Origin of the sequence: Bacillus sp. NMCC46 (genome assembly GCF_002998465.1) — a bacterium.
In the GTDB taxonomy this organism is placed as follows: Bacteria; Bacillota; Bacilli; order Bacillales; family Bacillaceae; genus Bacillus.
This window is the reverse complement of record NZ_PVQZ01000007.1, coordinates 1-57,671: the sequence shown is the minus strand read 5'-3', so window position 1 is coordinate 57,671 and position 57,671 is coordinate 1. Positions and strand designations below refer to the sequence as shown.

The window sequence follows — 57,671 nt, the reverse complement described above, 5'->3', positions numbered from 1 at the left end:
CAAATACATGATGAAAAGATCAGAAGGGGTCATTGTGACCGTCAGCTCTAACGCAGGTGCCATCCCTAGAATGAATATGGCTGCCTATGCCGCATCAAAAGCCGCAGCTACTTCCTTTACAAAAACGCTTGGATTAGAGCTAGCAGCCTATGGAATCAGATGCAATGTCGTCTCTCCTGGCTCTACCGCAACACCTATGCAATGGGCTTTATGGTCTGATGATCAAGGAGCAGATCAGGTGATTAAAGGTTCATTAGAGACGTATAAAACCGGTATTCCTTTACAAAAAATCGCTGATCCTCAAAACATCGCTGATGCAGTAATCTTCTTTGCATCTGAGCAATCCAGTCATATTACGATGCAGAATCTCACGATTGATGGTGGCGCAACACTCGGAATCTAGCATTTCATCAAAAAGGAGGCCTTTTCATGAAACATTCATTATTGTCGTCAGAAGAAAAAGTACAGTTGATTCAAGACTATCAGCCAGGCGCTTTTTTCCTTGCTTCCCCTAAACGTACGATACTGGCAGAAGGGATTTTCCAGCATATTGAAACCAATCAGCTAAATGAACTATCCACAAGGGTAGCTCACGTATTTGACGCTGCCAAACAAGCTGGTATTCGAACACCGATTGTTGCTGGTGCTGTTCCGTTTGATCCGGCGCAACCCGTTCGTTTAAGTGTTCCAATCCATGTACAGTTTAGTGATCCACTCGAATTTCATCAAGGAGATGAGGAGTCGGAAGTGGCAGCTCCATCCTATGAGGTGACGCCTGTTCCCTCTCCAGATGTCTACATGAATGGTGTGAACGAAGGGTTAGCTAAAATTGAGAAAGGAGAGCTTAGCAAAATCGTACTCTCTAGATCTCTCTATCTCAAATCAAATCGAGAAATTAATACGAAAGCAATACTTGAACGACTTGCTCGTCATAATACGACTGGCTATACGTTTGCTGCAAATGTAGCTGACCCGGAATCTTCCCAAAAGCGCACACTGCTTGGGGCAAGCCCTGAGCTGCTTCTTTCAAAAACTGGTTCATCTGTTATTTCCAATCCACTTGCTGGTTCTCGGCCACGCAGTTCAGATCCAGTAGAAGACCAGCGTCGTCACGATGAACTCCTTACTTCAGCGAAGGATTTACACGAGCATGCAGTGGTTGTCGATGCTGTCACTAAAGCGCTTGCTCCTTACTGTCATACACTAGATGTGCCTGCATCACCATCCGTCATACAAACAGAAACGATGTGGCATTTATCTACTGTCGTTAAAGGTGAATTAGCAGATGCAGGTGTATCCTCAATTGATTTAGCGCTTAGCCTTCATCCAACACCCGCAGTATGCGGAACACCTACAGCAGATGCTCGTGAAGCAATCCAAGCGATTGAACCCTTCGATCGAGGATTTTTCACAGGAATGATCGGTTGGTCAGATGCAAATGGTGATGGTGATTGGATTGTCACCATTCGTTGTGCAGAAGCTGAGGGGCACTCCCTTCGCCTCTTTGCTGGTGCAGGAGTGGTCAAAGGATCAAAGGCAGAAGAAGAGCTAGCCGAAACATCTGCAAAATTCAACACGATGCTTCATGCGATGGGCATCCATCAGTTATAAAAATACATAGGAGATGACAAAACATGTTTGTTCAACCACCTACATGGCCAGAAGAATTTGCAAAACGCTACCGTGAAAACGGCTGTTGGCGTGGGGAAACCTTTAGCGGCATGCTTCGTGAACGCGCCGCATCGTTAGGGAATAAAACAGCAATTACATACGCTGATACGCACATGAGCTACCAAGAACTTGATGAGCGCGTCAGCAGTCTTGCCGCCGGTTTTCATCAGCTTGGAATTCAAAAGGGAAGTCGAGTTGTCGTTCAGCTTCCTAACATTCCTGCTTTTTTTGAAGTCATTTTCGCTTTATTTCGAATCGGTGCTTTACCCGTCTTCTCGCTACCATCTCATAGAAGCAGCGAAATCACTTATTTTATTGAGTTTGCCGAAGCAGACGCATATGTCATACCAGATATCGATGGTAGCTTTGATTATCGATCACTCGCACGTCAAGTGAAAGAAAAGCTTCCCTCATTACCTCATGTCATTGTTGCAGGGGAAGCTGAGGAATTCCTTGACTTGGATGATCTGCGCAAGGACCCATCACTTGATCCTCAAATTCATGTAGAGGCAAGCGATATTGCGTTTCTTCAGTTATCTGGAGGCAGCACAGGCCTTTCAAAGCTCATTCCTCGCACACATGATGACTATATTTATAGTCTTTGGAAAAGCAATGAGGTGTGCGAGCTTACACAAGATAGTGTGTATCTAGCTACACTTCCAGTTGCACACAACTATCCATTAAGCTCGCCTGGAGTCCTTGGGACGTTATACGCAGGTGGAAGAGTCGTTCTTGCACCTGGATCAAGCCCTGATGTAGTCTTTCCACTCATTGAAAAAGAACGAGCGACCATTACCGCTGTGGTTCCACCTATCGCATTGATTTGGCTAGAGGCCGCTCCTCATCGATCAGATGACTTATCGAGTCTTGAGGTCTTACAAGTCGGTGGTGCTAAATTAAGTGCTGAAGCAGCAAAACGAGTGATGCCTGCCCTTGGGTGTAAATTACAGCAAGTTTTTGGCATGGCAGAAGGTCTGGTCAACTATACCAGACTAAATGATCCTGAACATGTCATTATTCATACACAAGGACGCCCGATGTCTGAATATGATGAGGTACTAGTGGTAGATGATGAGGACAAGCCCGTCCCGAATGAAGTGGCTGGACATCTTTTAACAAGAGGACCTTATACGATTCGTGGCTACTATAAAGCTGATGAACAAAACAAAAAAGCATTTACACCCGATGGCTTTTACAGAACAGGTGACATCGTGCGATTAACCAAAGAAGGAAATGTTGTTGTAGAAGGCAGAGACAAGGATCAAATCAATCGTGGTGGCGAAAAGGTTGCCGCTGAAGAAGTCGAAAACCATTTACTTGCGCATGCTGACATTCATGATGCCGCCATGGTGTCCATGCCAGATCCGTTTCTTGGCGAACGCTCATGTGCCTTTGTTATTGCGAAAGGAAACAACAAGCCAGCACCACACGCATTAAAGTCATTTCTAAGAGAACGCGGGCTCGCTGCCTATAAAATTCCCGACCGCATTGAATGGATCGATGCGTTCCCACAAACAGGTGTAGGCAAAGTCAGTAAAAAAGCATTAAGAGAATTAGCTGCAATCCATACTGCCAACGTATAAAAAAAGAGGAGTGAAAACCATGGCAATCCCTACTATTCCTGGGTATCCAATGCCGAGCACACAAGATTTACCCGAAAATAAAGTGAACTGGATACCGGATCCGAAACGTGCTGTTCTGCTGATACATGACATGCAGCAATATTTTTTAAATGCATTTCAACAAGATACATCACCAATCACAGAGTTAGTTCAACATATTGAACAATTACGTAATACATGCAATGAACTTGGAATTCCAGTCGTCTATACAGCTCAACCTGGTGACCAAGACCCGAAGGATCGTGCCTTATTAACAGATTTTTGGGGACCTGGACTTGGTGATGATGAAGCATTGACAAAAATCATTGATCAGCTTGCTCCATCTGAAGCAGATACAATGCTGACAAAATGGCGTTATAGCGCTTTCAAAAAATCCAATTTTTTAGATATTCTTCAAGAAGGCGGGCGTGATCAACTGATCATTACTGGCGTATATGCACATATTGGCTGTATGCTGACAGCCGCAGAAGCATTCATGCTCGATATTGAAACCTTTTTTGTCGCCGATGCCGTTGCTGACTTTTCACTTAAGCATCACAAAATGGCAATGACCTATGCAGCTGAACGCTGTGCGGTCACCACAACGACAAACCAAATCATTAGTCGTTTAACAGGACAGGAAGCAGACGATGACCTATCTTTTGAGGCCATCCTTCACCAAGTAGCTGAGTATCTCGAAATCGAGCCGAATGAAATACCGCTTGACGAGAATCTCGTCTACCTTGGGCTTGATTCTATTAGAATGATGAGCCTAGCGGAAAAGTGGAGACAGCAAGGAATGACAGTCAATTTCGTTGAGCTTGCAGCAAATCCAACGCTCACTCATTGGCGAACTCTTCTTTTCCCAGAAAAACAGCCATCTATCCCAAATATCGATTACATGTAAAGGAGGTATAGACTCTTGTCGATCCAGTCAGTCGATTCATTCCCACTAACCGGTGCCCAATCAGGCATATGGTATGCGCAGCAGCTTGATCCATCTAATCCCATTTTCAATACAGCTGAGTATATAGATATTAAAGGTTATATTGACCCCATACACTTTGAAGCAGCCATTAGAAAGACTGTCTTAGAAGCAGATTCCTTGTATATGCGCTTCGTTGAGGATACTGACGGTCCAAAGCAATGGTTTACATCTAAGAAGGAGATTCCATTTCAATATATCAATTTACAATATGAAAAACAGCCGCTTGATGCGGCTAAAGCATGGATGAATGCAGATCTTTCAACACCAGTCTCTTTAGAGAAAGATGTATTATTCCGTGAAGTACTTTTTCAACTTGCTGACGACCGATTTATCTGGTATCAGCGCATTCATCACATTGCCATTGATGGATTCGCCTTTTCGCTCATTGCACGCCGTGTTGCTGAGGTCTATTCAGCCCTATCGAAAGGGACACCTGTGCCTCCTCAAACATTTGGAGCCTTACATGACGTAGTCCAAGAGGAGATCACCTATCAACAGTCCAATCGGTATGAAGATGATCGAGCGTTTTGGAAAAATCGCTTTGCTGATCAACCTGAAATTGTGAGCCTTGCTGAGCTTGCCCCAAGAACTTCAGATGATTTTATCCGAAAAACCGCTAGCTATGATGCCGAAAAGGTAAGCAAAATGAAAAAAATTGCTCAAACTTTCGGTTGTACCTGGCATGAAATGATTCTTGCCGCATCCGCTCTATATATGCATCGTATGACTGGTGCACACGATATTGTTTTAGGATTGCCTGTTATGATGCGCCTTGGATCTTGCGCCTTGCAAACACCCGGAATGGTCATGAACCTAGTACCGCTTCGTTTAACATGCAAACCAGAAATGACGCTCTCAGCACTTGTTCGCCAAGTATCTGATGAACTGAAAGCCATTCGGCCTCATCAAAGATATCGTCACGAAGACATGCGGAGAGACTTTAAACTCATCGGAAGAAATCAACGATTATTCGGCCCACAGATCAATATCATGCCATTTGATTATGATCTCATGTTCGATCAGAGCATTGGTCAAGCACATAATCTTTCAGCAGGACCCGTAGATGATTTATCGATCAACATATACGACCGCGCGGACGGGAACGGATTTCAAATCGACTTTGATGCAAACCCTGCCGTTTACAAAGAGCAAGCAGTTGACGCTCATCAGCATCGTTTTCTTCAATTGCTCGAGGAAATAACTGGACTAGAACAAGATCAGACAATCAGTCAATTCAACCTTCTTTTGTCTAAAGAAAAAGAGAACATCCTCAAGCACTGGAATGATACAAAACGAGAATTACCAAAAGAATCTTTACGGGAACTATTTGAAAAACAAGTCAGCAAAACACCACAAGCAAAAGCAATACAGTTTGAAGGAACCACTTTGACCTACGAAGAGTTAAATCAACGGGTAAATCAATTAGCTCATTATTTGAAAAGGCATGGCATTGGACCAGAACAATTTGTCGCAATTGCTCTGCCTCGATCCATCGATATGGTCGTAAGTCTGTTGGCCGTCGTCAAAACAGGAGCCGCATATCTGCCATTAGACCCTGATTACCCTAGCGATCGTGTCGCCTATATGCTAAATGATGCCAAACCAGCGTGCTTGCTCACAGTCAAAGAGACAGCAGACCGTTTGGACCATCCACACATCGTTCAACTGGATGATTCAACTGTTTATCAGGAGATCGTAGGCAGCCCGCATCTCAATCCGACCTGGAACGAAGGCTCTCCACATCACCCGGCTTACATCCTCTACACGTCAGGATCGACAGGCAAACCAAAGGGTGTTGTTGTAACGAAACGAAATGTGATCAACTTTATATTGTCCATGCAAGATTCATTTTTATTAGATCAAGGAGACCAGCTTTTAGCGGTAACGACCATTGCCTTTGATATTTCCGGGCTAGAAATGTTCCTCCCACTCTTACATGGGGCTGCTCTTTTATTGGCAAAAAAAGAAATCATACAAGAGCCAGCAAAGCTTTCAGACATGATTCGTTCTCATCATGTCACAATCATGCAGGCAACACCAACGTTGTGGCATGTATTGGCAGATGAATACCCTGACGTGATAACAGGTATGCGTGTTCTTGTTGGAGGAGAAGCACTCCCTGCTTCCCTTTTGCACACATTGCAATCTCTTCAATGCGACATTACCAATTTGTACGGACCTACAGAAACGACGATCTGGTCTACGATGGAAAATGTCACAGCACATCAAGAGAATAGCGGGCCGCCAATTGGCAAACCCATTTGGAATACGAGTATTTACATTTTAGATGAAGGGCTAAACCCTGTCCCAGCAGGATCAATCGGTGAACTTTATATTGCAGGTGAAGGAGTTTCCAGAGGATATCTTGGACGATATGATTTAACGGCTGAACGTTTTGTGGCTGATCCATTCGGTACAAAAGGCACGAGAATGTATCGTACTGGTGATTTAGCCAGATGGCGTGAGGATGGTTCAATTGATTATATCAGCCGTGCCGATCATCAAATTAAAATCCGCGGCTTCCGTATTGAACTAGGTGAAATCGAAACCGTGATTATGCAACACCCATCCATAAAGCATACATCTGTTATCGTTCGTGAGGATCAACCTGGACAACAGCTGCTTTGTGCGTATGTTGTGCTGACAGATGGCACTTCTCTGCACCCTTCAGAGCTCAGGCAGTTTGTGGCTGCATCACTTCCTGATTACATGGTGCCTTCTGCTGTTGTCGTTTTGCCAGAACTTCCACTTACACCAAACGGCAAAATCGATCGCAAAGCATTACCAGCACCAAATATGTCTTTAGTTAGTTCTGAGCGTACACCTAGAACACCCCAAGAAGACATGTTATGTAGTTTATTTGCAGAAACCCTTGGCCTATCTCAAATTGGCATAGATGATAGTTTCTTTGACTTAGGCGGACATTCCTTACTCGCCGCTCGTCTGCTTAGACGTATACGCGATACACTTGGTGCAGACCTAAGCATGAGTACCATTTTTGAATCACCTCGAGTTGCTGAGCTTGCGCAGCACATTGACAAAGCGAAGGACATTCGGCCGCCGCTTCAGGTAGAAAACAAGCCAGATGAGATTCCGTTATCCTTTGCCCAAAAACGGCTCTGGTTCCTTCATTGCCTTGAAGGGCCAAGTCCAACTTACAATATCCCACTTGTCATTCAGCTGACAGGTACACTAGATCAAAAAGCTCTAATTGGTGCATTGGCAGATATCACTGAAAAACATGAAACCCTTAGAACCATTTTTCCAAATAAGAACGGCATGCCAAGACAGGTCATTTTACATCCAAAAAGTGTTCAGCCTGAACTCCATGTCACAGCTTCAAGCGATCAACAAATTGAGAATCAGTTAAACGAAGCCATTAGCTATAGCTTTAAGATTGAAGAAGAACCCGCACTGCGAGCAGATTTATTCATGCTTGATGCAAATCGATCCGTACTGCTTCTATTGCTGCATCACATCGCTGGTGACGGCTGGTCACTTGCACCATTGACACGAGACTTAGCTGCTGCTTACGAAGCACGTATACAAGGGAAATCACTCTCCTTGCCAGCCGAACCTGTTCAATATGCTGACTATGCTATTTGGCAGCAGAAGCTGTTGGGCAGTGAAGAAGAGACGGATAGTCTATTTGCCAAGCAACTAAGCTATTGGACAGGTGCCTTACATGACCTGCCAGAAGAACTGGAGCTTCCCTATGACTTCCCGCGTCCACAGAAAGGAAGCTTCAACGGTGCTACGATAGACTTTACGATTGAGCCCGCTTTACACCAGCTGCTCCTTGAGCTTGCAAAGCAGCATCAAGTGAGTTTGTTCATGGTGCTTCAAGCATCACTTGCAGCATTACTGACACGCCTTGGGGCGGGGACAGATATCCCAATTGGCAGTCCAATTGCTGGACGGAATGACGATGCACTTGACGACATTGTGGGATTGTTTGTGAACACACTAGTATTACGTACAAATACAGCTGGTAATCCAACCTTTAGTGAGCTATTGAAGCGAGTTCGAGACGTTGACTTAGCAGCCTATGAGCATCAGGATCTGCCATTTGAACGGCTAGTCGAAATCCTAAATCCAACCCGATCCAGATCACGCAATCCATTGTTCCAGGTCATGCTTGCCTTCCAAAATACACCGAAGGCGGAAATGAAGCTGACACAACTTGACTCAGATCTCTACGTGAAACCAGTAGGGTCAGCTAAATTTGATCTGACCATCGAATTGACAGAACAAAGAACTGAAACTGGATCAGCAGCAGGATTAACAGGTTTGTTTGAATTCAGTACAGATGTATTTAAACAAAGCACCATTCGAGCAATCGCTGACAGAATGAAGCGCTTTTTAACAGAAGTAGCTGAGCGCCCACACCTGCCGATTGGTCAAGTGAACATTTTGTCGGATAAAGAACGACAAACATTTCTCCCTGACAAAAAGACATTCGCTCAGTTAGACCAAGCACCTAGTCTCCCAGCCTTATTTGAAAAAACGGCGCAGCAATACCCTGTTCGAGTGGCTGTAACGGATGGCAATCAACAGCTTACCTATGAAGAGTTAAACAACAAAGCCAATCGTCTTGCTCATTTATTAATAGAAAGAGGCGTTGGACCAGAACAGTTCGTTGCACTTGCCCTGCCTAGATCAATCGATATGCTCGTAAGCTTATTAGCCGTTCATAAAGCAGGCGCAGCCTATGTTCCGCTTGATCCTGACTATCCAGCAGACAGGCTGGCATACATGATACAAGATGCCAAACCCGTTTGCAGCATCACAACAAAAGCAGATGCAGTGCATCTCCCTGCTGATTGTGATTTGATTTTGTTAGACGAAAAAGAAACGAGCGATCAATTGCTGACTACGCCAAATCACAATCCGGCTGATATAGACAGAATTGAGCCACTATCTTCTCTGCATCCGGCCTATATTATTTATACATCCGGTTCTACAGGGAAACCAAAAGGAGTGGTCATCCCACACCAAAATGTCATCCGTCTTCTGACATCTACTGCACATTGGTTCCATTTTGATGAAGAAGATGTTTGGACAATGTTTCATTCGTATGCCTTTGATTTTTCAGTATGGGAAATATGGGGACCACTTTTATATGGAGGTCGACTTGTCATTGTACCTCATACCATCTCTCGCTCTCCAGACGAGATGCTGCAGCTTCTAGTCGAGGAAGGTGTGACTGTGCTTAATCAAACACCTTCTGCCTTCTATCAGCTCATGCAGATAGACAAGGAACAACAAACACTTGGTCAAGCATTATCACTCCGCTATGTCATCTTTGGCGGTGAAGCATTAGAGCTTAGCAGATTAGAAGATTGGTACAGCCGTCACTCAGACTGTAAGCCAAAGCTAATTAACATGTACGGCATTACAGAAACCACCGTACACGTTACGTACAATATACTTAATCGAGACATGATCGCAAAGAAATCCAGTAGCTTAATAGGCGAACCGATTCCTGATCTACACGTTTACGTACTAGATGAATACCTACAACCTGTTCCCCCTGGGACGACAGGTGAAATGTATGTAGCTGGAGCTGGCTTGGCAAGAGGTTATCTAAGCAGGCCTGACCTGACCTCAGATCGATTCCCTGCCGACCCTTATGGAGCACCTGGCACAAGGATGTATCGTACAGGTGACCTCGCACGCTGGACAGAAGAAGGGGCACTTGATTACATTGGCAGAGCTGATCATCAAATTAAAATACGCGGGTTTAGGATTGAACTTGGAGAAATCGAAGCCGTTCTGGCACGCCACGATGCAGTTGCACAAGTTGCCGTCATTATGCGAGAGGATCAGCCTGGTGACAAACGCTTAGTCGCATATATCGTAACAACTGAAGAAGACTGTTTCGATACAGAGACCCTTCGTCATTTTGCCGCAGCCAGTCTTCCTGATTACATGGTGCCTGCGGCATATGTACAGATTGATACCATGCCACTTACAGCAAACGGGAAGCTTGATCAAAAATCACTGCCGGCACCTCAATTGCATATAAAGCAAACGGATGGCCGCGGCCCAAGAAATCCGAAGGAGGAAATCCTATGTCATCTCTTTGAAGAGGTGCTTGATTTGCCAAAAATCAGCATTGACGATCGCTTTTTTGACATTGGCGGGCATTCCTTACTTGCGGTTCGTTTAATCAGCCGCATTCGTGATGCACTTGGTGTCAAACTAAGCATCGGAACGTTGTTTGAAGCACCAAATGTTGCAAGTTTGGCAGAGAAACTAGAAACAGGAAGCGATGAAAACGCACTAGAAATCTTGCTGCCACTACGAACAAATGGAGAAAGATATCCTCTCTTCTGTGTTCACCCAGCAGGTGGTCTTAGCTGGTGCTATGCAGGTCTCTTGAATACATTAGAGAAAGACATCCCTATTTATGGATTACAGGCACGAGGAATCGCAAGAAAAGATGACTACCCGCGCACACTAGATGATATGGCTGCGGATTATATCAAGCACATCCAAACGATTCAGCCAAAAGGCCCTTATCATCTTCTTGGCTGGTCACTAGGCGGAAACGTTGTACAGGCAATGGCTACACAGCTCCAGCAGCAAGGTGAAGAAATCTCACTCGTTGCGATGCTGGATGCCTATCCGAACCATTTCTTACCGATTAAAGAAGCACCTGATGAAGAAGAAGCACTAATCGCTCTTCTTGCGCTCGGCGGTTATGATCCAGATACCTTAACAGATGAACCGCTCACAATGAAAAGTGCCGTCGACATCTTGAAAAAAGATGGCAGTGCACTAGCAAGCTTAAGTGAAGATGCCATTAGAAATCTAAAAGAAACCTATGTCAATTCAGTTCGATTGCTCGGAGAATATCAGCCAAAAACTTATCATGGAGACATATTATTCTTTAGATCTACCATTATCCCAGATTGGTTTACACCAATTGATCCCGAAGCATGGGCACCTTATATCAACGGAAAAATTGACCAGCACGACATTCATTGCCGGCACAAAGACATGTGCCAGCCTAAACCCCTAGCAGAAATTGGTGTCATCTTAGACAACACACTGCATCGGGTCAAACAAAAGCACTAAGAATAAAGGAGAGATGACAAATGACAAATCCCTTTGATCGTGAAGACGGTGTCTTTCTTGTGCTTGTCAATGAACAAGGACAGCATTCACTTTGGCCATCATTTGCACCAGTGCCAGATGGATGGGAAAAGGTCTTTGGTGAAGACACTAGAAATGCCTGCATCGATTATATCCAGACACACTGGCAGGACTTACGGCCTTTAAGCTTAACAAAAGAACCTGCCCTAGCACATGGAAAAACGGAATAAATCATCGCACCCTGATCTCACTCAGGGTGCTTTTTTGACAGAATAAACATCACCATCTTTCCAGCCCTTTCTGCTACAATTTAATTGAGAATGTTTATCAATCATTAAGAGATCAGGTGGTTTTATGGGAAATAACAATCAATTACGTACAATGGCAAATGCCGAACAATTCATCTATCGATTAACATATACTGAAAAAATAAATAATGCAGAGCTTCCGCATACGGAGCAACAGCTATCAGATACATTCTGCCTCCTCTTCAGCATAAGCGGCAGCGGTTTACTCACATTGAACGAACAAAAATGGCGATTGAAAAATCTGACACTCTATACGATCATGCCTGGGGAAACATTTATGTTGAAAACAGAGCCTTATCAAAAACACGAGCTCTATCTGCTTCGCTTTCAGCTCTACACACTGCAAGATCAAAACATAGGAGAAGTATCAACTGAACATGCCCGTTCTTTACTGAATGTATGGCAATTTATCGATATTAGCTCGATTGAACAAATTCATTCTTTACTGCCTGAAATGACAGAGGAATGGAAAAGACCTGAATCCATTAGCTTTTTTAGAAGCCAAACTCTTTTTCAACAGCTCATTATGCAGCTTTTCACACTGCATAAAGAAGATATTTGTGACACGGCACATGCCCTTTTCAAAACAAAACAATATATTGATCAACATTCCGAAGAACCCCTCAGCCTTACAAGTCTATCTCATATGGCTCGCATCAGCGCCAATCATTACAGTGAGCTATTTAAAAAGCATTTTGATGTGAGTGTCACTGATTATATCACCAAGAAAAGGATGGCTAGAGCCAAACAGTTAATGGCAAAAAGCAATGCAAAGCTCAAAGACATTGCACTGGAAATCGGCTATCAAGATCCCTATTACTTTAGCCGCATCTTTAAGAAAAAAACTGGCATGACCCCTTCTGCTTATATGAAAAGCCGTCAGCGGAAAATTGCAGCCTATGGTCATTCCATACTCGGTCAGCTCACACCAATTCATATCATCCCATATGCTGCCCCTCTTCATCCTAAATGGACAGCACATGATTTTGAGCATCATGCAGAAGAAATTCCGATTCACCTGAGTGCACATCGTATCAACGAGCACGCTGAAGCCAATTTACAGCAATTAAAGGAAACAAAACCTGAGCTGATCATTGCCAATGATCATGTGACAGAGGAAGAAAAACAAGTGTTGAAAACCATCTGTCCTGTTCACTTTGTTCCATTCACACAATTGAATTGGCGCGCTCAATTCAGACAAACAGCTATGTTCCTGAACGAAGCGAAGGAAGCAGAAGAATGGTTGCTTCATTACGAGGAAATCGTCATTCAAGCGAAAAAGGCATGCCTTGTTGATCATTCACCAAAAACCGTCCTGCCTCTTCGTATCTTTCAAGATCAGCTCTACTTGTCTGTAAATCGCACCATGTCAGAAGTGATTTTTCATGACATTGGTCTTCTGCCAGCTTTTCAGAATGATGGTCAGCTAATAGAAAAAAAAATCAGCATTCGCTCCATACAACAGCTAGACCCAGACGCCATCTTCCTCTTCTTGCATAAGGAGCCAAAAACCATTGCATTTTATCAAAAGTTAAAGCAACAGGAGGCTTGGCAAAATCTCAAGGCTGTGAGTCAACAAGCAGTCTATCCACTCGCTTCTGACCCTTGGCGTGAATACACAGCAGCCAGTCATCAACGAGTCATTCAGGACCTTTTATCTTTTTTTCCGTAAAAAGTCCATCATTTGATAGAGAATTGTCTATGGCTAAAAGGACGAAAGCCTAATACAATCTTTAATTGAGAACAATTATCAGTTAAAGGAGAAAACAAATGAAAAAATGGTTAGCATTGCTTACCCTTTGTATCATGACGATGACCACAGCAGCCTGTGGTGCTACAGAAAATAAACCTGCTTCAAACACAGCCAAAAGCAAGTCAGCTGAAGCAACAGAAACAAAAATCAATTACTTAGATCAAACGTACAAGCTCAAAACACCAGTGAAACGAATCGTCATTGCTGGAAGCCTAGAATCAATGGAAGATGCAAAATTACTTGGTATCCAACCTATTGGTGCTTCTACCGTAGGCGGCACATTCCCTGAATTATTTAAAGACATCACAGCGAAAACAGAAGGCATCGGTGAAAAAACAGAACCAAACCTAGAGAAAATCTTAAAACTAAAACCAGACGTGATACTCGGATCAACAAAGTTCCCGCCTGCAACAATTAAAAAACTGGATAAAGTCCAAACGACGATCCCAGTATCCCATGTCTCTTCTGACTGGGAAAGCAATCTTTTATTGCTCGGTACACTGACTGGAAAGAGTGAAGAAGCCAAAAACATCATTTCTGATTATCAGAAAGATCTCAAACAAGCGAAAGAAACCCTGAAAGACAAAAGCAACAACAAAACAGCTGTCATTTTGCGCATTAGACAGGGCGACCTGTACGTGTATCCAGAAGACGTATACTTCAACTCAACCTTATATGGGGACTTAGGATTTTCAGCACCAAGTGATATCAAAAAAGCCAAAGCACAAGCGATGATTTCGATGGAGCGCCTGGGCGAACTAAATCCTGACTATATTTTTGTTCAGTTCTCTAAAGCGGAAAACTCATCGAATCCAAACGCATTGAAGGACTTAGAGCAAAATAAAATTTGGACAAGCCTAAAAGCTGTGAAAAATGGGCACATCAATGCAAATGTCGTTGATCCTATGCTTCAAGGAGGAACAGCACTAAGCAAAACAACCTTCCTTGATAAAGCTGTCAAATGGTTAGAGAAAAACAACTAAAAAAAGAAGCGCCAATTTGCGCGATCAGATTGCTGACAAAGGGCTAAAATGATCTTTATTTTTAGCTCTTTGTCTTCTTTTCAGCGTAGTTGAAAACCTTGAGGAGAGAATACACATGAACGGAACGTTTCTATATGACGAGTTTAATGGGCGTCAGCTTGATATTTACCTTCCACAGGACACCTCTATTGATGTTCCAGCTGTCTTTGTACAAGATGGCTCTTCTTTGTTTAGAACACACCTGCTAGAGATCGAAAGAATGATCGAAGCCAATACCATCTCGCCAATCATCATTGTCGGCATACACCCCTTCAATCGACTTGATGAATATACACCATGGAAGGCGTCATCACTGCGTTCTGAGTTTCCTGACTTTAATGGCGAGGCACAGACGTATATGTCATTTTTAGCAAATGACTTGCTCCCATATATCAAAAGAGAATATCCAGTCAAGCAGACCTGTCATCAACATAGTCACGTAGGTGCTTCATTAGGTGGACTATTTGCTATTTATACCCTATTGATGCACCCTGCCCTTTTTAAAAACATCGCATCTATCTCTGGGTCATTTTGGTATCAAGATTTTCTACCGTTTGCTAAACAACAAAGCATTCAGTGTGTGGAGCACCTTGTCTATTTATCTGTAGGCAGTGAAGAAGGTAAAGGCAAAACATCTGCTCAACAGCACATGCCTTTATTCCACAAACAACTACATGACCTTTTATTACAGAAAGGGATGCAGGATTGGCAGCTGCAATATCACATCGAACAAGGGGAGGGCCATCATCTGAAACAATTTCAAAAAAATTTCTTATCGGCCATAAAGTGGTTTTATAAAAGAGAACTCTAATTTTTTATCAGCATGGCACAAAGCCGATATGTTATATTGGAACGTATAGATTGAAAGAGGAGGGATTTGCTCATGAGACCTTTACAAATCTCAGCCGATACAGCACAAAAACTTGCGGCATCACTCAATGTACCCATTGAACAAATCATGCATATGCCGCAGCATATCTTAATCGCTAAACTAGCAGAACTTGAACAGAAGAAAGATCGTTCTTCTTAAAGAAATAAAGGAGTTTACATTCATGGAACAACATCTAGAACAATCAACATTACATCCTCGCAGTAAAGGACAAACCATCCTGCTGATTGCTGGGATTTTACTCATTGCATTTAATCTACGGCCTGCCATTACGTCCGTGGGGCCTCTCATCGGCGCCATTCGTTCCGATTTACAGCTTTCAAATGGACTTGCGGGTTTTCTCACAACATTACCACTGCTCTCATTCGCATTGCTTTCTCCAATTGCACCTAAAATCGGAAAACGTCTTGGCAATGAACGAACCCTTTGGCTTGGGCTTGCTGTCCTTTTATTTGGGATTGTGATTCGCTCGTTTGGCACGATCACCTTCTTAATGATTGGAACCGCGCTTGTCGGTGTCGGGATTGCAATATGTAATGTGCTCTTACCGGGGCTCGTGAAGCATAAATTTCCTGCACATGCTGGATTGATGACGAGCGTGTATACGACCTCGATGTCCGTCTTTGCGGCACTTGCATCAGGTATCAGTGTTCCACTCAGTCATACGATGCCTGGCGGCTGGAATACATCATTCCTCGTATGGGCTGGCCTTGCTCTTCTCGCGATGATGGTCTGGGCGCCACAGCTTCTTCATCAGAACACAGCGGCCGTCAAAAGCATTTCGCTCACAGAGCAGCCGATATGGCGTTCACATGTCGCATGGCAGGTGACCTTTTTTATGGGGTTGCAGTCATTCCTTTTCTATAGCAGCATCGCCTGGTTTCCTGATATTTTAACATCACATGGAATGAACCTGTCGACAGCCGGCTGGATGCTGTCCATTATGCAGTTTGCTGGGCTGCCATCCACCTTTTTAACGCCTGTTTTTGCAGAAAAATTAAAAACACAAAGACCGCTTGTCTTCGGACTTGTCCTTGTGTATTTACTTGGCATGATCGGACTTCTTCTCGGAGGATCGACGCCTATTCTCGTGATCTCTGTTTTATTGATCGGTATTGGACAAGGTGCCAGCATCAGTCTGGCGCTCACATTTATCGGATTACGGACGACCAATATGGAGCAAGCCGCTGCCCTTTCCGGAATGGCGCAGTCTCTCGGTTATTTATTAGCCGCCGTTGGTCCGTTCATGATCGGTATCCTTTTTGATCTCACACATACATGGACGCCATCCATTATCATCTTTATCATCATCCTATTTTTCATGTTTTTATCCGGTATGCGAGCCGGACGAAGCGTCTATATTTCAGATCCATCATAAAAAAAGAACCCGTCTCACGAGGAGACGGGTTCTTTTCTGCTTTATGCTTGTTCTGTCACATGAACCTTTAACGTTGCTTGTACCTCTGGATGAAGCTTCACCGGTACATTTGTGTAACCTAATGCACGGATGGCGTCATTCAGCTCGATTTTGCGCTTATCGAGTTTGATTTGATGATCTTTTTGCAATTTATCAGCGATTTGTTTGCTTGTAATCGATCCAAACAGACGACCGCCTTCACCTGATTTTGCAGTGAGCTCCACTGTTAACGCCTCAAGTGTCTCTTTTAGTTGCTTCGCTTGTTCAAGCTCTTGGATGGCATTCTTTTTCTCTTTGTTTTTCTGCCCTTCCAATGCGCTTAGGTTCGTTGGATTTGCTTCAACCGCTAACCCTTGTTTGATGAGAAAGTTGTGAGCGTATCCGTCAGCTACATTCTTGACTTCGCCTTTTTTCCCTTTGCCTTTTACGTCTTTTAGAAAGATGACTTTCATCTTTGAACCCCTCCTTCGAAATATTCATCAATGGCAGCTTTTAACTGCTCTACCGCTTCTTCAATGGTTATACCATACATTTGGGTGGCAGCGTTAGTCAAATGACCGCCGCCATCTAACGCTTCCATGATAATTTGGACGTTGATATCTCCTAATGATCTCGCACTAATGCACACCGTGTTGTCATCTCGTCTAGCGACAGCAAATGACGCTTCTACCTCACTCATTGACAACAGAGAATCAGCCGTCTGGGCAATCGTAATTTGATCATAATACTCCGAGCTGTCTGACGGCAATGAAGCAATCGCCACCTGATTTTGATATAAATCTGTATGCTGAATGAGTTTTGCCCGTTTGATGTAATGATCAACTGTCTCTTTTAGGAATTTTTGCACAAGGACAGGATCTGCCCCCTTCGCACGAAGATAGGATGCTGCATCAAACGTTCTTGATCCCGTTCTCAGCGAGAAACTCTTCGTATCCACGATGATCCCTGCGAGAAGCGCAGTAGCTTCAATCATGTTAATACGCAATTTCTTCGGCTGATACTCTAAAAGCTCTGTCACAAGCTCTGCTGTGGATGAAGCATACGGCTCCATATAGACAAGTAATGGATCACGGATAAACTCTTCGCCGCGTCTATGATGGTCAATGACCACGACATTTTCAATCTTATTGAGCAGTCGTTCTTCCATGACGAGAGACGGTTTATGTGTATCCACGACCACAAGCAATGTATCATCCTCTGCAAGCTCCATGGCTTCTTCTGGGGTGATAAAACGTGACCAAAGATCTTCATAATTCTTAATCTCACTAATCAAGCGTTGAACACTGTCACCAATTTGGTTGGCATCAATGACAATATAGCCTTCTTTCCCATTGGCCTGGGCGACCTTTAAAATTCCAATCGATGCACCGATCGAGTCCATGTCTGGGAACTTATGCCCCATGATCATGACATTTCCGCTTTCAGATACAATTTCTTTTAAAGCATGAGAAATGACTCGTGCGCGTACACGTGTCCGTTTCTCCATTGGATTCGTTTTCCCGCCGTAGAATTTCACTTTTCCATTTGGCTGCTTAATGGCTACCTGATCCCCGCCTCGTCCGAGGGCAAGATCAAGACTCGACTGCGCAAGTGCCCCAAGCTCTTTTAAAGAAGGAACGGACGCTCCAATCCCGATACTCAGAGTAAGTGTCGCACTATGCGCCCCTGTTTTCTCACGGACCTCGTCTAAAATGGAGAACTTCGACGCTTCAAGCTCTGCTAAGATGCTCTCATTTAGAACCGCCATAAATCGTTCAGACGAAATTCGCTTCAGGAAAATGCCATATTCTTGTGCCCAATTGTTTAACAGCGACGTCACTTCACTATTAATGGTGCTGCGCACCTGATCATCAAGACCCTGCGTGACATCATCGTAATTGTCTAAAAAGATATAAGATAACACCGTTCGTTCATTTTCGTACTGTCTTTCAATCTGCACCTGTTCCGTGACATCAAAGAAATATAAAAGGCGCTCTGACCGTTTAATAATGACTTTGAATTTCCGGTCATTCAGCGTCACATTTTCTGTCTCGACCTCTTGTTTAATAAGAGGCACAACGGACTCGAATGTATCATACAAGGATCTGCCGACAAGCGTGCTTTCATGAAAGCACGAAGCGAGAAATGGATTTGTCCATTCGATATAATACTGGTCATTAAACAGCATAATACCAATTGGCATTTCCATTAATGCTTCTTCTCCAACCTTTTTGACTCGATAGGATAATGTTGAAATATATGAATCAATCTCTTTTTGCACTTGCGTATCTGCCCACTTTAAGAAGTAGAGCACACCTGCAAGAACGAAAAGACCAACCGCTCCTATGATCCAATTATAATAAAGGTTGAGGAGGACTGTGACCACCGCAAGGACAATCAAAGCGATGATCGGATACTTGATGACAGGTTTTCTATAGAAGCTTGGCACTGATATCAACTCCTCAACATTCAGAGTGAATTATTTGTTTTTTACTTTCTCTCTTAAATCAAAGCCTATGTCAGCAATCCCTATAATACGTACAATCACACCGACTGGCGGATAGAGAACCCCTAACACGATAGCGAAAATGGGCACCGCTTTTGAGATGCTTTTTTCGTGGCAATAATAGAAGATAAAAGAAAATCCCTGAATAAGCACCAGTATAAATAAAATTTGAAAAGCACTCGTTTGAACAAGCCATAAAAAGCTGCCTTTTTCCGTCTGAATCAGCATCAAAAGCAGTGTGAGTAAATAATACCATACCATGCTTTTTGGCAGCCGCATATCCTTAAATTTCTTCAAGACCGGCATGTCTTTGACAAACCGTTTGATCAGAGGCTGCACGAACCAGTGATTCACGAACGCCAGCAGTGTGACACCAATTAACAGCGCTACAGGCAAAGCACTCAATGCAGCATCCTGCATCTCTCTGAACTGCTTCAGCTGCTTCGCAATGTTCTGCTCAGAAGCGCCGGATTGCTTTAAGACACTCTCTAACATCGGAATCATTTGTTCAACCGACTCTTTCGCGATACCCATGATATCGACTTGAAAAAGCTGAACACTGACAATAAAGGAGATAAGAAAACTGAATAAATAGATCAGCGCACCTGTAATGATGGCATTCCCAGGCTGCCTTCTGCTGTAGAAAACACCCATGCCTAATCCGGCAGCAATCAGAATTGGCGCACTCATGAGTCCAGCAAGAGACCCAATTAAAAAGCTGATCACTATCCCAATAGCGCCAGCAGCAATTCCTTTTTTCAAGCCGTGCCTGATTGTATAGAGGATAATCGGTATCGGAGCAGCTAGAAAGAAAATAATGGATAATAGCGGCACATACAAATAAAACAGCATCATGACAGAAAAAATACTGATCATGATAGCGCCCTCTACTAACGCTTTTGTTTGTTTCACACCTTCACCTCTATCCAATCCTTTTTCTATATCTTGCTCAATGTGTCCTTCTATGTATACGTACGATGTAAGCTACACCATGTCTTACCCCAACCTTTATTTTACCATAGCGGCAAATCGCAAGTAAAATGCAGGCTATCTTAGGAGCGTTTCACGTGGAACACCAATATAGATTCGTACATGCAACTTTTCAATCAGCATGTTACAATTTTTTAGATTATTCTTAGCTATAAACCCTGAATTCAAGGTCAAAAGCTGTTAGAATAGAAACATCATCAATAAATGTAAGAAGGAGAATTCACATGGGAAAAACACTCGTATTCGGACACAAAAACCCTGACACAGACACGATTTGCTCTGCTATCGCTTACGCTGATCTGAAAAACAAAATCGGCGTTCAGGCAGAAGCGGTCAGACTTGGAGAAATCAATGGAGAAACACAATACGCATTAGATTTCTTTAAACAAGAAGCACCTCGTTTCATTGAAACGGCTGCAAACGAAACAAAGCAAGTCATTCTTGTCGATCATAACGAATTCCAACAAAGTGTAAGCGATATTGATCAAGTACAAGTGACTGAGGTTATTGATCATCACCGTATTGCCAACTTTGAAACAAGTGAACCTCTTTACTATCGCGCTGAGCCTGTTGGCTGTACAGCAACAATCTTAAACAAAATGTACAAAGAGAACCAAGTGAAGATTGAAAAAGAAATCGCTGGTTTGCTTTTATCTGCAATCATTTCTGATTCCTTGCTATTCAAATCCCCAACATGCACACAGCAAGACATTGATGCTGCGCATGAGCTAGCTGAAATTGCAGGGGTAGATCCAGAAGTTTACGGCCTAGACATGCTGAAAGCTGGCGCTGACCTAAGCCAAAAAACGGTTCAAGAATTAATTACAATTGATGCAAAAGAATTTGCACTAGGCAATAGCAAAGTGGAAATTGCGCAAGTTAATACAGTAGATATCGCGGAAGTAACAGCAAGACAGGCTGACATTGAAGCGAAAATCAATGAAGTCATCGCAGCGAAGGGTCTTGATCTATTCGTTCTTGTGATCACAGACATCCTAGAAAATGACTCCCTTGCTCTTGCACTCGGTACCGAAGCTGAAAAAGTAGAAAAAGCATTTAATGTCACACTTGAAAACAACACCGCTTTACTAAAAGGTGTTGTATCAAGAAAGAAACAAGTGGTACCTGCATTAACAGACGCACTTTCTTAATCAACACAACAAGACTGCTGACATGTTCAGCAGTCTTTTTTCTTCTTTTAATGAATGTACATATCGCTGACAAGAATATCCTTTAGCACACTTGTTGGAATCGTGAATTCAACTACACCCATGTAACCAGGTGCCACATCATATTCATTAAAGGAAATCACCAGTTTGCCTTTTGAATTGATATAGAAGCTTTGATCCGGCTTAATTTTCTTAAATGGATCCGCCATATCTTGCTTGCCAATCCAGTAAATCTTATTTGAATCCTCTTTCATCTGTTTCTTCATTTGATCTTTAATATTTTCACTAATGACATCTATATACCGATCATCTTTAAACAAGCTTGGTAATGTAATCAGTACATGATTTTTCTTATCCACCGTATCATATGTCATTTCCTCTGCCGCAGAAGCTTGAGTCGTCACCTTGTATCGACCTAACGAGAGAATTTGGTCATTGTTCGTTCTCACTTCATATCCGCTCTCTACACTTAAATGACCATTTTTATAACCCTTTGTTTCCTTTTCAAAATCTTGATACAGCTTTTTGTTTTCAGCTAAATATTTTTGATTCAGGCTGTCTTGTAATTTTCCGTCCCCAAGCCCTGAAACGTGTGGTGTTTTAAGGTCAATATTCGTTCCTTGATCACTCTTTTTAAATTCTGTGAATGTCACGACTTTCACCAGCTCGCCAATGACAGGCACCTCTGAAATGGCTCTTGCCGCCTGTGGACTGACATTAACAGTCGTGACAAATAGAGCAGCCGCAGCAACAAGTCCGATGGTCCATTGCTGAAAATGAGGTTTTTTGTTTTTTCGTTTCAATGTCCGTTCAACCATAGCATCATATTCCGGTGGAATAGGGATTTCTAAATATTCCTCTTTTAACTGTTCCAAATGCTTATCCATTTATATTTCCTCCTGCGATAATTCTACTTTTAAAAGCCGCAACGCCTTATATAATCTTGTTTTGATGGTGTTTTCGTTTTCTTCGAGAATATGGGCGATGTCCTCTAATTTTAAATCTTCAAAGAATCTCAAAATGATGATAACCCGGTACATCTCAGGCAAATCCTCTAGGGCTCGTCTGACATCTTGATCCTCATAGACATCTGACTCACCCTTTGACAAGAATTCGAGTGTGTCATCATCTGTCACTTGCACCCGCTTCTTTTTTCGTAAAAAGTCTAGGGCAGCGTTCACCACGATTTTATAAAACCAGCTATGCATCTTAGTTGCATCCTCTAATCGGTGAACAGATTTGAGTGCTTTATGAATCGCCTCTTGAACGACATCCATCGCATCCTCTGGGTTTTTGACATAACTATAGGACAATCGATAAAAACTGTGTTTATGCTCCATGACGTAATCAGCAAATTGATCCTCAATCTTTCGTTTCTTCATTTTACAAAGAGCTCCTTTATCTTAAATGCGCATCGGTTATTTCTTACAATGGATAGACGCGCACCTTTTGAAAATAGTTTGCGCTCGGTTATTTTTTTAACATGTCATCCCATTTCCGTTTCTATACAAAAAGAGCGAACCAGACAGGTTCACTCTTTCAAAGCAGATATTGTTTGATGGACAAACTGTTTAAGTGGAGAAAGCGGATGAATGATCGGAACGCCTGTCTCCTCTTCCATCTGCTGTGCCGCATGAACCATCGATAGCTGCATCACGCAAATATCTCCGCTTTTTTTCATACATCTTCTGAGCTGCTTTTTGATTTGCTCCTCATAAGCCTGCATATCACCATTTAGGCAAAGGTGAAAGACATCCTCCATCACCATAACTTCTGCATCAATCTGTTTGCCGTGCTCTTTTGCATATGATTTAAGCCGCTTCATTGTCCCTTCCACTGTATCCGGGTTTGAAAACACAAGTTGAAGAGGCCCTTTTCCCTGACAAATCAGCTCAAATAACGGTTCATCGATCGGAACAATCGGTTGTTTAAAAAGATGCTGCTGATCACCCAAAGCGGCAATGTATTGTGTACACGTGAGCAGAATGAGATCGGCTTCATCTTCTTGCATCAATTTGTTGATGACATAGGCTTGCTGCTTGTGTTGATCAAAAGTGGGATCTTGTGTAGCGCGTTCTATAAATGATGAATCGACCGTGTGATAAAGCGCAATATCGGTATCGCCAAAAACATCTTCTATATATGACTGATTGGACGGATGGGCGTGAAGGCAGTGTAATCGAATCATCAGGTTCGCTCCTCGTGAAAGTTTTCAATCATTATATCAATCCTTGTATGAAATAGGGAGCATGATGACCATATTGTTAGGGAGATATTGAAGGAGGGATTTAATTGAAAGAAGAACAACACCCTAAACCATCTTCAGAGTCAGAAGACACTTTAACAAATCGGCAAGGTCATCCCGTAACAGACAATCAAAATATGAGAACCGTTGGAAATAGAGGACCAACTACGCTTGAAAACTACGATTTCCTAGAGAAAATCAGTCATTTTGATCGTGAACGCATTCCTGAACGTGTCGTCCATGCGCGCGGGGCCGGAGCTCACGGTTATTTTGAAGCCTATGGCACATTCGGTGACGAACCCATTTCCACTTATACAAGGGCAAAATTATTTCAGGAAAAAGGAAAAAAGACACCTGTTTTCGTTCGTTTTTCTTCTGTGATTCACGGCGGTCATTCACCAGAAACATTGCGTGACCCTAGAGGATTTGCGATTAAATTTTATACAGAAGAAGGCAACTGGGATCTCGTGGGGAACAACCTCAAAATTTTCTTTATCCGAGATGCTTTGAAATTCCCTGATTTGGTTCATGCCTTTAAGCCTGATCCTGTCACCAACCGTCAAGACGGCGAGCGTATTTTTGACTTCGTCTCGCAATCACCTGAAGCGACGCATATGGTGACATTTCTCTTCTCACCATGGGGCATCCCCGCAACCTATCGGCACATGCAAGGCTCAGGTGTCCATGCCTACAAATGGGTGAACCATGAAGGAAAAGCAGTGCTGGTCAAATATCACTTTGAACCGAAGCAAGGCATTCGCAACCTGACGCAAGAACAAGCTCAAGCGATTCAAGGAGAAAACTTTAATCATGCCACACAGGATTTGTATGAAGCCATTGAGCAAGGAGATCATCCTGAATGGGAGGTATATGCGCAGATCATGGAAGATGATGCCCATCCTCACCTTGACTTTGACCCGCTTGATCCGACAAAGCTTTGGTACAAGGATGACTATCCATGGAAACCGATTGGACGAATGGTGTTAAACAAAAATCCAGAAAATTATTTCGCAGAAGTCGAACAGGTCGCCTTTGGGACTGGCGTTCTCGTAGACGGTTTGGATTTCTCAGATGATAAGTTGCTTCAAGGGCGCACCTTCTCCTATTCTGACACGCAGCGATATCGTGTGGGGCCAAACTATTTACAGCTGCCGATCAATGCACCGAAAAAGCATGTGGCCACGAATCAAAGAGATGGGCAAATGGAATACCATGTCGATCAAGGCAAAGAGCAAAACCCTCATGTGAATTATGAACCATCGATCCTCGGCGGATTAAAAGAAGCCAAGCAGGATGGAAAAGATCATACGCCTTTTGTAGAGGGTGACGTCAAACGAGAAGCCATTGACCGCCCGAACAACTTTGGCCAAGCCGGAGAAACGTATCGCCGCTTCAATGATTGGGAACGTGAGGAACTGATTAAGAACTTAGTCAACACCCTTGCGACCTGTCAAAAGGACATTCAAGAGCAAATGATCGAAAACTTTACAAAGGCTGACCCTGATTACGGGAAGCGTGTCGCTGACGGCTTAAAAGCCTTCAAACAAGAACAGCCAAGCGGACCTATAGGCTCTACAGGCGCCGCACAAGCCGTGAACGAAGCGATTAACAACAGCACACCTTCAGATCCTTATTAAATAAAAAAGAATGCAGCACCTAGGCTGCATTTTTTTTGTATCCATCGATTAAGCGTTTTGACCTTTTTTGATCCATTCTGCCACATTGACTGTACGTTTTGCCTGATGTTTTGCAGCAGCTTCTGCATCCTCTTGGATCTTTCCATTTTGGTCAACAGTGACACTCACGCCGTAAGGGTTGCCCCCTGCACCGTATAATGAGTCATCTGTGTATCCAGGAGCGGCAATAATCGCTCCCCAGTGGAACATCGTTGTGTAAAGGCTAAGAATGGTCTGTTCCTGCCCGCCATTTGGGTTTTGTGCAGAGGTCATCGCACTCACTGCTTTGTTTGCCAATTTCCCTTGGAACCATAAGCCGCCAGTTGTATCTAAGAATTGCTTCATTTGAGCCGGCAAGTTACCGAAACGTGTCGGCATGCTAAAGATGATGGCATCTGCCCACTCTAAATCACTTAATTGAACCTCTGGAACATCCTTTGTTTCGTCTAAATGTGCTTTCCATGCTGGATTTGATGCTACAACTGCTTCTGGTGCCAATTCAGCAACCTTTAATACTTTCACTTCGGCGCCAGCTTCTTTCGCTCCAGCTTCAGCCCATTTTGCCATCTGATAGTTTGTACCTGTTGAACTATAATAAATAATCGCTAATTTTACGTTTTCCATTTGTTCCATCTCCTTTTGTTTGGTTTGCCCAAAAAGCTTCTGTAAAAATCCCACCTGTATTCCCCACCTTCATTAAAATTGACGACGATACCATAATGCCGCAGCATCGACTTCTTCTCTCGTTAGCTGATGCCCGCGATTTTCCCAATGTAGTGTGACCGAAGCGCCTGCGCCTTTCAGCAATTGCTCGAGCTCTTGTGATTCCTCTGGGCGGCACATTGGGTCATTTTCACCAGCTGCGATAAAGACTTGTTTCCCCACCAATGAAGGCAATGAAACTCCGCGTCTTGGAACCATTGGATGATGCAGGATCGCTCCTTTTAACGCATCTTCGTAATGGAATAAAAGACTTCCAGCAATGTTTGCCCCATTAGAATATCCGATAGCCACCACATTGTGACGATCGAACCCATATTCATCTGCTGCTTCTCCGATAAATGTATATAGTTCCTCTGTACGCTCAATTAAATCCTGCTCATCAAATACACCCTCTGCCAAACGCCTGAAAAAGCGCGGCATACCGTTTTCCAACACATTTCCTCTCACACTAAGAACGGATGCGTCAGCATCTACTAAATCGGCAAGCGGCAATAAATCTTCTTCCGTCCCGCCAGTACCATGCAGTAATAACAAAACAGGTCTTTGTTCATTCTTTCCTTTTCGAAAAAGATGCTTCATCATGAATCTCCTTTCCCTTTAATCTCTCTCACTTCTATTGGCAGCACAATTTGTTCAATCTGACTGCGCTGCGCCTCATATTGCGGTGGCAGTTTCAATGCTTCACCCATTGTTTCCACTGATTCATCGTGTGCAAACCCTGGAGGATCAGTCGCAATTTCAAATAATATGCCGCCAAGCTCTCTAAAATAAATAGCATTGAAGTAATTTCGATCTTGCACAGGTGTCACTTGATACCCGCTTTGCGCAATATGTCTTTGCCAATCTAATTGATCCTGATCATCTGTCGCTCTCCATGCAATATGATGCACAACCCCAACACCCATACGTCCGCGTGCAACAGGTGTCTTGTTCACATCAATCACATTGCCTATCTCACCAAACGAACGGAATCTCACATAGTCCTCTTCTGCTCCAACTCGTTCAAAACCCATTGTTTGTTCTAGCAGCTGCATCGTTTGCTCCGGCTGTGATGTTAACAAAACAGCTCCGCCAAATCCTTTTATCGCGACATCTGGTGTGACCCCGTTAAAAGTCCACTCATTTTGTTTTCCCTCCGCACGTTCTACTAGCTCAATCAACAAGCCGTGTGGATCTTCAAATGAGAGAAAGGCTTCATCAAAACGTTCAACCATTTCATAAGAAATATCAAACTGCTCAAGACGTTCCTTCCAGAAAGAGAAAGCGCCTGGCGGTACGACATATGTCGTCACGCCCACTTGACCTGCGCCAATTTGTCCCTTTTGTGCACCTGGCCATGGGAAAAACGTGATAATCGTCCCCGGAGACCCCCCTTCATTTCCAAAATATAAATGGTACGTACCCGGATCATCAAAATTAACGGTCTTCTTCACGAGACGAAGTCCTAAAACACCTGCATAAAAATCAACGTTCTCCTGAGGATGACCTACAATTGCTGTGATATGGTGAATTCCTTCTGTTTTCTTCACTTCTAATGACCTCCTCATCATGAAGTACAAGCCTCTATTCATTATGTCTTTACTGACGTCTTTATATTATCTCGAATTCGAGATATTAAATCAAAAAAATATATTTATCTCGAATTAAGGATATGATGTTTTTAAATAAATGTCAACGGTTTTTGTTTTCCCTTTTAAAAAAGCAGGTCTGCTTTTTACATAACAGACTTGCTCTTCCTGATTATTGCAGTAATTTTTTCTTTTTTAAATAGGCTTTCGCAACCTGAAATGCATCCTTACCTTTCACATTTACTTCATAATTCATTTCTCTCATCTCATCATCTGTGATTTGACCACCAAGCTTATTGAGAGAGGTCCCGATCTCAGGGAACTCAGTTAATGTCTCCTGTCTTAGCAGCGGTGCTCCTTGATATGGCGGGAAAACATGCTGATCATCATCAAGCACCTTTAATTTGTATTCCCTCAATTCACTGTCTGTCGAATACGCATCGACTAAATTGATATCTCCTTTTTGAATCGCTCGATACCGAAGCTTCGGTTCCATCGTCACCACATCGTCAAAGGAAAATTGATAGGTCTTTTGAATACCTAGATACCCATCCTGTCGATCAGAAAATTCCAACGTGAAGCCAGCCTTTATGCGATTTTTGATCTTGCCTAGATCTGAAATATTGGATACATCATATTGATCAGCCAGCGACTGAGGCACGGCTAAAGCATACGTATTGTTGTAAGCCATCGGCTCAAGAAGGCGGAGCTGAAAGGATGATTCCAAACCACGCCGCGCTTGCTCATACACTTTTTCTTTATCTGTGCTTTTCGCTGTTTGTTTGAGGAACTCAGAAATCGCAGTACCGGTAAACTCAGGATAAATATCAATATCACCAGACCGTAAAGCTTGAAAAACAAAGGACGTCTTGCCAAGACCAGGCTTAAGATTGACTTGAATATCCGTATCCTGTTCAATTAAAAGCTTATACATCGAGATCAGGATTTCAGGCTCTGATCCTAACTTTCCACCGATGGTGATTTCTTTCTTTTCTTGTTGAAACAGTAATGGGCCCGCGACAACTGCTCCTGCAATCACAGCAAAAACCGTCACAGAGATCACAGTCTTTTTAAAAGAGATTTTCTCAAAAGTGCGCAGCACCACATCAAATAAGAGTGCGAGTAAGGCAGCTGGTATAGCCCCAATGACAATGAGCGACATATCATTTCGATCAATTCCCAGCAAAATCAGACTTCCTAACCCCCCAGCTCCGATCAGTGCGGCAAGAGTGGCAGTTCCCACAATGAGAACCATCCCGGTTCTGATACCTGCCATGATTACTGGCATGGCCAAAGGCAGCTCCACCTTTAATAACCGTTTGCGGTGATTCATTCCCATGGCAAGCGCCGCTTCTCTCAGGGAAGGGTCGACCTCCTGAATGCCTGTATATGTATTTCTTAAAATAGGGAGTAAGGCATAGACGACAAGCGCAATAATGGCAGGCACTTGTCCAATCCCAACGAGAGGAATCAACAAGCCAAGCAGCGCGAGCGACGGAATTGTTTGCAAAACCGCCGTCACCCCAATCACCCACTCTGCAAGCTTTGGCACCCTCGTTAAATAGATACCTAATGGAATGGCAATCAAAATCGCTAAAAATAAAGCAATAAAAGAAATTTGAATATGCTCAAGTAAGGCGTGTCCCAATTGTTCTTTTCGGTCCAATAACACACTGATCCAATCATTCATGTGACTCGCCCCTCTCTCTAGGAGAATCAGCTAAAAACTGAATCACCGCTTGACGATTCACTAGTCCAATTCGCTCCCCATCCTTTTCCACAGCCAATTCCTCATGCTTTGCCAATTGGGATAAGACATCGTCCAGCGTGGCATGTGCTGTGATCGCTTCATAGCCTAAAAGAGCCTCAGGAGCCATTGGTCTAGCCATGGCCTCTAGCTCAAACGCTTGATGTCCCACATGGCGAGCAGCCCCTGAGACAAACTCCCGAACAAAAGCATTGACTGGGTGTTGAACCAATTCCTCTGGACGACCAATCTGCACCACTTTCCCTTCCTTCATGATACAAATTCGATCACCAAGCCTCATCGCTTCCTGCATATCATGCGTCACGAAGACAATGGTCTTTTGAATACGGCGCTGCAAATCAAGCAGATCATCCTGCAATTTCTCCCTCGTTAGTGGATCTAACGCACTAAAGGGTTCATCCATCAGGACAATCTCAGGATCAGCTGCAAGTGCACGTGCCACACCGACACGCTGCTGTTGTCCGCCAGACAGCTCTGACGGCTTTCGATGTCGATACATAGCAGGATCAAGCCCAACCATCTGCATCAATTCATCGACACGCTTATTGGTCTCATTCCGGCTCCACTGTTTGAGCTCTGGTACCACGGCGATATTTTCTTCAATGGTCATATGAGGAAAAAGAGCAATTTGCTGCAGAACATACCCAATATCCCAGCGCAGCTCATACATATCATAATCATTTATTTTTTGACCTTTTATGTAAATCTCACCTTCTGTAGAAGAAATGAGACGATTGATCATTTTCAATGTCGTCGTTTTCCCGCTTCCACTAGGTCCAATAAATACAAAAAATTCACCTTTCTGAATCTCTAAATCAACCGATTGAACGGCATAGCGCTCATCAGAAAATTGCATCGATACCTTCTTAAATTCAATCATCTTCCCACGCCCTGACTGCAATTATTTACTAGACTATCAATATGACAGATTGACCCCGTATTTGTATAGAACAAACTGTCACTTTCTCTCTCTTTTACATACTTCCCCTAGGATGCCCGCCAAAAACAGCTCTAGCCAATTCGGATGAGATTCTTAGTGAGACAAATAAAAAAAGCGAAGAGCTCGAGGCTCTCCGCTTTTAAGTCAACGACTTACTCACCAGTAACGTATGGAAGTAATGCCATTTGACGTGATTTTTTAATCGCTAATGTCAATTTACGTTGATACTTAGCGCTAGTTCCTGTTACACGACGAGGTAAAATTTTACCACGCTCAGAAACAAACTTTCTAAGAAGATCAACATCTTTGTAATCGATGTGCGTGATACCGTTAGAAGTAAAGAAACATACCTTACGACGTTTCGCACGACCGCCTCTGCGTCCACCTGCCATTTGTTTTCACACCTTTCCTTTAGTCAATTTTTCAGATCAATTAGAATGGCAAATCATCATCGGAGATGTCAATCGGTTTACCATCATTCGCAAATGGGTCATCATTGAAGCTATTTCCCTGATTACGATTTTGTTGGTTGCTTTGATTGCCATATGGATTTTGATTTGGTTCATTTCCGAATGGATTCTGATCGTTTTGGCTACCGCCATAATACTGGCCTCCGCTATTGCCACCGCCGCTGTATCCACCTGAACCAGCACCGCCGCTCTTAGGCTCAAGAAATTGAACACTTTCAGCTTGAACCTCTGTCACGAAGACACGCTGTCCTTGCTGATTTTCATAGTTTCTTGTCTGCAAACGACCGTCTACACCGGCAAGACTTCCTTTTTTCAAGAAATTAGCCACGTTCTCGGCTTGTCTTCTCCAAGTAACACAGTTAATGAAATCGGCTTCACGCTCTCCAGATTGATTCGTAAACGTACGATTCACAGCTAGAGTAAACGTGGCTACAGCCGCACCATTAGGCGTGTAGCGAAGCTCAGGGTCTTTTGTTAGTCTTCCGACCAATACAACACGGTTTAGCATATTGAAAGACCACCTTTAAATATATATTTCAATGATTTATACTTCTTCTTTAACAACAATGTGGCGAATGATATCGTCACTGATCTTAGCTAAGCGGTCAAATTCTTGAACTGCTGCAGCGTCAGATTGAACGTTTACGATTTGGTAGAAGCCTTCACGGAAATCGTTGATTTCGTATGCAAGACGACGTTTACCCCAATCCTTTGTTCCAGTGATCTCCGCACCGTTAGAAGTTAACACGTTATTGAAACGCTCGATAACTGCTTTTTTAGCCTCATCGTCAACTGTTGGGCGGATGATGTACATAACTTCGTACTTTCTCATCTGATTGCACCTCCTTTTGGTCTAAGCGGCCCTAAACGGGCAAGGAGCAATAAATTATATTACTCACAATTGTATATTATAACAAATCTCTTGGCCTATGACAAGAACCTATACATTAAAACGGAAATGAATGACGTCTCCATCTTTCACTACATATTCTTTACCTTCTAGACGAACTTTTCCTGCCTCTTTTGCAGCAGACATGCTTCCGCCAGCAAGTAAATCCTCATATGCAACCGTTTCAGCACGAATAAATCCACGCTCGAAGTCTGTATGAATGATTCCAGCACATTCCGGTGCCTTCATTCCTTTTTTAAACGTCCAAGCGCGTACTTCCTGCTCACCTGCTGTGAAATAAGTAGCTAAGCCAAGAAGTGAATAAGATGCTTGAATCAGCTGATCTAGACCTGACTCTTTGATGCCAAGCTCTTCAAGGAACATCTGCTTCTCTTCTCCTTCAAGCTCTGCAATTTCAGACTCGATCTTCGCACAAACGACGATGACTTCAGCATTTTCACCAGAAGCAAACTCACGGATTTGCTGCACATATTCGTTACCGTCATGATCCGCTACTTCATCCTCACTCACATTTGCTACATAAAGAACTGGTTTAGATGTGAGTAAATGAAGCTGTTTCACAAGCTTCTGCTGCTCATCTGTAAATTCTACAGATCTTGCCGATTTCCCAGCTTCAAATGCGTCCATTAGCTTCGACAAAATATCAAATTCAGCTACCGCTTCCTTATCCTTTTGTTTTGCAAGCTTACTCACACGAGCCAAACGCTTTTCAACTGTTTCTAAATCAGCCAAAATTAATTCTAAATTAATGGTTTCGATATCTGACACAGGGTCAACCTTACCTGATACGTGTGTGATGTTATCATCTGCAAAAGCTCTCACCACGTGACAGATCGCATCTACTTGACGAATGTGAGAAAGGAATTTATTTCCTAAACCTTCACCTTTAGAAGCCCCTTTGACTATACCGGCAATATCAGTGAATTCAAAAGCAGTCGGAACTGTCTTTTTCGGCTGCACCAATTCTGTTAGTTTTTGCAAACGCTCGTCTGGAACTTCTACAATTCCGACGTTTGGATCAATGGTACAAAACGGATAGTTAGCAGACTCCGCTCCAGCCTGTGTAATTGCATTAAATAGCGTTGACTTCCCGACGTTAGGTAAGCCAACAATACCAGCTGTTAAAGCCATTCTTTCATCTCCTCTATATCAAACGTGCTCGTTATACTGCGTAATATGAACCTAGAGCAATTATAAGTAGGTTTACATGAAAAGACAAGCTAACCGTTATGCATTATCAATAGAAGAAACATTGCCAAAAAGGATTAATCAGTGCTTTAAAACGCGAATTTACACCTGCTTCTTCTATACAAAAGACGAATTTCATCAAAAAAGCATGAGGCCTGCTTAAGCAGTTGGCTCCTCATGCTTGACGAGAATTTTCTTCATTTTTCGTTCAAAGTCTCTTCTTGGGATCATCACGCTGTGCCCGCAGCCTTCACATTTAATGCGAATATCCATGCCCAATCGAATAACTTTCCACCGATTGACACCACATGGATGGGGTTTCTTCATTTCAACGACGTCATGTAACCCAAACGCTTTGTCTGCCATCAGCCTTCACCTCTCTTGCTCACTTCATTGAATCTATTGTACAAAAAAACGGCGATGAAGAGCAATGTACAAAACAAAGAACCTCTTTCAATCATTCATCCTATTCTTTTTTATAGAAAAAACCCTTCTTTTAGATCATTTTATTTGTGACCAATAGTTACTTAAACTCCGCTTTTTTTCAATATTGTCACAAACACTGTAGGTCAAAAGGTTTTTATTGGTAGAACGCTGTGGTTTTTCCATATTTTTTGATTTATGATATCTGCATAAATGTTATGTGAGGGAGCAGGTACGATGGTCAATCGAAAGGATAGATTAACTGATAAAGAATATAAAATCATATCCGATCATGCTGGAAACATAGACAATTACCAGCAGCACCATACGATAGAAATAGGTCAGCAAACGCTCACTGTCCATGATTTTCTCAAGGTCGATCATCAATTATATGGTTTAACGATGCAGCCGGAACAATCAGACGAGTTCATCGTCGCTTTTCACTGTCCGCAGCCAAATCAAATGCCGGTGACCTCGCCACAAGATGTACACACCGCGGCACAGTCATTGCTCAAAACGGATTATGCCTATCCCATTGAAAGGAAGTCCCTTGATGGCAATCAAGATCATGTCTTTTTTAAAGGAAAGGAATACATAGAGCAAGTCTGTCAGCAGCATCCAAATGCAGGTATCTATCTCACTGGACAAGCCCTTGCCGGTGCTGTTTGTGCTTATGTTGCAACAGAACAGCCAGCTGTCAAAAAAGCCGTCACCTTTGATAGCCCAAATATATGGAGCAGTCTGTCGCCTGCGATTCAGCAGAAAGCGCAGCAAGGTCAATACACACGGATATTGACTGAATATATTCAACCTAGTCATTATGTAGGTTTACTCAATCGTCATGATCATGGGGTTGGTCAAGTCAAGTATACTGTACCGCCACGGCAGCAAGACGCCGTCCAAGAACCCGTTACATACAAAAAAAGAGAAATTGACACCTTTTTAAAATCAGCGTTTGCGTCTATGAATATAGAATGGAACGAATCCTTTGATACAAATGCTTTTTTAGCTCTTATTTCTGGGAGTTACAAAGTAAATGGGTATTCATTTCACACAGATGGGTCTGCCCGTATTTTAGATGAACAGCTTGATCATAATACAAGTTTTACAGCCATGCTGTTGCAAGAAATCCATTCTGGACGTGCATATGCACAAAGCGGCCTTGAAATTATCATAAAATCCCATTTACTGAAAAATTCATCCTACGATCTCCAAAGTGTGATTGAACATGAAGTACACACTATATTTGAGAAAATCGATGGGATCGATGAAAGTGTAAAAGACGCCGTCCAGCATGTAAAACAGGAGCTCAAAGGACTCGTCGGCTTTGGTCACTATGATTTACTAAGTCCTAGTGATGTGGAAGCACTAGTAGAGGAAGTGAGGATGGAACAACATCATTCCTCCTTTTATTCACACGAAAAACAGCTGAATGCCTTGTACACCCTGAGAGATTACGAACAAGAACTTTCTACCCTTTCAAGACATATGTACACAATGGGTGATGACTACGCCAAGGCAGATAGACGCCTTGCGATGCAAATGGGTATTCATTAAGAAAGGAGTCATCGCATGATCAATCAAAATAAACCTCCTAGTGACGCCCAGCGTTTCTTGCAAAATGTGAGTGCCCGCCGCTCCATGTCTGTATTTGAAAGTCAATCGGCACCGCAAACACAGACGCAGTCCCCCGAAGAAATGGCCGCAATTCAGGCCATACGCAGAGAAGGACAGCGAAAGGATCTAAAACGGCTGCTCAAAATGCGGCTTCATGACGAATTAGCAAACACTCGCGTGCACTTGGAGTATCAATTGTCTAAAACCGAAGACATGATCAACCAAACGACCATTGTCAAACAACACATCTCCCAGCATTTAAAGGGACAAGCCATTTCAGAATTAGAGGAACGACTTCAGCGTCTCAAGCAAATGCCAGTCTATGATGATATCAAAGACGCCATTGATTCTATTCGGATAAAATAAGCACCGCTCTGACAAAGAGAGGTGCTTATTTTATTTTACCAATATAATTTTTAGAGCGGGAAAATATCTTTTTACTTAAAATCGGATATAGCATTAAACAGACAAGCAAATAAAGATTCAGCAAACTATATATCGGATACAAGAAAGCAATCAAATCGGCAAACCCAAGAGATGTTAAAGGCGCCATCAAAAGAAGCATCACAAGCACAACCAGCCAGCGAGGCAAGGGGACAAAAGAGAGCATCCGGCTGGATAGACCAAATAAACCTGCAGCTGTCGTCGTATAAATAGCTAGACAAAGGACAACCGTCATAAACACAAACAATGATGTCGGTGCTCCTTCTAATACTGTAAACAAAGGAATGCCTTCTGCTGATAGACTCCCAGAAATATCAACCAGTATTTCGTTATACACGTACGAGATGACCCCAAAAATCAGGCCGCTTAATATACTCGCCACTTTGGCCTCTCCAAGCCCCTTCATTTCTTTCCCAACCGAAGACAGCACTGCCACCACAGATAATATATTCAAAGAGGCAAAGACAATGCTGGCAGGCCAATTGTACTGCTGCCCAAAATCAATCCGCCACATATGATCATGGTTCATATAATAAAAAACAAACGCATAGATGAGCCCCGCCACCAAAATTGGTATAATGAAAGCATTCACAGATAAGAGCCCTTTCACATCCCAGAAAAAAATCATAAATGAAAACAGACAAAATGCACCGATGCCAATCCAAAATGGTACATGATACATCTCGAGTGTCACCCCGCCACCGGCAATCATGACTGTCGTTGTCGTGAATAAATAAAGGACAATTAAAACGTCATACACTTTAGCCAGCCATGGACCGACAAGCCGCTCTAGCACTGGCACAAAGTGATCGGCACGTACCTCATAACTGATTTTCAACACCACATAGGTAGACAGCATAAACATCAATGTAAACAGTAGAATGGCTAGTCCGCTATCAATGCCAAAAAACTGCCAAATTTCTTGGCCGGAAGCATACCCCGCTCCTATTAAGCTTCCTAAAATTAAAAGCGTCCACCTTGAACCAGCCTTCCACACAATCATCACCTCATAGGTATAGAATTAAGCTTGTTTCCGTATACTGTTACTAACTACTATGACAAGGAAGTGAGACCTATGAATAGCAAGAACGGTCTTTTTTTTAGAAATAGGGTGAAAGAATACGTGTCCCATACGGATACAAATGCCATTCAACAGCTTAAAAGTATTTTATTCTCGCATCTTCAGAAAGCAGGAAAAAGACCCGTTGCCATCGTTTGTATTGGAACAGACCGCTCAACTGGCGACTCTCTAGGTCCACTTGTTGGTACAAAGCTTTCAGGTCTGGATTTGAAAAAGCTTCATGTATATGGAACGCTCTCTGACCCAGTTCATGCGGTCAATTTAAAAGAAAAGCTCGCTGAAATTGAACAAGCTCATAAACATCCGTTTATTGTAGCGATTGATGCCTGTTTAGGAAGAGTGAAAAGTGTAGGCTCCTTCCAAATTGGAGATGGACCGTTAAAGCCTGGGGCGGGTGTACAAAAGGAGCTGCCAGAGGTAGGAGATATTCATATTAATGGAATCGTCAATGTGAGCGGTTTTATGGAATACTTCGTTCTCCAAAACACACGTCTTCATCTTGTCATGTCTATGGCCAATACACTTTCTGAAAGTCTATCTCACATTGATCAAATGGATTGGACAAGAGAAAAAAATCGGTCCCTTTTCGCTCCTATTCAAAATATCACCGGCAGAATATAAAAAAGACCATCTCGTATCAAGATGGTCACTCTGATGATTCTCTCGTAGAAAGCAATTCGAGGATTCTTTCTAAATCTTCGTTGGAGAGAAATTCAATCTCAATTTTTCCTTTTTTCTTCTGTTTCTTGATCGTCACTGAAGTGCCAAAGTAGTTTTGTAAGAAAGACTCTCTTTCTTTCAAGACTCGATCCTTTGGTGCTTCTTTTTTCTTTGTTTCACGTGGAACATTTTCGTTTAACTGCTGAACAAGTTTCTCAACCTGGCGTACGTTTAACCCCTCATCCACGATTTTCTTTACCAATGGCGCTAGCTTATTTTTGTTTTTCAAGCTAAGCAATGTTCTTCCATGTCCCATCGACAACGTTCCATCTTCAATCAGCTTTTGTACTTCATCCGGTAAAGTCAAAAGACGAAGATGGTTCGCAATATGCGGTCTGCTCTTCCCTAATCGCTTCGCTAATTCCTCTTGCGTCACACTGAGGTGATCTAGCAAGGAAGCATAGGCTTCCGCTTCTTCTAATGGAGATAAATCCTCGCGCTGCAGGTTTTCTAAAAGGGCAATCTCTCTCATCAGCGTTTCTGAAAATTCTCTGACGATCGCAGGAATCGTTGTCAGACCAGCTTGCTGTGCTGCACGGAAACGACGTTCACCTGCTACAATGTCATATCCTTTAATCGATTTACGGACAATGATCGGCTGTAAAACTCCGTGCTGCTGAATTGATTCTTTCAGATCAGCCAATGCATCATCATCAAACGTTTTCCTTGGCTGATACGGGTTCGGACGCAAATCCTTTAATTTGATTTCTTCGACCGTTTCTTCATTTGAGTCTACATTGTTAAATAGTGCATTAATACCCTTTCCAAGACCTTTAGCCATTCGCATCCACTTCCTTTGCTAAGTCTAAATAGACATCTGCACCTCTTGAACGTGGATCATACAAGATAATCGGTTTCCCATGACTAGGCGCTTCACTCAGTCTCACATTTCGCGGAATCACGGTCTGATAGACTTTATCTCTAAAGTATTTCTTCACTTCTTCGATGACCTGAATCCCAAGATTTGTTCGTGCATCAAGCATTGTCAGCAAGACACCTTCAATGGCAAGATCCGTATTTAAATGTTTCTGCACGAGACGAACTGTGTTTAACAATTGGCTCAATCCTTCAAGCGCATAATATTCACACTGTACCGGGATTAAAACGGAATCGGAAGCTGTTAACGCATTAATCGTCAGTAATCCGAGTGATGGCGGGCAGTCAATAATCATATAATCATAATTTTGCTTAACAGATTCAAGTGCTCTCTTCAATCTCACTTCACGTGAAATCGTAGGCACAAGCTCTATTTCAGCCCCTGCAAGCTGTATCGTCGCAGGAATGACATCAAGATTTTCGACCTCTGTCGTCTTAATCACATCAAGGACATCTGCATCATCAACTAAAATATCATACACACACTTCTCTACGTCGGCCTTCTCAATCCCAATACCACTCGTGGCATTGCCCTGCGGATCAATATCAACTAACAACACTCGTTTACCTATGTATGCTAAACACGCACTCAAATTAACAGAAGTTGTCGTCTTCCCGACGCCGCCCTTCTGGTTGGTAATCGCTATGATTTTTCCCACGATGTCACCCACTTTCAACTTAACAAGTTTCTCATTTTATTCATACTTCCTATTCTATCAAAAAAAGTATGAAACGTTTGCTTTTTTTGTTTCTCCATTATATATTCGTCAGCAAATGTCTATTTTCGTACATGAAAGGACGAACCAAAACGCATTAAAAAATATATCAATATATCTTTTTAGTGGAAAAGACAAGCATAAAAAACCCTCACTTTCATCAAAAGTGAGGGGCACATGTCAAAAATGTAATCCACCAATTTTACGGCCTTCGTTCACAATGACTTTAGGAGTCACTGTATGATAGCTTCTCTTTTTTAAGAATCCGTAGGGGGTTTTAATGGTATATGTCGCATGTCCCAAAGCGTCACCAGTTTTGGCATAGGCCTGCCACACAATCTTTGAACAATACGTCGGATCGAGTGATTGAATTGACAGGGTGATGGAGTATCGAGCCTTTGGATGAGTTTTCACATAATCGTGCGCCCATTCCCCTGCCAGGTCTGCTGTTTCCTCTTGATTAATCCGAATTACCTTTGTATTGGCATTATAGCGAAACCAGTTAAGAATGGAATCAAGCTGAGGATGCTGTCGAAACCCTGGAATAGAAGCAAAGCTTTTCTCATTAATGACGATACCTGCATGTCCAACGATACCCTTCAAAGCATCAGTACTTGTCACCAATATATCTCCTTTTTTAGGCATAATATCGGTACCAGGATACGGCTTTCCTAAAAGGTGCTTGATGGTGTGCGGCTTTTCATCCGTTACCAACTCATCCTGCTTGTTTTGTTGTAAGCCATAGTCCTTCAAATCATCGCTAGCTGAAATCAAGTCAATTGTGTCGTCCTGAGACTCATGCTCATGATTTAATTGCTGTAAAGTGACCTCCTTAGAAACAACACCTTGTTTCTTCAGAACGTTCAGTTCTTTTTTGGCCAGCGGGCTTTCTTCTGCAGGAGCCGTTGGCGAATTCACAGCAAATATGGTTGTTTCATTTGTAAAAAGAAAAAAAGAAAATAGTAAATAACAAATAATAACAAATTTCGTCTTTTTCATTTTCATCGAGTCATGTCACCTCCTTTCTTCTATAAAAATCATATTCTACCAATTTATGAATAATAAGTAAATATATTGTGGAACCAATAAAAAAAGCTGACGAGTGGCTCTCATCAGCTTTTTTCTATTTAGGAATCCGAATCGTTAATTGGATATATTCCTCAAACTCTTCTTCCTCGGTATTTATTTTAAGCCCGCTGTCTTCTACCATATGGAGAGACTGTCGAATGGTATTCATCGCAATTCGTGTATCACGACTAAACGCCTTACGTTTTGGCTTCGGTTTGCGATCTGTTTTTTGTTCAAGCATTTTCACTACACGCTCTTCAGTCTGTTTTACATTCAGCTGCTTTTCGATGATTTCCTGCAATAGCGCGATTTGTAATTCTGGAAGCTTTAGGGGTACAAGTGAACGTGCATGCCTTTCAGAGATTTTTTTCTCTAAAATGGCCTGTTGTACCTCTTCAGGCAACTTTAAAAGTCTTAATTTGTTTGCAACAGTTGATTGTCCCTTGCCTAAACGCTGAGCAAGCGCCTCCTGTGTTAAATCATGAAGCTCTAAAAGACGTGCATAAGCATGAGCCTCTTCAATAGCAGACAGCTCTTCCCTTTGCAAATTTTCAATCAATGCCACAGATGCCGTTTCCGTATCAGTAAAGTCTTTTATAATAGCGGGGATTTTCTCCCATTGAAGAGTCTGTACCGCTCTCCAACGTCTTTCGCCGGCGATCAGTTCATATTTACCTTCTTCTTCTGTTGGTCTGACAACAATAGGTTGGATAATGCCATGGGTATGAATCGTCGTGGCCAGCTCATGTATCTTTTCTTCTGAAAAAATGGTGCGTGGCTGAAAACGGTTTGGCATAATTGTGTCGACCGGGAGCTCCTGTATCTCTTCCTTTAATGTATCATGCTCAGCAATCTCTGCCTCTATTTCGGTTTCACGCTCAGGATGTTCTTTGTCACCAAGCCCGAAGAAGCGTGAGAGTGAATGCTTCATGAACCTACACCACCTTTAAAAACTACCTTTTTATAATTCTATTTTCTCATGTTTTTTCCTTCTGTAAAATCTTAAATATTGAAGAAAAACCGACCTTTTACATGATCAACCTTCTATTGGTGATTTATTAGGTGTTCCTGGTTTTCTAGGATATTTTTTTGGTGTTTGCTTTTTCTTTTCAATGACAATGATGTTCCGTTCGCTTTCTTCTAAAGGAAGAACAAAGGAATGCTTTTCAACAACCTCTCCTCCGAGGACAGTAACAGCTTTTTTCCCTGCTTGCATTTCTTCATCAGCGGCAGATGCTTTTAATGCAACAAACAATCCTTCCTTTTTTACAAGGGGCAGACATAGTTCGCTCAAGACGGATAAACGCGCAACCGCTCTAGCAGTGACAAGATCATAGCTTTCACGCTTTTCCTTACGTTGTCCAAACGTCTCCGCACGATCATGATAAAAAGTAGTATCTTGTAAGTTTAACCCTTTTGCTAACTCATTGAGAAACGTAATTCGTTTCTGAAGAGAATCAACAATGGTTACATGTAGATGAGGGAAGCAAATTTTAAGAGGAATGCTTGGGAAACCAGCACCAGCTCCAATATCGCAAATCGTCGTCACTTTGTGAAAATCAATAAAAAATGCTGCTGAAATTGAATCATAAAAATGCTTTAAATACACTTCTTCCTTTTCAGTAATGGACGTTAAATTCATCTTCTCGTTCCATTCTACAAGCATGCGGAAGTAAGTTTCAAATTGTTCAAGCTGCACAGGAGAAAGAGTCATCCCTTTCTCCTCTAGTGCTGCTGTAAATTGTTCAATGTTCATGCCGACATCCTTTCTATTCTGCTATCTTCGCAATACGTCCCTGCTCTAAATATACTAAAAGGATAGAAATATCAGCAGGGTTAACGCCTGAAATACGAGAAGCCTGTGCAACAGAAAGCGGTCGGACTTCTTTCAGCTTTTGTTTCGCTTCAGTTGCAATTCCTTTGATGGCATCATAATCAATACGATCAGGAATCTTTTTGTTCTCCATCTTTTTCAGCTTTTCAACTTGTTGGAGTGACTTTTCAATATAACCTTCGTATTTAATTTGAATCTCTACCTGCTCACACACATCAGAAGGAAGTGGTGTTTCAGCAGGAGCTAACGTCACAACAGATTCATAGTTCATTTCTGGACGCTTCATCAAATCACTTGCACGAATACCGTCCTTCAGCTCACTTCCACCAAGTGAACGAATAAATTCTTGTGTCTCTGCTGTAGGTTTGATGATGACAGAATATAAACGTTTTTTCTCTGCTTCAATGGCTTCTTTTTTCTGCTGGAATGCCTGGAATCTTTCTTGAGAAATTAATCCAATATGATAGCCAAGTTCAGTTAATCTTAAATCCGCATTGTCATGACGAAGAAGCAAACGATACTCTGCACGGGATGTTAAAAGACGGTAAGGTTCATTTGTTCCCTTTGTGACAAGGTCATCAATGAGAACACCGATATATGCATCAGATCGGCTTAAAATGACTTCTTCTTTACCCAATGCTTTTCTTCCTGCATTAATACCTGCCATAATTCCTTGACCTGCTGCTTCCTCATAGCCAGACGTACCATTAATTTGGCCGGCTGTATATAATCCAGAAATTTTCTTCGTCTCAAGTGTAGGCCACAACTGAGTAGGCACAATTGCATCATACTCAATGGCATAACCCGCTCTCATCATTTGTACATTTTCGAGCCCTGGGATGGTGGAAAGCATGCGCTGCTGTACATCCTCTGGAAGACTTGTAGACAATCCTTGAACATACACTTCCTGCGTATTACGACCTTCTGGCTCTAAGAAAATTTGATGTCTCGGTTTGTCATTGAAACGAACCACTTTATCTTCAATGGAAGGGCAGTATCTAGGACCAGTTCCTTTAATCATACCTGAATACATTGGAGAACGGTGAAGATTCTCATCAATAATTTGATGTGTTTCTAAACTCGTATATGTTAACCAGCATGGCAGTTGGTCTGTAATATATTCAACCGTTTCATAGGAGAACGCCCGCGGAACATCATCACCTGGTTGAATTTCTGTTTTACTATAGTCAATCGAGTGACTATTCACTCGAGGAGGTGTTCCTGTTTTAAAGCGAACCAAATCGAATCCTAACTCTGCTAGGTGATCCGATAATTTGATTGATGGCTGCTGGTTATTAGGACCACTTGAATACGATAGATCCCCTAAAATAATGCGGCCTTTTAAGAAAGTCCCAGTCGTTAATACAACAGACTTCGCACGATAGTTTGCTCCTGTTTGGGTAACGACACCTTTACATTCATCATCTTCTACAATTAAATGATCCACCATACCTTGAAGCATTGTCAGGTTCGGTTCATTTTCCATTGTTTTTTTCATTTCATGCTGATATTGGAACTTATCTGCTTGCGCTCTTAACGCACGGACAGCAGGTCCTTTCCCCGTATTCAGCATGCGCATTTGGATATGCGTCTTATCTATATTTCGTGCCATTTCTCCGCCCAGTGCATCAATTTCTCTAACGACAATCCCTTTTGCAGGACCGCCTACGGACGGATTACATGGCATAAAAGCAACCATATCGAGGTTGATAGTCAATACAAGTGTTTTGGCGCCCTGTCTTGCAGAAGCAAGAGCAGCCTCAACCCCAGCATGACCGGCACCCACGACGATTACGTCATAATTGCCAGCTTCATAACCCATTTCTTATGTTCCTCCCTTTACTTTCCTAAACAGAATTGAGAGAATAGCTGATCAATCAAGCTTTCATGAACAGCATCTCCTATAATTTCACCGAGCTGTTCCCAGCAGCGTGTTAAATCTATTTGAACAATGTCGATCGGTACGTCCATTTCAATGCCTTCAAGAGCATCCTCAATTGATTGTTTTGCTGCCTGAAGGAGGGCAATATGCCTTGTATTACTTACATACGTTAAATCTCCACTTTCAATTGATCCAGTGAAGAACAGTGATTGAATCGCCATTTCAAGCTCATCAATGCCCTTTTCTTGTAATAATGATGTGGTGACGACCGGACGATCCTTCGCTAACTGCTTGACCTTTTCTACATCAAGCTTAGGCTCAAGGTCTGTCTTATTCACAATCACGATGATATCCATACCTGAGACAGCCTCAAAAAGCTTCATATCTTCTTCTGATAATTCTTCGCTATAATTGAGCACAAGTAAAATCAGGTCAGCTTCTTTTAAGACCTGTCTAGATCGTTCAACCCCTATACGCTCAACAATGTCCTCAGTCTCACGTATACCCGCAGTATCGACTAGACGAAGAGGTACACCTCTTACATTCACATATTCCTCAATGACATCTCTCGTAGTTCCAGGAATATCTGTGACAATCGCCTTTGTTTCCTGTACAAGGCTATTCAGCAAGGAAGACTTTCCAACATTCGGTCTTCCTATAATCACAGTGGATAAGCCCTCTCGAAGGATTTTCCCTTGCTGAGAAGTCGAAAGCAGCGACTCAATTTCTTTTTTGACCGATGTCGCTTTTTCCACTAAGACGCGATGTGTCATTTCTTCAACATCGTCATACTCAGGGTAGTCAATATTGACTTCAATATGCGCCAGTGTTTCTAGGATCTCGCCGCGCAGTCGCTGAACCAAACCGGAGAGGCGTCCCTCCATTTGAGTGATTGCTACGTTCATCGCACGATCAGTCTTTGCCCGAATCAAGTCCATGACAGCCTCTGCTTGCGAAAGATCTATTCTTCCATTTAAGAAAGCACGTTTTGTGAACTCACCTGGCTCCGCTAATCTTGCTCCTTCTCTTAAAGCAAGCTGCAATACTTTATTGACCGTTACAATTCCGCCATGGCAGTTAATCTCAATAACGTCTTCTCTCGTAAATGTTTTTGGCGCTCGAAGTACTGACACCATGACCTCTTCTATTACTTGATCAGTACTTGAATCCACAATATGACCATAATGAATTGTATGGGAATCCACTGATACAAGTTTTTTCTCCTTAGGCCCTTTATACATCCGATCAGCGATCTGTACCGCATCAGGCCCACTTAAACGAATAATCGCAATTGCTCCTTCACCCATCGGTGTAGAAATGGCTGCAATTGTATCCATCACTCAATCACCTCTTTCTCTACTTAATAGACAGTCTTTTATCTATTAAATGGACGTTGTCCATCTCTATATCAAAAACGCTTAATCCAAAATTTAAAGATACCATAAATGAAAGCGAAGTGAAAGTATCCCATATCTAATTATCCACAGCTTTGCATCCTATCTATTTTAACACTTAACTTATCCACATGTGAATAACGACGTTCTAAACTTATCTTCACATCTTACACCGAAATCCAATAAATTTAAACGCCCTGATCCCTTTACTTACTTGTAAAAATGGCGTTTTCTACTCATATCACACACTAATTTTTTAGAAATAAAGGATGAATCTTCTATAGAAAGACAATTTTTCAATAAAAAAAGACTAAAATCCAGCTTTGCTGAATTCTAGCCTTTCTGTTATTTTTTATACAGCACCACAACATGACGCTTGCTGCCTGTATCTTCCGATGCCGTTGCAAGTTCTTTAGAAAATGCGGCGATCGTATCATGAATTACTTTTCGTTCATTAGAAGGCATTGGTTCTAAATGAACCTTTCTCTTCGTTTTTAAAACTCTGTTTGCTGTCTTGACGGCATATTGTTCAAGTGCTTCTTGTCGCTTCTTCCTATAATCTCCAATATCAATGGTAATATGATGATACTGATCAGAATAGCGATTAAATACTAGCTGTACCAATGTCTCTAAAGAGTACAAAGTTTGTCCTCTTTTTCCAATCATTAATGAAGTTTTATCTCCATCAATGTGGAAAGAAATCTTTTTCGCTTCCTTTTTGGAAACAATCTTCGCTTTAGGATCAATTGATTTAACAATATTATCTAAATACTGTGTAGCTAATTTAAGAGCATTTCTCTTTTCTATCAACTTGACTACAGCTTGTCTTTTGCCAAATAATCCTAAGAAACCTTTATTTCCTTCATCAACTATTGTGATATCTACTTCTTCTTTTAGAAGTTGAATTTGTTTAAGTCCGGAATCTACTGCTTCTTCGATTGTGCGACCGACAGCAGTTATTTCCTTCATTTTTTATTCCCGCCAGCTTTTTCTTTTGTATCCAATTTTACTTGAGGAGTTTTAATCACTAATGTTTGGATGATCATGAAAATGTTACCTACAACCCAGTACAATGAAAGTGCTGCTGGGAAACTAATGGCAAATACAATGATCATAATCGGCATAACCCATAGCATGATAGCCATTTGAGGGTTGTCCGAAGGATTTCCAGCCATCATCAGTTTTTGCTGAATGAAAGTAGCTACCCCCGCAATGATCGGTAATAGGAACAATGGATCTGGACTGCCTAAGTCAAACCATAAAAATGTATGCTTTTTAATTTCTGCTGTTCTCATAATCGCATGATAAAAACCAATTAGGATTGGCATCTGAATTAAAATCGGGAAACATCCAGCTAATGGATTGACGCCATTTTTTTGGAAAAGGGCCATTGTTTCCTGTTGAAGCTGCTGCTGAGTTTTTTGGTCTTTAGAGCTATATTTTTCACGAAGCTTTTTCAATTCAGGCTGCAATGCTTGCATTGCTTTTGTACTTCTTAACTGCTTAATCATTAATGGTAGAATGAGCAAGCGGATTAACAGTGTCACAATAATGATCGCAACCCCGTAGTTTTCACCAGTCAAATTTGCCATGTACGTGATTAATTGAGATAGCGGGTAAACAATATAAGAATTCCAGAATCCCTTACTATCTGATGTGATTGGTTCATTGATTTGTGTACATCCTGCCAATAGAACCAACACGCCAATCAAGCTAAATATTAGTAATAATCGCCTTTTCAACAAGATTCCTCCCATTACTTCAAACTTTATTTAAGTTGGAATTGATTACGAAAGTGACTCACCTAATCAGTATGGTAACATTTTTTCATTACAAAGTGGTGGTTTCATTTTAATTCACTAGATGAAGGAAGCGCTTTTAAAAATTGATTCAACGAAAGTTTCTATTACGAAGACTTTTTCGGTTGTTGTTGATAAACAGCGGATTTTCTAAATAAATGTTGGAGAGACTTCTTTGTTTCTTCAAAGGTCAATTCACTTGCTGGTTTTCTTGCAATGACAATGTAGTCTTTTTCTTGCTTTAACTTATGACCTTCCTCTAAAAACACCTGGCGGATCAGTCGTTTAATTCGATTTCTCATCACTGCATTACCAATCTTCTTACTGACAGACAATCCCAAACGCAGTTCATCTTGATTTGGTTGATCCAGCTGGTAAATAACGAATTGACGATTCGCCATTGATTGACCTTTTCTGAACACTTTTTGAAACTCTTCATTTTTTTTTAGCCTGTTTCGCTTCTTCATGTTTTCTTCCACTCCGATAAAAACTGACAGTTCATTTACGATTTTATGTAAAAAAGACCACTGACATTATTCAGTGGCCTAAGCTGATAATTTTTTTCTACCTTTGCTGCGGCGTCGCTTTAAAACTAGACGTCCGTTTTTAGAACTCATACGGCTGCGGAAGCCATGAACTTTACTACGCTTACGGTTATTTGGTTGAAACGTTCTTTTCATTTATGACACCTCCCTGAGGAATAGCTGTTTAAGACAGTCTAACTCATTATATTTGTGTAACCCATCGATTGTCAATATCAATGATAAAACTCTTATTATCAACCTTATAAGCATAACATAATTTATCAAACGAAGAAACCTTCTTTTTCAGTTTCCAGCATTTTATTCTTTTTTCCTCCTAAAAGGCCTGCAAAACAAGGGTGTGGATATTTTTCCGGCATATTTAGACTATCCACATCCATTATCGACATTTTTTTCACACAAATAACCGATGTGGATAATTATTTTTCAACAGGATGTAAAGTGTGTGGATAAGTTTGTGACACCCATTGCACCATCTTGTTTATTTTGATATTATATTTGTGTTTTAACTCTTAATTACTTATCTGACCTATTTGCGTTATCCACAAATTGTGGATAAGCTGTGGAAAGATATTACACAGGCTGTTGAATTATTTATCCACAGACTGTGTAATTTGTCGAAAAGACGTTTTTCTACTATATTATTTGTTTTCAACAACGTATGTGCACGAATGGTGATGACCATTTGCTCTTTTTCGTGTTCTATAACAGTTTGATATTGGTCATTTTATAAAGAAAAGGAGGGGGGAGAAGCCTTATGGAAAATATTTTGGATCTGTGGAATAAAGCACTTCAAAAAATAGAGACAAAGTTGAGCAAACCCAGTTTTGAGACATGGATGAAATCGACAAAAGCCCATTCTCTTCAAGGCGATACGCTTACAATTACGGCACCTAATGAATTTGCTAGAGACTGGCTGGAATCAAGATATCTCCACTTAATTGCTGATACCATCTACGAACTGACAGGTGAAGAGCTCAGCATTAAATTTATTATTCCTCAAAATCAGGATGAAGTGGAAGCCATGCCAAAGTCTCCAATTAAAAAAATGTCTAAAGAAGAGGCCGTTGATATTCCACAAAATATGCTGAATCCAAAATATACATTTGATACTTTTGTTATTGGTTCAGGCAACCGATTTGCGCATGCCGCTTCACTTGCAGTTGCGGAAGCACCGGCAAAAGCATATAACCCGCTCTTTATTTATGGGGGCGTTGGTTTAGGAAAGACTCACTTGATGCATGCGATTGGTCATTATGTCATCGACCATAATCCATCAGCCAAAGTGGTCTATCTATCATCTGAAAAATTTACAAATGAATTTATCAACTCAATCCGAGACAACAAAGCTGTCGATTTCCGTAATCGCTATCGGAATGTAGATGTGCTTTTGATAGATGATATTCAATTTTTAGCAGGAAAAGAACAAACACAAGAAGAGTTTTTCCATACATTCAACACACTTCACGAAGAAAGTAAGCAAATCGTCATTTCTAGTGACCGGCCGCCGAAAGAAATTCCGACACTTGAAGACAGATTACGCTCTCGATTCGAATGGGGCTTAATCACAGACATTACCCCGCCAGATTTAGAAACACGTATTGCAATTTTGCGAAAAAAGGCAAAAGCAGAAGGCTTAGACATTCCGAATGAAGTCATGCTTTATATTGCCAATCAAATCGACAGCAACATTCGTGAACTGGAGGGTGCTTTGATTCGTGTCGTTGCTTATTCTTCTTTAATTAATAAAGACATCAATGCGGATCTAGCAGCTGAGGCCCTAAAGGACATCATTCCTTCATCGAAGCCAAGAGTCATTACAATTAAAGATATTCAAAGAATTGTAGGGCAGCAATTTAATATACGCTTAGAGGATTTCAAAGCGAAGAAACGTACGAAGTCAGTTGCTTATCCAAGACAAATTGCCATGTATCTCTCTAGAGAAATGACCGATTCCTCTCTGCCTAAAATAGGAGAAGAATTTGGAGGTCGTGATCATACGACTGTCATTCATGCTCATGAGAAGATTTCGAAATTAATGGTTGAGGATGAACAGCTTCAGCAGCATGTGAAAGAAATCAAAGAACAATTAAAATAACCAAGCTGATATAATAAGTACGGGAAAATGTGAATAACTAGAGCATAGTCATACACAGTCTGTCCACATGTGGATAGGCTGTCTTTCCTTTCTTTTTACCGACTTATCCACATATTCACAAGCCCTACTATTACTTCTACGATTTTTATTAATAAAATATATATACATGTCATTAAGAAAATTTAGGAGGACCACTATGAAATTCACGATTCAAAAAGATCGTCTTGTCGAAAGTGTCCAAGATGTATTAAAGGCCGTATCCTCTAGAACAACGATACCTATTTTGACAGGGATTAAAATTGTTGCATCTGATGAGGGGGTTTCTCTAACAGGAAGCGACTCTGATATCTCAATTGAATCCTTTATTCCTCAAAGAGATGGAGATTTAGAAGTAATCACGATTGACCGTCCAGGGAGTATTGTGCTTCAGGCCCGCTTCTTTAGTGAAATTGTGAAGAAACTGCCAATGGCTACTGTCGAAATTGAAGTAGAACAAAATCACCTCACGATCATCCGTTCTGGTTCAGCGGAATTTAACTTAAACGGCTTAGATGCTGAGGAATATCCGCATCTGCCGCAAATTGAAGAGCATCATGCATTTCAAGTCCCGACAGATTTGCTTAAAAACTTAATTCGTCAAACCGTTTTTGCAGTGTCCACCTCAGAAACACGACCTATCTTGACAGGTGTAAACTGGAAGGTAGAGAAAGGTGAATTAATATGCACAGCGACGGATAGCCACCGTCTTGCTTTAAGAAAAGCGAAGTTGGATATTGACGAGGAAAGCTCATACAATGTCGTAATTCCAGGGAAGAGTTTAACAGAGCTAAGTAGAATCCTTGATGACGGACAAGATCTTGTGAGCATCGTGATTACAGAAACGCAAGTTCTCTTTAAAGCACAAAACGTGTTGTTCTTCTCAAGATTGCTGGATGGTAATTATCCAGATACAGCTCGCCTGATCCCGCAAGAAAGTAAAACGGATGTCGTGGTCAACACGAAGGAATTCCTTCAAGCTATTGATCGTGCATCACTTTTGGCAAGAGAAGGACGCAATAATGTCGTAAAGCTGTCAGCTGATCCTGAACAAAGCCTTGAGATTTCTTCTAATTCACCTGAAATCGGTAAAGTAGTCGAAACGGTTCAAGCGGATGACATTAAAGGGGAGGACCTCAAAATCTCCTTCAGTCCAAAATATATGCTGGATGCGTTAAAAGTATTAGAGGGAACAGAAATTCATGTAAGCTTCACTGGTGCCATGAGACCGTTCCTGTTGCGCACGCCAAATGATGATTCAATCTTGCAGTTGATTCTCCCAGTCAGAACATATTAATCCAATCTAAAATAGCTGCTGTGTGAGTGCACAGCAGCTTTTCTTCTCGTTTACCATGCTTTCTTTCATCCTAGTTCGCTTTCCCCCTTTCCTTCTTGTCTTGTTTTTTAGTACAATTAGATATTAGTGATATTGAAAGAGGTCGATATAATGCCTAATCTTATAACCATTGAGAAAGAAATGATTACTTTAGGGCAGTTTTTGAAATTAGCCGAAGTCATCCAATCTGGCGGAATGGCGAAATGGTTTTTAAGTGAACATGAGGTGTTCATTAATCAAGAGCCAGATAATAGACGGGGACGCAAACTATACCCAGGAGATGTTGTCGAGATAGAAGGTTATGGCACATTTCAAGTTGTGAATTAGAAACGGGTGACAATACATGTACATTCAAAGTCTGGCGTTAACTTCATACAGAAACTATGAACACACTGAGCTTCAATTCGACAACAAGGTGAATGTCATGATCGGTGAGAATGCCCAAGGTAAAACGAACTTGATGGAAGCGATCTATGTATTGTCGATGGCAAAGTCGCATCGTACGTCAAATGATAAAGAACTTATCCGATGGGACCAAGACTATGCTAAAATAGAAGGTAGAGTCATCAAAAAAAATGGTCCACTCCCAATGCAGCTCGTGATCTCAAAAAAAGGGAAAAAGGGCAAGGTCAATCACATTGAACAACAGAAGCTCAGTCATTATGTTGGTGCGTTAAACACCATCATGTTTGCACCAGAGGACTTAAGTCTTGTGAAGGGCAGCCCGCAAATCCGCAGAAGATTCCTCGATATGGAGATTGGACAAGTTTCGGCTGTCTACTTGCATGATTTATCGCTCTATCAAAAAATCCTCTCTCAGCGGAATCATTACTTGAAACAATTGCAGACAAGAAAGCAAACGGATCAAGCGATGCTGGAGGTTTTAACAGAGCAGTTGATTGATGCGGCAGTGAAAGTGGTCAAAAGACGACTGACTTTTACGAAACAGCTCGAGAAATGGGCGCAGCCGCTGCATTTTGGCATTTCTAGAGAGCTAGAAACACTCACGCTCCAATACCAGACGGCGATAGAGGTATCAGAAGCGTCAGACTTGTCGAAAATAAAGAATAGCTATGAAGAATCGTTTCAGAAACTAAGAGACAGAGAAATAGACCGAGGAGTGACACTGTGGGGACCTCACAGAGATGACCTTCTTTTCTTTGTGAATGGTCGGGATGTTCAGACATATGGCTCTCAAGGGCAGCAAAGAACAACAGCTCTTTCACTAAAGCTGGCAGAAATCGACCTGATAAATGAAGAAATCGGAGAATATCCCATTCTTCTACTCGATGATGTTTTATCTGAACTTGATGATTACAGACAGTCTCATTTGCTCCATACCATTCAGGGACGTGTACAGACCTTCGTCACCACAACAAGTGTTGAAGGCATCGATCACGCCACCTTGAAAGAAGCGGAAATTTTCAGAGTAGCCAGTGGAAAAGTAATTGACTGATAAATGAGGTGTGAGTCTTGTATATTCATTTAGGTGATGATTGTGTTGTTTCTACACGAGAGATTGTCGCAATTGTTGATTACAAAATGAGGTCGTCTTCTGTTGTAGAAGAGTTTCTCCAAAAACAAGAAGAACAAATCATTTCGTTATCACAAGGAACACCCAAATCCATCGTCGTCACAACTGAATCTGTTTATTACTCTCCTCTTTCCTCAAGCACGCTCAAAAAACGTGCTTCATTTGTGATTGAAATTGAAGTCTAAAAGCTCAATTCATATAAATATATCGTTTAAGAAAAGTGTAGGTGAATGTACGTGGCAATGGAACAGCAACATAATAGTTATGATGAAAATCAGATACAGGTGCTCGAAGGACTAGAAGCTGTTAGAAAACGTCCAGGAATGTACATCGGGTCAACCAGTGCAAAAGGACTTCACCATCTTGTATGGGAAATTGTCGACAACAGTATTGATGAGGCTTTAGCTGGATATTGCACAGATATTACGGTGCAAATTGAAAAGGATAATAGCATTACAGTGAAAGATAATGGCCGCGGGATTCCGGTTGGGATTCATGAGAAAATGGGACGTCCTGCTGTAGAGGTCATTATGACTGTTCTTCACGCTGGCGGTAAATTTGACGGCAGCGGTTATAAAGTATCTGGCGGTCTGCATGGCGTAGGGGCATCTGTTGTTAATGCGTTATCTACGACCTTAGACGTGACCGTATATCGTGACGGGAAAATTCATTATCAACAATTCAAACGCGGTGTTCCAGCTGGAGATTTAGAGATCATTGGTGAAACAGATGTTACAGGGACAACCACTCATTTTGTGCCAGATCCAGAAATTTTTACTGAAACCATTGAATTTGATTACGACACACTTGCCAACCGTGTACGTGAGTTAGCTTTCTTAACAAAAGGTGTAAACATCATTATTGAAGATTTACGTGAAGGTAAAGAACGACGAAATGAATACTGCTATGAAGGCGGTATTAAGAGCTATGTAGAACATTTAAATCGCTCAAAAGAAGTCGTTCATGAAGAACCCGTTTACATCGAAGGTGAAAAAGACGGAATCACGATTGAAGTGGCGTTACAATATAACGATTCCTATACAAGCAACATCTATTCCTTCGCCAACAATATCAACACGTATGAAGGCGGAACGCACGAAGCAGGCTTTAAAACAGGTTTGACGCGTGTTATCAATGATTATGCTCGTAAGAATGGCGTATTCAAAGATGGAGACTCGAATTTGAGCGGTGAAGATGTGCGAGAAGGCTTAACAGCCATTATCTCCATCAAACATCCAGATCCTCAATTCGAAGGACAAACGAAGACAAAGCTTGGGAACTCAGAAGCAAGAACCATTACCGACTCCCTTTTCTCCGAAGCACTTGAGAAATTCCTCTTAGAGAATCCTGATGCTGCAAAGAAAATTGTGGAGAAAGGCGTGATGGCAGCTCGTGCAAGAATGGCTGCCAAAAAGGCACGTGAGCTGACAAGACGTAAAAGTGCACTGGAAGTCTCCAGCTTACCGGGGAAACTGGCGGACTGTTCTTCTAAAGACCCTTCCATCTCTGAACTCTATATCGTAGAGGGAGATTCTGCGGGCGGATCTGCTAAGCAAGGCCGTGATCGTCACTTCCAAGCGATCTTACCGTTAAGAGGGAAGATCCTAAACGTTGAAAAAGCGCGACTAGATAAAATTCTATCGAACAACGAGGTTCGTTCAATGATTACAGCATTAGGAACTGGAATCGGAGAAGACTTCACTTTAGAGAAAGCTCGCTATCACAAAGTTGTGATCATGACGGATGCCGATGTGGATGGAGCGCACATTCGAACGCTGCTTTTAACATTCTTCTATCGCTACATGCGTGAAATTATTGAAAACGGTTATGTGTATATTGCACAGCCGCCTTTATATAAAGTGCAGCAAGGAAAACGTGTTGAGTACGTGTATAACGACAAACAGCTAGATGAGCTGTTAAAAACACTTCCTCAAACACCAAAACCTGGACTTCAGCGTTATAAAGGTCTTGGAGAGATGAATGCCACTCAGCTTTGGGAAACAACAATGGACCCTGATGCGAGAACACTTCTTCAAGTCACACTTGAGGATGCGATCGATGCTGATGAGACATTTGAAATGCTCATGGGAGATAAAGTAGAGCCGAGAAGAAACTTTATCGAAGAAAACGCGCAATACGTGAAAAACCTCGATATTTAGATAGATCCCTACTGAGAACAACCTTATTTCTTGTTTGGAATAAGGTTGTTTTTCAAGAAATAGGGGCGTATAACCAATGTCCTGTTTTTCCGTGTTTTCGTTGATTTTCTAGTAAATAAATGTGTATAAAGACGAGATTATTGATATAATGGAGAATAGTCTTGTGAAGATAAATACATATTTTACTCCCACATAATTTATTTCATGTGATACGTAAAGGGAGGTTCTTATAGTGAGTGAACAACATACACCAAATGTACGCGAAGTGAATATTAGTCAAGAAATGCGTACGTCCTTTTTAGATTATGCAATGAGTGTGATTGTGTCGCGTGCATTACCAGATGTGCGAGACGGATTAAAGCCCGTGCATCGAAGAATTTTGTATGCGATGAATGACCTAGGCATGACAAGTGATAAACCATTTAAGAAATCTGCACGTATCGTTGGGGAAGTTATCGGTAAGTATCACCCTCACGGTGACAGCGCTGTATACGAAGCAATGGTTCGTATGGCGCAAGACTTCAACTATCGTTATATGTTAGTTGATGGTCATGGAAACTTTGGTTCAGTCGATGGAGACGGAGCAGCGGCGATGCGTTATACCGAGGCGCGTCTATCTAAGATTTCTATGGAAATCCTCCGTGATATCACAAAGGATACCATTGATTATCAAGATAACTATGACGGCAGTGAAAGAGAGCCAATGGTGATGCCTGCAAGATTCCCGAACTTATTGGTCAACGGAGCGACAGGAATTGCTGTAGGAATGGCGACCAATATTCCGCCGCACCAATTAGGTGAAGTGATTGATGGGGTATTGGCCATCAGTCAAAACCCGGAAATGACAACACAGGAGCTTATGGATATCATCCCAGGGCCAGATTTCCCAACAGCAGGTCAAATCATTGGTCGAAGTGGTATTCGAAAGGCGTATGAAACAGGGCGCGGCTCTATTACATTAAGAGCAAAATCGAATATTGAGGAAACATCTAGCGGAAAACAGCGCATTGTTATCAATGAGATCCCGTACCAAGTCAACAAAGCCCGTTTGATTGAAAAAATTGCTGATCTTGTGCGTGATAAAAAGATTGATGGCATTACAGATTTGCGTGATGAATCAGATCGTAATGGTATGCGTATTGTCATTGAACTGCGAAGAGACGCAAACGTCCATGTTCTATTAAACAATCTTTATAAACAAACGACACTTCAAACGTCATTTGGTATCAACTTATTAGCACTTGTTGATGGACAGCCGAAAGTCTTGTCCCTCAAACAATGTCTTGAGTATTATCTAGAGCATCAAAAAGTGATCATTCGCAGAAGAACGGCGTATGAGCTGCGTAAAGCAGAAGCAAGAGCACACATTTTAGAAGGCCTCAGAATTGCACTTGATCACTTAGATGAAGTCATTGCTTTAATTAGAGGCTCTCAAACTGCGGAAATTGCGAGAAATGGTTTGATGGAAAACTATAGCTTGTCTGAAAAACAGGCACAGGCCATTCTTGATATGCGACTTCAGCGTTTGACTGGCCTAGAACGAGAAAAGATAGAAGATGAATATAAAGGACTTGTTGATTTGATTGCTGAATTAAAAGCCATTTTAGCAGACAATGAGAAAGTACTTGAAATCATTAGAGAAGAATTAACAGAAATTAAAGAACGCTTTAATGATACGCGCCGGACTGAAATTGTGACAGCGGGTATTGAAACAATTGAAGACGAAGATTTGATTCCTGTTGAGAACATCGTGATTACGCTGACGCATAATGGTTATATCAAGCGTCTCCCTGCATCAACATACCGCAGTCAAAAAAGAGGCGGTAAAGGTGTCCAAGGAATGGGAACCAACGAAGATGATTTCGTTGAACAGTTGATTTCAACATCGACCCACGATACGATTCTTTTCTTCTCTAATAAAGGGAAGGTTTATCGTGCGAAAGGGTATGAGATTCCTGAATTCGGACGGACAGCGAAAGGGATTCCGATCATTAACCTTCTTGAAGTAGAAAAGGGAGAATGGATTAACGCCATTATTCCAGTAAGCGAATTTGATGAAAATTCGTATCTCTTCTTTACAACAAGACACGGTGTATCAAAACGGACGACATTGTCTCAGTTTGCTAACATTCGAAACAACGGTCTTATTGCACTCAGCCTTCGTGACGAAGATGAACTGATGGCTGTTCGTTTAACCAATGGAGAAAAACAAATCATCATTGGAACGAAAAAGGGGATGCTGATCCGTTTTGACGAGACAGATGTTCGTGAAATGGGACGTACGGCAGCTGGAGTGAAAGGTATCACACTTTCCGAAGATGACATTGTCGTGGGTATGGAAATCCTTGAACCAGATGCAAACGTATTGATTGTAACTGAAAAAGGATATGGTAAACTAACCCCTGAAAAAGAATACCGTGTGCAAAGTCGTGGCGGTAAAGGTCTTAAAACGTGCAAAATCACTGACAACAACGGTCCGCTTGTCGCAGTGAAGGCAACTAATGCTGAAGCCGAAGAAGACTTGATGATTATTACAGGAAGCGGTGTAATCATTCGTATGGCCGTTTCTGACATTTCGACAACAGGTCGAGTCACTCAAGGTGTCCGCCTAATCCGCCTCGGTGATGAGGAACATGTCGCTACAGTGGCATTAGTTGAACAATCACAAGAAGACGATGAAGAGATTAGTGAAGAGAACGTAGAAAATATAGAGTCAGATCAAGAGCAATCTGAGTAAAAATGAAGCCGGTTCTTCACCGGCTTTATTTTTTTTTGAAAAACATCATTTTTTTTGAAATTTATAATGCTTTTTTCATAGATATGTGTTAATCTTTCAAAGGAGCAAAAAGAGGCTCTATTTTTTATCTCATTCTCAGTAAAAACTTCTTTAAAAAAACAAAATGTTTTTTAAGAAAAATGTTGACTGTTGATAGAGATACATGATATATTTAAGTGGTCGCTTTAAGAGAGTGGCACACAAGTTCTTTGAAAACTAAACAAGAAAAAACGTACCTGTTAATTCGAGTTTTTATAAAAAATCCTATGAAATATCATAGGTAGTCAGTCAAACTGGCGAAAAACAAAACTTCGGTTTTGTACTTTTTCGGAGAGTTTGATCCTGGCTCAGGACGAACGCTGGCGGCGTGCCTAATACATGCAAGTCGAGCGGACAGAAGGGAGCTTGCTCCCGGATGTTAGCGGCGGACGGGTGAGTAACACGTGGGTAACCT

The 57,671-nt window shown here is 41.9% G+C and carries 51 protein-coding genes and 1 rRNA gene (1 of these 52 running past the window's edge); 24 read left to right on the top strand and 28 right to left on the bottom strand.

Going from position 1 to position 57,671, the window contains the following annotated elements:
- The 11 genes from C6Y01_RS17040 to C6Y01_RS16990 all read left to right on the top strand — a co-directional run.
- Positions 1-403: the 3' portion of a 2,3-dihydro-2,3-dihydroxybenzoate dehydrogenase gene (locus C6Y01_RS17040; protein WP_095286163.1), read on the top strand. The gene continues 383 nt to the left of window position 1, outside the view; only the last 403 of its 786 coding nucleotides appear in the window; the start codon falls outside the window, past its left edge; it ends in the stop codon at positions 401-403.
- A gap of 26 nt (positions 404-429) precedes the next feature.
- The gene (gene dhbC, locus C6Y01_RS17035; protein ID WP_106038542.1) at positions 430-1,611 is read left to right on the top strand and encodes an isochorismate synthase DhbC; all 1,182 of its coding nucleotides are present in this window, start codon (positions 430-432) and stop codon (positions 1,609-1,611) included.
- A gap of 23 nt (positions 1,612-1,634) precedes the next feature.
- Positions 1,635-3,254, top strand: coding sequence for a (2,3-dihydroxybenzoyl)adenylate synthase (locus C6Y01_RS17030; protein ID WP_095286165.1), 1,620 nt, complete (start codon positions 1,635-1,637; stop codon positions 3,252-3,254).
- A gap of 19 nt (positions 3,255-3,273) precedes the next feature.
- Positions 3,274-4,179, top strand: a complete 906-nt coding sequence (locus C6Y01_RS17025; protein ID WP_106038541.1) for an isochorismatase family protein — start codon at positions 3,274-3,276, stop codon at positions 4,177-4,179.
- Positions 4,180-4,194: 15 nt separating this feature from the next.
- The gene (locus tag C6Y01_RS17020; RefSeq protein ID WP_106038540.1) at positions 4,195-11,343 is read left to right on the top strand and encodes an amino acid adenylation domain-containing protein; all 7,149 of its coding nucleotides are present in this window, start codon (positions 4,195-4,197) and stop codon (positions 11,341-11,343) included.
- A gap of 20 nt (positions 11,344-11,363) precedes the next feature.
- Positions 11,364-11,591 (top strand): MbtH family protein, encoded by a 228-nt coding sequence (locus C6Y01_RS17015; protein ID WP_025093680.1) that lies wholly within the window; start codon positions 11,364-11,366, stop codon positions 11,589-11,591.
- Between the two features lie 124 nt (positions 11,592-11,715).
- A complete protein-coding gene (locus C6Y01_RS17010) occupies positions 11,716-13,341 on the top strand; it encodes an AraC family transcriptional regulator (RefSeq protein ID WP_106038539.1) in 1,626 nt (541 codons plus the stop codon).
- A 98-nt stretch (positions 13,342-13,439) separates the two neighbouring features.
- A complete protein-coding gene (locus C6Y01_RS17005; protein WP_095286169.1) occupies positions 13,440-14,405 on the top strand; it encodes an ABC transporter substrate-binding protein in 966 nt (321 codons plus the stop codon).
- A 115-nt stretch (positions 14,406-14,520) separates the two neighbouring features.
- Entirely contained in the window at positions 14,521-15,255 is a 735-nt protein-coding gene (locus C6Y01_RS17000; RefSeq protein WP_034660637.1) for an alpha/beta hydrolase, read from the top strand.
- A 72-nt stretch (positions 15,256-15,327) separates the two neighbouring features.
- A complete protein-coding gene (locus C6Y01_RS16995; protein ID WP_003214589.1) occupies positions 15,328-15,474 on the top strand; it encodes a YycC family protein in 147 nt (48 codons plus the stop codon).
- 22 nt (positions 15,475-15,496) lie between these two features.
- The gene (locus tag C6Y01_RS16990) at positions 15,497-16,711 is read left to right on the top strand and encodes a CynX/NimT family MFS transporter (RefSeq protein ID WP_034660638.1); all 1,215 of its coding nucleotides are present in this window, start codon (positions 15,497-15,499) and stop codon (positions 16,709-16,711) included.
- A gap of 41 nt (positions 16,712-16,752) precedes the next feature.
- Here the strand turns inward: C6Y01_RS16990 and rplI are convergent, their stop codons facing one another.
- From rplI to C6Y01_RS16975, 3 genes are read right to left on the bottom strand one after another with little or no spacing between them, the layout of a single operon-like run.
- Positions 16,753-17,202 carry a 50S ribosomal protein L9 gene (gene rplI, locus C6Y01_RS16985; protein WP_034323903.1) on the bottom strand — a complete coding sequence of 150 codons (450 nt, stop codon included), beginning with the start codon at positions 17,200-17,202 and terminating at the stop codon, positions 16,753-16,755.
- Positions 17,199-19,178: a DHH family phosphoesterase gene (locus C6Y01_RS16980; RefSeq protein ID WP_060597693.1), complete on the bottom strand. Its 1,980-nt coding sequence runs from the start codon at positions 19,176-19,178 to the stop codon at positions 17,199-17,201. Before C6Y01_RS16980 ends, rplI begins: the two co-directional genes overlap by 4 nt.
- 30 nt (positions 19,179-19,208) lie before the next feature.
- On the bottom strand, positions 19,209-20,147 hold the full coding sequence (locus C6Y01_RS16975) for a YybS family protein (protein WP_034660744.1): 939 nt from the start codon (positions 20,145-20,147) through the stop codon (positions 19,209-19,211).
- 302 nt (positions 20,148-20,449) lie between these two features.
- Here C6Y01_RS16975 and C6Y01_RS16970 point away from each other — a divergent pair, with 302 nt between their 5' ends.
- A complete protein-coding gene (locus tag C6Y01_RS16970) occupies positions 20,450-21,376 on the top strand; it encodes a manganese-dependent inorganic pyrophosphatase (protein WP_095286172.1) in 927 nt (308 codons plus the stop codon).
- A gap of 47 nt (positions 21,377-21,423) precedes the next feature.
- On the opposite strand, the gene rsiV is transcribed toward C6Y01_RS16970, so the two are convergent.
- The 3 genes from rsiV to C6Y01_RS16955 all read right to left on the bottom strand — a co-directional run bounded on the left by rsiV (position 21,424) and on the right by C6Y01_RS16955 (position 23,582).
- Positions 21,424-22,281 carry an anti-sigma-V factor RsiV gene (gene rsiV / locus C6Y01_RS16965; RefSeq protein ID WP_106036341.1) on the bottom strand — a complete coding sequence of 286 codons (858 nt, stop codon included), beginning with the start codon at positions 22,279-22,281 and terminating at the stop codon, positions 21,424-21,426.
- A complete protein-coding gene (sigV, locus tag C6Y01_RS16960) occupies positions 22,282-22,776 on the bottom strand; it encodes an RNA polymerase sigma factor SigV (protein WP_034660642.1) in 495 nt (164 codons plus the stop codon).
- Between the two features lie 149 nt (positions 22,777-22,925).
- The gene (locus C6Y01_RS16955) at positions 22,926-23,582 is read right to left on the bottom strand and encodes a hypothetical protein (RefSeq protein WP_106038537.1); all 657 of its coding nucleotides are present in this window, start codon (positions 23,580-23,582) and stop codon (positions 22,926-22,928) included.
- Positions 23,583-23,776: 194 nt separating this feature from the next.
- On the opposite strand from C6Y01_RS16955, the gene katX reads away from it, so the two are divergent.
- Positions 23,777-25,276, top strand: coding sequence for a catalase KatX (gene katX, locus C6Y01_RS16950; RefSeq protein ID WP_254637664.1), 1,500 nt, complete (start codon positions 23,777-23,779; stop codon positions 25,274-25,276).
- 48 nt (positions 25,277-25,324) lie between these two features.
- Here katX and wrbA read toward each other — a convergent pair whose 3' ends face one another.
- The 10 genes from wrbA to C6Y01_RS16900 form a co-directional block, all read right to left on the bottom strand.
- Positions 25,325-25,939, bottom strand: coding sequence for an NAD(P)H:quinone oxidoreductase (wrbA, locus tag C6Y01_RS16945; protein WP_003215063.1), 615 nt, complete (start codon positions 25,937-25,939; stop codon positions 25,325-25,327).
- Positions 25,940-26,011: 72 nt separating this feature from the next.
- On the bottom strand, positions 26,012-26,620 hold the full coding sequence (locus C6Y01_RS16940; RefSeq protein WP_080869564.1) for an alpha/beta hydrolase: 609 nt from the start codon (positions 26,618-26,620) through the stop codon (positions 26,012-26,014).
- Positions 26,617-27,588, bottom strand: coding sequence for a ring-cleaving dioxygenase (locus C6Y01_RS16935; protein WP_045210176.1), 972 nt, complete (start codon positions 27,586-27,588; stop codon positions 26,617-26,619). The genes C6Y01_RS16940 and C6Y01_RS16935 overlap by 4 nt, the downstream gene beginning before the upstream one ends.
- A 190-nt stretch (positions 27,589-27,778) precedes the next feature.
- Positions 27,779-29,296 carry an ABC transporter permease/substrate-binding protein gene (locus tag C6Y01_RS16930; protein WP_034660646.1) on the bottom strand — a complete coding sequence of 506 codons (1,518 nt, stop codon included), beginning with the start codon at positions 29,294-29,296 and terminating at the stop codon, positions 27,779-27,781.
- A complete protein-coding gene (locus tag C6Y01_RS16925) occupies positions 29,289-30,254 on the bottom strand; it encodes an ABC transporter ATP-binding protein (RefSeq protein WP_034660648.1) in 966 nt (321 codons plus the stop codon). Before C6Y01_RS16925 ends, C6Y01_RS16930 begins: the two co-directional genes overlap by 8 nt.
- Positions 30,255-30,466: 212 nt before the next feature.
- Positions 30,467-30,706, bottom strand: coding sequence for a 30S ribosomal protein S18 (gene rpsR / locus C6Y01_RS16920; protein WP_008347556.1), 240 nt, complete (start codon positions 30,704-30,706; stop codon positions 30,467-30,469).
- Between the two features lie 40 nt (positions 30,707-30,746).
- The gene (ssbA, locus tag C6Y01_RS16915; RefSeq protein ID WP_034660649.1) at positions 30,747-31,292 is read right to left on the bottom strand and encodes a single-stranded DNA-binding protein SsbA; all 546 of its coding nucleotides are present in this window, start codon (positions 31,290-31,292) and stop codon (positions 30,747-30,749) included.
- Positions 31,293-31,328: 36 nt separating this feature from the next.
- Positions 31,329-31,616 (bottom strand): 30S ribosomal protein S6, encoded by a 288-nt coding sequence (gene rpsF, locus C6Y01_RS16910; protein WP_003215073.1) that lies wholly within the window; start codon positions 31,614-31,616, stop codon positions 31,329-31,331.
- 108 nt (positions 31,617-31,724) lie between these two features.
- On the bottom strand, positions 31,725-32,825 hold the full coding sequence (gene ychF / locus C6Y01_RS16905) for a redox-regulated ATPase YchF (RefSeq protein ID WP_034660650.1): 1,101 nt from the start codon (positions 32,823-32,825) through the stop codon (positions 31,725-31,727).
- 216 nt (positions 32,826-33,041) lie between these two features.
- Positions 33,042-33,248: a DUF951 domain-containing protein gene (locus C6Y01_RS16900; RefSeq protein WP_012011910.1), complete on the bottom strand. Its 207-nt coding sequence runs from the start codon at positions 33,246-33,248 to the stop codon at positions 33,042-33,044.
- Positions 33,249-33,542: 294 nt separating this feature from the next.
- Here C6Y01_RS16900 and C6Y01_RS16895 point away from each other — a divergent pair, with 294 nt between their 5' ends.
- Both C6Y01_RS16895 and C6Y01_RS16890 read left to right on the top strand, forming a co-directional pair.
- Positions 33,543-34,862 carry a phage hydrolase gene (locus C6Y01_RS16895; protein ID WP_034660651.1) on the top strand — a complete coding sequence of 440 codons (1,320 nt, stop codon included), beginning with the start codon at positions 33,543-33,545 and terminating at the stop codon, positions 34,860-34,862.
- A gap of 15 nt (positions 34,863-34,877) precedes the next feature.
- The gene (locus C6Y01_RS16890; protein WP_095286176.1) at positions 34,878-35,288 is read left to right on the top strand and encodes a hypothetical protein; all 411 of its coding nucleotides are present in this window, start codon (positions 34,878-34,880) and stop codon (positions 35,286-35,288) included.
- Between the two features lie 25 nt (positions 35,289-35,313).
- On the opposite strand, the gene C6Y01_RS16885 is transcribed toward C6Y01_RS16890, so the two are convergent.
- Positions 35,314-36,369, bottom strand: coding sequence for a YkvI family membrane protein (locus C6Y01_RS16885; RefSeq protein WP_095286177.1), 1,056 nt, complete (start codon positions 36,367-36,369; stop codon positions 35,314-35,316).
- Positions 36,370-36,441: 72 nt separating this feature from the next.
- Here C6Y01_RS16885 and yyaC point away from each other — a divergent pair, with 72 nt between their 5' ends.
- Positions 36,442-37,068: a spore protease YyaC gene (yyaC, locus tag C6Y01_RS16880; protein WP_034660655.1), complete on the top strand. Its 627-nt coding sequence runs from the start codon at positions 36,442-36,444 to the stop codon at positions 37,066-37,068.
- A gap of 25 nt (positions 37,069-37,093) precedes the next feature.
- Here the strand turns inward: yyaC and C6Y01_RS16875 are convergent, their stop codons facing one another.
- The 11 genes from C6Y01_RS16875 to rpmH all read right to left on the bottom strand — a co-directional run bounded on the left by C6Y01_RS16875 (position 37,094) and on the right by rpmH (position 47,416).
- Positions 37,094-37,948, bottom strand: coding sequence for a ParB/RepB/Spo0J family partition protein (locus C6Y01_RS16875; RefSeq protein ID WP_034660656.1), 855 nt, complete (start codon positions 37,946-37,948; stop codon positions 37,094-37,096).
- Positions 37,941-38,702 (bottom strand): sporulation initiation inhibitor protein Soj, encoded by a 762-nt coding sequence (soj, locus tag C6Y01_RS16870; protein WP_034620351.1) that lies wholly within the window; start codon positions 38,700-38,702, stop codon positions 37,941-37,943. The genes C6Y01_RS16875 and soj overlap by 8 nt, the downstream gene beginning before the upstream one ends.
- A 237-nt stretch (positions 38,703-38,939) precedes the next feature.
- Positions 38,940-39,764 carry an orthopoxovirus pf05708 family protein gene (locus C6Y01_RS16865; RefSeq protein WP_034660658.1) on the bottom strand — a complete coding sequence of 275 codons (825 nt, stop codon included), beginning with the start codon at positions 39,762-39,764 and terminating at the stop codon, positions 38,940-38,942.
- 118 nt (positions 39,765-39,882) lie between these two features.
- Entirely contained in the window at positions 39,883-40,758 is an 876-nt protein-coding gene (noc, locus tag C6Y01_RS16860) for a nucleoid occlusion protein (protein WP_034660661.1), read from the bottom strand.
- Between the two features lie 105 nt (positions 40,759-40,863).
- Positions 40,864-41,583: a 16S rRNA (guanine(527)-N(7))-methyltransferase RsmG gene (gene rsmG / locus C6Y01_RS16855; protein ID WP_034660662.1), complete on the bottom strand. Its 720-nt coding sequence runs from the start codon at positions 41,581-41,583 to the stop codon at positions 40,864-40,866.
- A 13-nt stretch (positions 41,584-41,596) separates the two neighbouring features.
- Entirely contained in the window at positions 41,597-43,483 is a 1,887-nt protein-coding gene (gene mnmG, locus C6Y01_RS16850) for a tRNA uridine-5-carboxymethylaminomethyl(34) synthesis enzyme MnmG (protein ID WP_095286178.1), read from the bottom strand.
- A gap of 17 nt (positions 43,484-43,500) precedes the next feature.
- A complete protein-coding gene (gene mnmE, locus C6Y01_RS16845) occupies positions 43,501-44,880 on the bottom strand; it encodes a tRNA uridine-5-carboxymethylaminomethyl(34) synthesis GTPase MnmE (RefSeq protein WP_060597707.1) in 1,380 nt (459 codons plus the stop codon).
- Between the two features lie 402 nt (positions 44,881-45,282).
- The gene (jag, locus tag C6Y01_RS16840) at positions 45,283-45,906 is read right to left on the bottom strand and encodes an RNA-binding cell elongation regulator Jag/EloR (protein WP_095286179.1); all 624 of its coding nucleotides are present in this window, start codon (positions 45,904-45,906) and stop codon (positions 45,283-45,285) included.
- Positions 45,903-46,685, bottom strand: coding sequence for a YidC family membrane integrase SpoIIIJ (spoIIIJ, locus tag C6Y01_RS16835; protein WP_095286180.1), 783 nt, complete (start codon positions 46,683-46,685; stop codon positions 45,903-45,905). The genes jag and spoIIIJ overlap by 4 nt, the downstream gene beginning before the upstream one ends.
- A 158-nt stretch (positions 46,686-46,843) precedes the next feature.
- Entirely contained in the window at positions 46,844-47,203 is a 360-nt protein-coding gene (gene rnpA / locus C6Y01_RS16830; protein WP_034660668.1) for a ribonuclease P protein component, read from the bottom strand.
- Positions 47,204-47,281: 78 nt separating this feature from the next.
- Positions 47,282-47,416 carry a 50S ribosomal protein L34 gene (rpmH, locus tag C6Y01_RS16825; protein ID WP_008360908.1) on the bottom strand — a complete coding sequence of 45 codons (135 nt, stop codon included), beginning with the start codon at positions 47,414-47,416 and terminating at the stop codon, positions 47,282-47,284.
- A gap of 619 nt (positions 47,417-48,035) precedes the next feature.
- Here rpmH and dnaA point away from each other — a divergent pair.
- From dnaA to C6Y01_RS16785, 8 genes are all read left to right on the top strand, one after another.
- A complete protein-coding gene (gene dnaA, locus C6Y01_RS16820) occupies positions 48,036-49,376 on the top strand; it encodes a chromosomal replication initiator protein DnaA (RefSeq protein ID WP_034660669.1) in 1,341 nt (446 codons plus the stop codon).
- Positions 49,377-49,572: 196 nt separating this feature from the next.
- Positions 49,573-50,709: a DNA polymerase III subunit beta gene (gene dnaN, locus C6Y01_RS16815; RefSeq protein ID WP_034660670.1), complete on the top strand. Its 1,137-nt coding sequence runs from the start codon at positions 49,573-49,575 to the stop codon at positions 50,707-50,709.
- A gap of 150 nt (positions 50,710-50,859) precedes the next feature.
- Positions 50,860-51,075 carry a S4 domain-containing protein YaaA gene (yaaA, locus tag C6Y01_RS16810; protein WP_003215257.1) on the top strand — a complete coding sequence of 72 codons (216 nt, stop codon included), beginning with the start codon at positions 50,860-50,862 and terminating at the stop codon, positions 51,073-51,075.
- 16 nt (positions 51,076-51,091) lie between these two features.
- Positions 51,092-52,204 carry a DNA replication/repair protein RecF gene (recF, locus tag C6Y01_RS16805; RefSeq protein WP_106038536.1) on the top strand — a complete coding sequence of 371 codons (1,113 nt, stop codon included), beginning with the start codon at positions 51,092-51,094 and terminating at the stop codon, positions 52,202-52,204.
- Positions 52,205-52,221: 17 nt separating this feature from the next.
- Positions 52,222-52,467, top strand: a complete 246-nt coding sequence (gene remB / locus C6Y01_RS16800; protein ID WP_008360920.1) for an extracellular matrix regulator RemB — start codon at positions 52,222-52,224, stop codon at positions 52,465-52,467.
- Positions 52,468-52,524: 57 nt separating this feature from the next.
- Entirely contained in the window at positions 52,525-54,441 is a 1,917-nt protein-coding gene (gyrB, locus tag C6Y01_RS16795; protein WP_034660746.1) for a DNA topoisomerase (ATP-hydrolyzing) subunit B, read from the top strand.
- A gap of 232 nt (positions 54,442-54,673) precedes the next feature.
- Positions 54,674-57,178 (top strand): DNA gyrase subunit A, encoded by a 2,505-nt coding sequence (gyrA, locus tag C6Y01_RS16790; RefSeq protein WP_034660673.1) that lies wholly within the window; start codon positions 54,674-54,676, stop codon positions 57,176-57,178.
- A 363-nt stretch (positions 57,179-57,541) separates the two neighbouring features.
- Positions 57,542-57,671 (top strand): 16S ribosomal RNA (locus C6Y01_RS16785); the annotation flags it as partial.

Bases quoted from the DNA above. Each gene is read 5' to 3' on its own strand.
- rsiV (WP_106036341.1), bottom strand. From the start codon at position 22,281: ATGGATAAGCATTTGGAACAGTTAAAAGAGGAATATTTAGAAATCCCT.
- gyrB (WP_034660746.1), top strand. From the start codon at position 52,525: ATGGAACAGCAACATAATAGTTATGATGAAAATCAGATACAGGTGCTC.
- C6Y01_RS16990 (WP_034660638.1), top strand. From the start codon at position 15,497: ATGGAACAACATCTAGAACAATCAACATTACATCCTCGCAGTAAAGGA.
- C6Y01_RS17005 (WP_095286169.1), top strand. From the start codon at position 13,440: ATGAAAAAATGGTTAGCATTGCTTACCCTTTGTATCATGACGATGACC.
- C6Y01_RS16885 (WP_095286177.1), bottom strand. From the start codon at position 36,369: ATGATTGTGTGGAAGGCTGGTTCAAGGTGGACGCTTTTAATTTTAGGA.
- mnmE (WP_060597707.1), bottom strand. From the start codon at position 44,880: ATGGATACAATTGCAGCCATTTCTACACCGATGGGTGAAGGAGCAATT.
- dhbC (WP_106038542.1), top strand. From the start codon at position 430: ATGAAACATTCATTATTGTCGTCAGAAGAAAAAGTACAGTTGATTCAA.
- C6Y01_RS16875 (WP_034660656.1), bottom strand. From the start codon at position 37,948: ATGGCTAAAGGTCTTGGAAAGGGTATTAATGCACTATTTAACAATGTA.
- rnpA (WP_034660668.1), bottom strand. From the start codon at position 47,203: ATGAAGAAGCGAAACAGGCTAAAAAAAAATGAAGAGTTTCAAAAAGTG.
- rsmG (WP_034660662.1), bottom strand. From the start codon at position 41,583: ATGAACATTGAACAATTTACAGCAGCACTAGAGGAGAAAGGGATGACT.
- C6Y01_RS17000 (WP_034660637.1), top strand. From the start codon at position 14,521: ATGAACGGAACGTTTCTATATGACGAGTTTAATGGGCGTCAGCTTGAT.
- C6Y01_RS16895 (WP_034660651.1), top strand. From the start codon at position 33,543: ATGGTCAATCGAAAGGATAGATTAACTGATAAAGAATATAAAATCATA.
- C6Y01_RS16900 (WP_012011910.1), bottom strand. From the start codon at position 33,248: ATGGCAGACAAAGCGTTTGGGTTACATGACGTCGTTGAAATGAAGAAA.
- ychF (WP_034660650.1), bottom strand. From the start codon at position 32,825: ATGGCTTTAACAGCTGGTATTGTTGGCTTACCTAACGTCGGGAAGTCA.
- C6Y01_RS16935 (WP_045210176.1), bottom strand. From the start codon at position 27,588: ATGATGAGGAGGTCATTAGAAGTGAAGAAAACAGAAGGAATTCACCAT.
- mnmG (WP_095286178.1), bottom strand. From the start codon at position 43,483: ATGGGTTATGAAGCTGGCAATTATGACGTAATCGTCGTGGGTGCCGGT.
- C6Y01_RS17015 (WP_025093680.1), top strand. From the start codon at position 11,364: ATGACAAATCCCTTTGATCGTGAAGACGGTGTCTTTCTTGTGCTTGTC.
- sigV (WP_034660642.1), bottom strand. From the start codon at position 22,776: ATGAAGAAACGAAAGATTGAGGATCAATTTGCTGATTACGTCATGGAG.
- jag (WP_095286179.1), bottom strand. From the start codon at position 45,906: ATGAAGGAAATAACTGCTGTCGGTCGCACAATCGAAGAAGCAGTAGAT.
- recF (WP_106038536.1), top strand. From the start codon at position 51,092: ATGTACATTCAAAGTCTGGCGTTAACTTCATACAGAAACTATGAACAC.
- dnaA (WP_034660669.1), top strand. From the start codon at position 48,036: ATGGAAAATATTTTGGATCTGTGGAATAAAGCACTTCAAAAAATAGAG.
- C6Y01_RS16890 (WP_095286176.1), top strand. From the start codon at position 34,878: ATGATCAATCAAAATAAACCTCCTAGTGACGCCCAGCGTTTCTTGCAA.
- yaaA (WP_003215257.1), top strand. From the start codon at position 50,860: ATGCCTAATCTTATAACCATTGAGAAAGAAATGATTACTTTAGGGCAG.
- katX (WP_254637664.1), top strand. From the start codon at position 23,777: ATGAGAACCGTTGGAAATAGAGGACCAACTACGCTTGAAAACTACGAT.
- ssbA (WP_034660649.1), bottom strand. From the start codon at position 31,292: ATGCTAAACCGTGTTGTATTGGTCGGAAGACTAACAAAAGACCCTGAG.
- C6Y01_RS17010 (WP_106038539.1), top strand. From the start codon at position 11,716: ATGGGAAATAACAATCAATTACGTACAATGGCAAATGCCGAACAATTC.
- C6Y01_RS16970 (WP_095286172.1), top strand. From the start codon at position 20,450: ATGGGAAAAACACTCGTATTCGGACACAAAAACCCTGACACAGACACG.
- rplI (WP_034323903.1), bottom strand. From the start codon at position 17,202: ATGAAAGTCATCTTTCTAAAAGACGTAAAAGGCAAAGGGAAAAAAGGC.
- C6Y01_RS17030 (WP_095286165.1), top strand. From the start codon at position 1,635: ATGTTTGTTCAACCACCTACATGGCCAGAAGAATTTGCAAAACGCTAC.
- C6Y01_RS16995 (WP_003214589.1), top strand. From the start codon at position 15,328: ATGAGACCTTTACAAATCTCAGCCGATACAGCACAAAAACTTGCGGCA.
- C6Y01_RS16930 (WP_034660646.1), bottom strand. From the start codon at position 29,296: ATGAATGATTGGATCAGTGTGTTATTGGACCGAAAAGAACAATTGGGA.
- rpsF (WP_003215073.1), bottom strand. From the start codon at position 31,616: ATGAGAAAGTACGAAGTTATGTACATCATCCGCCCAACAGTTGACGAT.
- wrbA (WP_003215063.1), bottom strand. From the start codon at position 25,939: ATGGAAAACGTAAAATTAGCGATTATTTATTATAGTTCAACAGGTACA.
- rpmH (WP_008360908.1), bottom strand. From the start codon at position 47,416: ATGAAAAGAACGTTTCAACCAAATAACCGTAAGCGTAGTAAAGTTCAT.
- C6Y01_RS16865 (WP_034660658.1), bottom strand. From the start codon at position 39,764: ATGAAAATGAAAAAGACGAAATTTGTTATTATTTGTTATTTACTATTT.
- C6Y01_RS16925 (WP_034660648.1), bottom strand. From the start codon at position 30,254: ATGATTGAATTTAAGAAGGTATCGATGCAATTTTCTGATGAGCGCTAT.
- yyaC (WP_034660655.1), top strand. From the start codon at position 36,442: ATGAATAGCAAGAACGGTCTTTTTTTTAGAAATAGGGTGAAAGAATAC.
- noc (WP_034660661.1), bottom strand. From the start codon at position 40,758: ATGAAGCATTCACTCTCACGCTTCTTCGGGCTTGGTGACAAAGAACAT.
- rpsR (WP_008347556.1), bottom strand. From the start codon at position 30,706: ATGGCAGGTGGACGCAGAGGCGGTCGTGCGAAACGTCGTAAGGTATGT.
- dnaN (WP_034660670.1), top strand. From the start codon at position 49,573: ATGAAATTCACGATTCAAAAAGATCGTCTTGTCGAAAGTGTCCAAGAT.
- C6Y01_RS16955 (WP_106038537.1), bottom strand. From the start codon at position 23,582: ATGATTCGATTACACTGCCTTCACGCCCATCCGTCCAATCAGTCATAT.
- C6Y01_RS17025 (WP_106038541.1), top strand. From the start codon at position 3,274: ATGGCAATCCCTACTATTCCTGGGTATCCAATGCCGAGCACACAAGAT.
- C6Y01_RS16940 (WP_080869564.1), bottom strand. From the start codon at position 26,620: ATGATGAAGCATCTTTTTCGAAAAGGAAAGAATGAACAAAGACCTGTT.